The 56675-nt window shown below is 57.9% G+C and carries 52 protein-coding genes (1 of these 52 running past the window's edge); 32 read left to right on the forward strand and 20 right to left on the reverse strand.

Features of this window, described 5'->3' with window-relative positions:
* From VF694_RS10895 to VF694_RS10915, 5 genes are all read left to right on the forward strand, one after another.
* Nucleotides 1-382, forward strand: the final stretch of a protein-coding gene (locus tag VF694_RS10895) for an ornithine cyclodeaminase family protein (protein WP_440164348.1). The gene continues 563 nt to the left of window position 1, outside the view; only the last 382 of its 945 coding nucleotides appear in the window; its start codon lies beyond the left edge, outside the window; it ends in the stop codon at nt 380-382.
* 42 nt (nt 383-424) lie between these two features.
* Nucleotides 425-775, forward strand: a complete 351-nt coding sequence (locus tag VF694_RS10900; protein ID WP_131071079.1) for a DUF2294 domain-containing protein — start codon at nt 425-427, stop codon at nt 773-775.
* A 249-nt stretch (nt 776-1024) separates the two neighbouring features.
* Nucleotides 1025-2047 (forward strand): Nif3-like dinuclear metal center hexameric protein, encoded by a 1023-nt coding sequence (locus VF694_RS10905; RefSeq protein ID WP_059318325.1) that lies wholly within the window; start codon nt 1025-1027, stop codon nt 2045-2047.
* A gap of 26 nt (nt 2048-2073) precedes the next feature.
* Complete coding sequence (locus VF694_RS10910) at nt 2074-3180, forward strand: hypothetical protein (RefSeq protein ID WP_059318084.1); 1107 nt, start codon at nt 2074-2076, stop codon at nt 3178-3180.
* Nucleotides 3181-3529: 349 nt separating this feature from the next.
* Nucleotides 3530-4630 carry an MBL fold metallo-hydrolase gene (locus VF694_RS10915; protein WP_336580002.1) on the forward strand — a complete coding sequence of 367 codons (1101 nt, stop codon included), beginning with the start codon at nt 3530-3532 and terminating at the stop codon, nt 4628-4630.
* Here the strand turns inward: VF694_RS10915 and VF694_RS10920 are convergent.
* The gene (locus VF694_RS10920) at nt 4627-5376 is read right to left on the reverse strand and encodes a tyrosine-protein phosphatase (RefSeq protein WP_440164351.1); all 750 of its coding nucleotides are present in this window, start codon (nt 5374-5376) and stop codon (nt 4627-4629) included. The two genes, VF694_RS10915 and VF694_RS10920, sit on opposite strands and share 4 nt — an antisense overlap.
* Before the next feature lie 462 nt (nt 5377-5838).
* Between VF694_RS10920 and VF694_RS10925 the strand changes: the two genes are divergently transcribed.
* Entirely contained in the window at nt 5839-7032 is a 1194-nt protein-coding gene (locus tag VF694_RS10925) for an amino acid aminotransferase (protein ID WP_003805245.1), read from the forward strand.
* A gap of 238 nt (nt 7033-7270) precedes the next feature.
* Here VF694_RS10925 and VF694_RS10930 read toward each other — a convergent pair whose 3' ends face one another.
* Nucleotides 7271-8221: a LysR substrate-binding domain-containing protein gene (locus tag VF694_RS10930; protein WP_426345370.1), complete on the reverse strand. Its 951-nt coding sequence runs from the start codon at nt 8219-8221 to the stop codon at nt 7271-7273.
* A 184-nt stretch (nt 8222-8405) separates the two neighbouring features.
* On the opposite strand from VF694_RS10930, the gene VF694_RS10935 reads away from it, so the two are divergent.
* Together VF694_RS10935 and VF694_RS10940 are read left to right on the forward strand one after the other, a co-directional pair.
* Nucleotides 8406-9449, forward strand: a complete 1044-nt coding sequence (locus tag VF694_RS10935) for an aromatic ring-hydroxylating dioxygenase subunit alpha (protein ID WP_003805239.1) — start codon at nt 8406-8408, stop codon at nt 9447-9449.
* Nucleotides 9450-9454: 5 nt separating this feature from the next.
* A complete protein-coding gene (locus VF694_RS10940) occupies nt 9455-10672 on the forward strand; it encodes an FAD-binding oxidoreductase (protein ID WP_003805237.1) in 1218 nt (405 codons plus the stop codon).
* Nucleotides 10673-10958: 286 nt separating this feature from the next.
* On the opposite strand, the gene gcvA is transcribed toward VF694_RS10940, so the two are convergent.
* Nucleotides 10959-11843, reverse strand: coding sequence for a transcriptional regulator GcvA (gcvA, locus tag VF694_RS10945; protein WP_440164355.1), 885 nt, complete (start codon nt 11841-11843; stop codon nt 10959-10961).
* A gap of 145 nt (nt 11844-11988) precedes the next feature.
* Between gcvA and VF694_RS10950 the strand changes: the two genes are divergently transcribed.
* Genes VF694_RS10950 through VF694_RS10960 form a run of 3 tightly spaced genes read left to right on the forward strand, consistent with a single transcriptional unit; the run spans nt 11989 to nt 14164 of the window.
* Complete coding sequence (locus tag VF694_RS10950; RefSeq protein WP_003805232.1) at nt 11989-12612, forward strand: glutathione S-transferase family protein; 624 nt, start codon at nt 11989-11991, stop codon at nt 12610-12612.
* Between the two features lie 12 nt (nt 12613-12624).
* A complete protein-coding gene (locus VF694_RS10955) occupies nt 12625-13656 on the forward strand; it encodes an LLM class oxidoreductase (RefSeq protein WP_440164356.1) in 1032 nt (343 codons plus the stop codon).
* A 19-nt stretch (nt 13657-13675) separates the two neighbouring features.
* On the forward strand, nt 13676-14164 hold the full coding sequence (locus tag VF694_RS10960) for a GNAT family N-acetyltransferase (protein WP_003805227.1): 489 nt from the start codon (nt 13676-13678) through the stop codon (nt 14162-14164).
* Between the two features lie 173 nt (nt 14165-14337).
* Here the strand turns inward: VF694_RS10960 and cml are convergent, their stop codons facing one another.
* Entirely contained in the window at nt 14338-15537 is a 1200-nt protein-coding gene (cml, locus tag VF694_RS10965) for a CmlA/FloR family chloramphenicol efflux MFS transporter (protein ID WP_440164357.1), read from the reverse strand.
* A 409-nt stretch (nt 15538-15946) separates the two neighbouring features.
* On the opposite strand from cml, the gene VF694_RS10970 reads away from it, so the two are divergent.
* Nucleotides 15947-16081, forward strand: coding sequence for a DUF2938 family protein (locus VF694_RS10970; protein ID WP_003805223.1), 135 nt, complete (start codon nt 15947-15949; stop codon nt 16079-16081).
* Nucleotides 16082-16337: 256 nt separating this feature from the next.
* Here the strand turns inward: VF694_RS10970 and VF694_RS10975 are convergent, their stop codons facing one another.
* Nucleotides 16338-16892 (reverse strand): GNAT family N-acetyltransferase, encoded by a 555-nt coding sequence (locus tag VF694_RS10975; RefSeq protein WP_003805221.1) that lies wholly within the window; start codon nt 16890-16892, stop codon nt 16338-16340.
* A 132-nt stretch (nt 16893-17024) separates the two neighbouring features.
* Between VF694_RS10975 and VF694_RS10980 the strand changes: the two genes are divergently transcribed.
* Entirely contained in the window at nt 17025-17879 is an 855-nt protein-coding gene (locus VF694_RS10980; protein ID WP_003805212.1) for an AraC family transcriptional regulator, read from the forward strand.
* A gap of 178 nt (nt 17880-18057) precedes the next feature.
* Here VF694_RS10980 and hutC read toward each other — a convergent pair whose 3' ends face one another.
* Complete coding sequence (hutC, locus tag VF694_RS10985; RefSeq protein WP_003805211.1) at nt 18058-18789, reverse strand: histidine utilization repressor; 732 nt, start codon at nt 18787-18789, stop codon at nt 18058-18060.
* Nucleotides 18790-19069: 280 nt separating this feature from the next.
* On the opposite strand from hutC, the gene hutU reads away from it, so the two are divergent.
* Nucleotides 19070-20800, forward strand: a complete 1731-nt coding sequence (gene hutU, locus VF694_RS10990) for a urocanate hydratase (protein ID WP_440164358.1) — start codon at nt 19070-19072, stop codon at nt 20798-20800.
* An 18-nt stretch (nt 20801-20818) separates the two neighbouring features.
* Nucleotides 20819-22354 carry a histidine ammonia-lyase gene (gene hutH / locus VF694_RS10995; protein ID WP_003805206.1) on the forward strand — a complete coding sequence of 512 codons (1536 nt, stop codon included), beginning with the start codon at nt 20819-20821 and terminating at the stop codon, nt 22352-22354.
* A 207-nt stretch (nt 22355-22561) separates the two neighbouring features.
* Here hutH and VF694_RS11000 read toward each other — a convergent pair whose 3' ends face one another.
* From VF694_RS11000 to VF694_RS11010, 3 genes are read right to left on the reverse strand one after another with little or no spacing between them, the layout of a single operon-like run.
* Nucleotides 22562-23983, reverse strand: coding sequence for a formimidoylglutamate deiminase (locus VF694_RS11000; protein WP_336579992.1), 1422 nt, complete (start codon nt 23981-23983; stop codon nt 22562-22564).
* Nucleotides 23980-25209 (reverse strand): imidazolonepropionase, encoded by a 1230-nt coding sequence (gene hutI / locus VF694_RS11005; protein WP_131071064.1) that lies wholly within the window; start codon nt 25207-25209, stop codon nt 23980-23982. The genes VF694_RS11000 and hutI overlap by 4 nt, the downstream gene beginning before the upstream one ends.
* Before the next feature lie 3 nt (nt 25210-25212).
* On the reverse strand, nt 25213-25818 hold the full coding sequence (locus VF694_RS11010; protein WP_131071063.1) for a HutD/Ves family protein: 606 nt from the start codon (nt 25816-25818) through the stop codon (nt 25213-25215).
* Nucleotides 25819-26111: 293 nt separating this feature from the next.
* On the opposite strand from VF694_RS11010, the gene VF694_RS11015 reads away from it, so the two are divergent.
* From VF694_RS11015 to rpoH, 11 genes are all read left to right on the forward strand, one after another.
* A complete protein-coding gene (locus VF694_RS11015; protein ID WP_003805199.1) occupies nt 26112-27308 on the forward strand; it encodes an aminotransferase-like domain-containing protein in 1197 nt (398 codons plus the stop codon).
* 210 nt (nt 27309-27518) lie between these two features.
* Nucleotides 27519-28463, forward strand: coding sequence for a 4-hydroxybenzoate octaprenyltransferase (gene ubiA, locus VF694_RS11020; RefSeq protein WP_440164360.1), 945 nt, complete (start codon nt 27519-27521; stop codon nt 28461-28463).
* A gap of 43 nt (nt 28464-28506) precedes the next feature.
* The gene (locus VF694_RS11025; RefSeq protein WP_003805195.1) at nt 28507-29766 is read left to right on the forward strand and encodes a putative Na+/H+ antiporter; all 1260 of its coding nucleotides are present in this window, start codon (nt 28507-28509) and stop codon (nt 29764-29766) included.
* A 206-nt stretch (nt 29767-29972) separates the two neighbouring features.
* On the forward strand, nt 29973-30236 hold the full coding sequence (locus VF694_RS11030; protein WP_003805193.1) for an FmdB family zinc ribbon protein: 264 nt from the start codon (nt 29973-29975) through the stop codon (nt 30234-30236).
* An 11-nt stretch (nt 30237-30247) separates the two neighbouring features.
* Entirely contained in the window at nt 30248-30907 is a 660-nt protein-coding gene (locus VF694_RS11035; RefSeq protein ID WP_003805190.1) for a DUF502 domain-containing protein, read from the forward strand.
* Nucleotides 30908-30949: 42 nt separating this feature from the next.
* Nucleotides 30950-32737, forward strand: a complete 1788-nt coding sequence (gene aspS, locus VF694_RS11040) for an aspartate--tRNA ligase (RefSeq protein ID WP_003805188.1) — start codon at nt 30950-30952, stop codon at nt 32735-32737.
* Between the two features lie 18 nt (nt 32738-32755).
* Nucleotides 32756-33607: an endonuclease/exonuclease/phosphatase family protein gene (locus VF694_RS11045; RefSeq protein WP_003805186.1), complete on the forward strand. Its 852-nt coding sequence runs from the start codon at nt 32756-32758 to the stop codon at nt 33605-33607.
* A 47-nt stretch (nt 33608-33654) separates the two neighbouring features.
* On the forward strand, nt 33655-34896 hold the full coding sequence (gene clsB / locus VF694_RS11050) for a cardiolipin synthase ClsB (protein ID WP_003805185.1): 1242 nt from the start codon (nt 33655-33657) through the stop codon (nt 34894-34896).
* 154 nt (nt 34897-35050) lie between these two features.
* Nucleotides 35051-36157: an S-(hydroxymethyl)glutathione dehydrogenase/class III alcohol dehydrogenase gene (locus VF694_RS11055; protein ID WP_003805184.1), complete on the forward strand. Its 1107-nt coding sequence runs from the start codon at nt 35051-35053 to the stop codon at nt 36155-36157.
* 125 nt (nt 36158-36282) lie between these two features.
* A complete protein-coding gene (fghA, locus tag VF694_RS11060; protein WP_440164363.1) occupies nt 36283-37176 on the forward strand; it encodes an S-formylglutathione hydrolase in 894 nt (297 codons plus the stop codon).
* Between the two features lie 286 nt (nt 37177-37462).
* Complete coding sequence (gene rpoH / locus VF694_RS11065; protein ID WP_003805180.1) at nt 37463-38359, forward strand: RNA polymerase sigma factor RpoH; 897 nt, start codon at nt 37463-37465, stop codon at nt 38357-38359.
* Nucleotides 38360-38616: 257 nt separating this feature from the next.
* On the opposite strand, the gene VF694_RS11070 is transcribed toward rpoH, so the two are convergent.
* Both VF694_RS11070 and VF694_RS11075 read right to left on the reverse strand, forming a co-directional pair.
* On the reverse strand, nt 38617-40668 hold the full coding sequence (locus tag VF694_RS11070) for a TonB-dependent copper receptor (protein ID WP_059318097.1): 2052 nt from the start codon (nt 40666-40668) through the stop codon (nt 38617-38619).
* 98 nt (nt 40669-40766) lie between these two features.
* On the reverse strand, nt 40767-41204 hold the full coding sequence (locus VF694_RS11075; RefSeq protein WP_003805177.1) for a DUF2946 family protein: 438 nt from the start codon (nt 41202-41204) through the stop codon (nt 40767-40769).
* 271 nt (nt 41205-41475) lie between these two features.
* Between VF694_RS11075 and VF694_RS11080 the strand changes: the two genes are divergently transcribed.
* Nucleotides 41476-44085, forward strand: coding sequence for a cation:proton antiporter (locus tag VF694_RS11080; RefSeq protein WP_059318099.1), 2610 nt, complete (start codon nt 41476-41478; stop codon nt 44083-44085).
* Between the two features lie 44 nt (nt 44086-44129).
* Here VF694_RS11080 and cyoE read toward each other — a convergent pair whose 3' ends face one another.
* Genes cyoE through VF694_RS11100 form a run of 4 tightly spaced genes read right to left on the reverse strand, consistent with a single transcriptional unit; the run spans nt 44130 to nt 47453 of the window.
* Nucleotides 44130-45023 carry a heme o synthase gene (gene cyoE, locus VF694_RS11085; RefSeq protein ID WP_059318100.1) on the reverse strand — a complete coding sequence of 298 codons (894 nt, stop codon included), beginning with the start codon at nt 45021-45023 and terminating at the stop codon, nt 44130-44132.
* Complete coding sequence (locus tag VF694_RS11090) at nt 44962-46035, reverse strand: COX15/CtaA family protein (RefSeq protein WP_336579987.1); 1074 nt, start codon at nt 46033-46035, stop codon at nt 44962-44964. The genes cyoE and VF694_RS11090 overlap by 62 nt, the downstream gene beginning before the upstream one ends.
* A gap of 4 nt (nt 46036-46039) precedes the next feature.
* Entirely contained in the window at nt 46040-46669 is a 630-nt protein-coding gene (locus tag VF694_RS11095; protein ID WP_440164367.1) for an SCO family protein, read from the reverse strand.
* A 1-nt stretch (nt 46670) separates the two neighbouring features.
* The gene (locus VF694_RS11100; RefSeq protein WP_131071058.1) at nt 46671-47453 is read right to left on the reverse strand and encodes an SURF1 family protein; all 783 of its coding nucleotides are present in this window, start codon (nt 47451-47453) and stop codon (nt 46671-46673) included.
* A gap of 28 nt (nt 47454-47481) precedes the next feature.
* Between VF694_RS11100 and VF694_RS11105 the strand changes: the two genes are divergently transcribed.
* The gene (locus VF694_RS11105; RefSeq protein WP_003805161.1) at nt 47482-47688 is read left to right on the forward strand and encodes a twin transmembrane helix small protein; all 207 of its coding nucleotides are present in this window, start codon (nt 47482-47484) and stop codon (nt 47686-47688) included.
* 44 nt (nt 47689-47732) lie between these two features.
* Here VF694_RS11105 and VF694_RS11110 read toward each other — a convergent pair whose 3' ends face one another.
* The 5 genes from VF694_RS11110 to coxB all read right to left on the reverse strand — a co-directional run bounded on the left by VF694_RS11110 (nt 47733) and on the right by coxB (nt 51859).
* On the reverse strand, nt 47733-48608 hold the full coding sequence (locus VF694_RS11110) for a cytochrome c oxidase subunit 3 (protein ID WP_131071057.1): 876 nt from the start codon (nt 48606-48608) through the stop codon (nt 47733-47735).
* 51 nt (nt 48609-48659) lie between these two features.
* Nucleotides 48660-48884 carry a DUF2970 domain-containing protein gene (locus VF694_RS11115; protein WP_003805158.1) on the reverse strand — a complete coding sequence of 75 codons (225 nt, stop codon included), beginning with the start codon at nt 48882-48884 and terminating at the stop codon, nt 48660-48662.
* 1 nt (nt 48885) lies between these two features.
* Nucleotides 48886-48999, reverse strand: a complete 114-nt coding sequence (locus VF694_RS11120) for a cytochrome oxidase small assembly protein (RefSeq protein ID WP_219235321.1) — start codon at nt 48997-48999, stop codon at nt 48886-48888.
* 16 nt (nt 49000-49015) lie between these two features.
* Complete coding sequence (gene ctaD, locus VF694_RS11125; RefSeq protein WP_003805154.1) at nt 49016-50623, reverse strand: cytochrome c oxidase subunit I; 1608 nt, start codon at nt 50621-50623, stop codon at nt 49016-49018.
* A gap of 75 nt (nt 50624-50698) precedes the next feature.
* Nucleotides 50699-51859, reverse strand: a complete 1161-nt coding sequence (coxB, locus tag VF694_RS11130) for a cytochrome c oxidase subunit II (protein WP_301606100.1) — start codon at nt 51857-51859, stop codon at nt 50699-50701.
* Between the two features lie 275 nt (nt 51860-52134).
* Between coxB and VF694_RS11135 the strand changes: the two genes are divergently transcribed.
* The 4 genes from VF694_RS11135 (at nt 52135) to VF694_RS11150 (ending at nt 56515) form a co-directional block, all read left to right on the forward strand.
* Nucleotides 52135-52962, forward strand: coding sequence for an NUDIX domain-containing protein (locus tag VF694_RS11135; RefSeq protein WP_440164369.1), 828 nt, complete (start codon nt 52135-52137; stop codon nt 52960-52962).
* A gap of 44 nt (nt 52963-53006) precedes the next feature.
* Entirely contained in the window at nt 53007-53888 is an 882-nt protein-coding gene (locus tag VF694_RS11140; protein ID WP_003805149.1) for a PhaM family polyhydroxyalkanoate granule multifunctional regulatory protein, read from the forward strand.
* Between the two features lie 26 nt (nt 53889-53914).
* Nucleotides 53915-55285, forward strand: coding sequence for a bifunctional UDP-N-acetylglucosamine diphosphorylase/glucosamine-1-phosphate N-acetyltransferase GlmU (glmU, locus tag VF694_RS11145; RefSeq protein WP_003805147.1), 1371 nt, complete (start codon nt 53915-53917; stop codon nt 55283-55285).
* A gap of 108 nt (nt 55286-55393) precedes the next feature.
* Nucleotides 55394-56515 (forward strand): glycosyltransferase family 4 protein, encoded by a 1122-nt coding sequence (locus VF694_RS11150; protein ID WP_440164371.1) that lies wholly within the window; start codon nt 55394-55396, stop codon nt 56513-56515.
* Nucleotides 56516-56675 lie beyond the last annotated feature (160 nt).

A 56675-nucleotide genomic window follows, 5' to 3' on the forward strand; every position in this document is an offset into this window, starting at 1 on the left:
CCGGAGTCGGGAGCCCCTGTTTGATGGACGCACACTCAAGCCCGGCTGCTTTGTGGCGGCGGTCGGCTCCAGTTTGCCGGTTGCGCGGGAGCTGGACGATGCCTGTCTGGAGCGGGCGGGCACGGTTGTGGTGGAGTGGGGGGAGCAGACACTGGCTGAGGCTGGAGACTTGATTCTGGCGGCACCGGACTGTGGTATCGACGGCAAGTTGTGCGAGCTCAGCGATTGGTTGCAATTAGACCCGGGTCAGGGCTACGACGCACAGGGTATTTGCGTGTATAAATCAGTGGGTGTGGCAATTGAGGATATTGCGGTCGCTGGCCTGGCGTATCGCCGTTATCAGCTTGGCAAGGCGGCGCAGGAGGTCGTTGCTGCACACTGAAAAACGACAATAATTCAAGCATGTTGGGGGTAGGCAATGGGAATGGCAGGCTTTTCTTCTATAGGCGAATTCAAGCAGGCGCTGACCCGGGATTACAACCGCATCAATAGCAGTATTTTTGCATCTGGTGTCGTGACACTGAAAATAGATGTAACGGAGGACAGGATCAGCATGTTGGCGGTGCACAAGCGTCAGCCCGCTTTGCAGACCCTGAGCCGGGAAAATGCGCATATTGCGGATCTGGCCGATCTGTATTTGATCAAGGCCTTCAAAAAGGAGATGAAGCAGGTTTTGGTGGAAGAGTACGGGTTGGATGTTGTGGCCATCTTCAAGGACTACGATGCCGTCGCGCAGTTGTCTTCCACCATGGTGTTGTTGCAAAAAGGAGTGTGAATGCAGTGGCGGTGGTGTGAGCGGCCGCCCTGAATTCCAAATCGATAAAAAGAAGCTGACTGGTAGACAGTCTTGTTGTCCTTCCTTCTGAAGCCGGATGTGCTGTGTGCATCGGGCTGCGGAGCCGGGTTCAGGCCGTGACAGGCCTGCTTCGGGGAAGTTGCCGACAGGAAGTGCTTGCATACCGCCGGCCTCGGGCCCTGGGAATTCCCAGGGCCGGAGGCCGGCTTTTTATTTGGAGACAAAATCATGGCCTATGTAGCCGATTTGCTAGATGCATTGAATGTAATCACAGGGGGACGCATGGTGTCCTGTATGGATGAGGTCAAGTGCGGCCATCATCCCTTCGTGATCTGGAAGTCCTCGGGGATTTACGGTAAGGAAGTCTTGGAGATACCCGGCTTGATTCATGGTGATCCCAACAAGGAAGTGCGCAAGGTGGCAGTGTGCATGACCATGTCCGAGCTAAGTATTGAGCTGGCTGGCGCTACGGGTGTGGATGCCATTGTCGCGCACCACCCGATTGCCGATGCGGCCAGTTGTGGGGGCGTGACCTTGAAGGATTATCTGGACCTGTACGGCGTGGCGGCGCTGGAATGCCACGAGGCGTTTCACGGCCTGCATCCGGGTATTGCGTATCTGCATGGTCACAAAGTCGTAAAAAGCGATATCGCCTACGGGGCCATTCATGGCAATGTCATGTTCGTGGGTGAACCCTTGGAGGAGGTCAGCACCTTGGGCGATATGCTCGATCGCCTGGACGGATTCATGGGTCTGGATCTGGAGGATCAACTATTGCAGGCGGAACGTCGCATCAAGGGCAACGAGAGCATTCTGGAGACCAGCACCCTGACCCGCGGCGCGATTCGTCTGGGGGAACGCAGCAGCCGGGTGGGTCGCATTTTGCATATTTTCCCCCATACCGGTTTCAGCCCCGAACATTTGCGCCAGGCGGTGGCCGAGAATCCGGGGGTGGATACGGTACTGGCGTCGATCAGCCGGGTTTATGACGGTCATGCACTGATTGAGTGTGCTCGGGAGCTGGGCCTGAATTTCCTGGTGGGTAACAGTCATGTGCTGGAAATTCTGGAAAATGGGCTGCCGCTGGCTTATGCCTTGAGCGCCTTGCTCGAGGGTGTCGAGGTGGTGATGTTCCGTGACCGGGTCACCTCCACACCCGTGCATCAGGTAGGAGGCGCCCGCTTGCGCGACTACGCCCAGCACTTTTCGACCGCCCATCTGATGGGCAAGAACGTGTTGAGCTTCCAGTAGGTCCAGCTTCCTGAACGGAGAGAGACATGGATAACAAAACAATAGAAATCGACAAAGTAGTGCATGTAGCGCCTGCGGGACGTCGTCCTTTGGAGCGTATTGAGGCAGTCGGCCTGGGCTTGTTGATCCTGGCCATGCTGACGCTGTTTTTCTATCCCGCTACCTTGTCCGGTGCCTTTGATACCGTGCTCAACAAGGTCAAACCGGTCGTGGTGGATGTGTTCTTGACCGGACAGGTGGGGGTGGCGGTCATTATCAGCGTCATCATTGGACGCCTGCTGGAGCGCCTGGGTTTTACCGACGCCATGATGCGGGTCTTTATGCCCGCCATGCGCGCTATCGGGATCAATCCAGCGGTGATTATTCCCAGTGTGTACAACATTTTTGGCGACATCAACGCGGCTGGCCGTATCTCGGGACCTTTGTTGCGCCAGGCCGGAGCCACCAAGGACGAGCAGAAGATTGCAGTGGCCACGATGGTGCAGTCCCAACAGTCGTTCTCGACCTTCATGTTGGGCATGATGGCGCTGACCTTTGCGGGGGTCAATGTCTTTGCCGTGGTGCTGATTGCGATCTTCGGTCCTTTGCTGCTGTCCCCCCTGTTGTTGTCACGCCTGGTCTACCGCAATGTTCGTTCGGTGGATTTACTCGCGGCCCCCCGCTTTACGCCGAATATCGATTTTGCGCCCATGTTGTTCAAGGCGGCCCGGGAAGGGGTAGAGCTCTTGCTGTTGATTCTGATCCCGGCAGTGGCTCTGGTGTTTTGCGTCATTGGCCTGCTTGAGCATATCGGCGTCTGGGCGCCGATCAGTGCGGTGCTTGAGCGTGGTTTGCTGGCCTTGAACATTCACCCTGAAACCGGTTTGCTGGCCATGCTGGTCAGCCCTACCCTGGCGATGGGCAAATTGCAGGCGATTGCCTCGACCCTGGACCCGTCGTTGGTGGTGGGCTCGTTTGTACTGGCGTCCTCCGGCTTGCCCTTGTCTGCGGTCTTTGGGCAGATCCCCGTGGTCTGGGCCGAATGCTCGGATCTGAATGAAAAGGAGGTCATGGTAGCGGCTGTTTTGGGCATCGTGATGCGCTTGCTGACTGCGGTGGTGCTGGCTGTGTTCCTGACGCCTTTGATTGTCTGAAATCCTGTTTGTTGTTCCCCCACTTTCGGAGCGCTGATGTTGGCGCTCTTTTTTTTATTTTTGCCGGTTTTGTCCGCGAGCCCACACTGCCATCGAACTGCCATAAAACTGTAACAGGGCTGAAAGAACTCTTGTTTAACCTGAGCCTGTCGTAGTCTTTTTAAGGCAGGGCACTTCGGTGACTCTGGTTCTTTAAGTTGATGCCTTTTTCTGTCCGGCAGCCTGTGCTGCGGCCTATTGCGCTAATCGATGCTTTGCCTGTGTGCCCGGTGCTTAGCCCTGCGACACAGCAGGATGCCGGGTGTGGCTTGGCGATGTGTGGATCACACGGCCTTGTGGGGGAAGGACCATGAACCAGACCCAGGTGACGGTGTTGAGCGGTTATGGAGGCAAGGCGCCCGCCGCTATCCTTGTACAGGCCTGTGGCCTGCGACTCCTGCTGGATGCAGGCGGCCCGCTGTATCCCGGGCAGGCGTGCGACTGGTATCACGGACTGGAGGTGGATGCCATCCTGGTCACCCATGATCACCAGGACCATATCGGCGCGCTGTCCCAGCTGCCCGAGCATATTCCTGTCTATGCCACCGCCTCCACCGCACGCAGTTTGCCTGCCGGGCGAACCTGGCGCGAGCTGCCCACGCGCGGCACGACCTATATCGGTGATATTGCTGTGCGTACCGGCTTGTCCGGCCACGCGCTGGGAGGTGTCTGGCTGCATCTGGATGTGGGGGGCGGGCTATTTTATAGCGGGGATTTTTCCTGCGAATCCCTGCTGTTTCCGTTTGACTTGCCACCACCTGCGCATCTGGCTTTACTGGACGCCTCTTACGGTTTGTACGACCAGTCGCATCATGTGGCCTGGAGCATTCTGGAATCCTTGTTACAGTCTCATCCCGCCTTGTTGCCGGTGCCGCCTTCGGGCCGGGCAATAGAGATTGCCCTGTGGCGTCAGCAGCAAGGATACGAGGACTGGAGCATGGATGCGTCCTGCTATGAAAACCTGACCCGCATGATCAGTCAGAGCAGTGACCTGTTATTGCCTGGGGTGCAACAGGCGTTGCGCGAGCTCATGCCGCGTGCTGCCGCCTTTGATCCGCATGCTCACCTGGTGCTGGCCGGCGAACCGGACGGGTGTCAGGGCAAAGCGGGCGAGCTGATCCGGGAGCATCGGCTGCACTCCCTGGACCCGGAGACAGCGCCCGGCAGCCGCTTGCTGATACACACCGGCTATGTCGCCCCGCACGCGCCGCGCGGCACTCACACCTTGTGCTGGAATGTGCATCCCCGTCTGTCCGATTTGCGCTGGCTGGTGGATATGGTGCAGCCGCGTTATTGCATGCCCTTGTTCACGCAAATGCATGATCTGCCAACCTGGCGCAATGTGCTGGGACCGGCCTTGAGTCTGGAAGGTCACTGGGAACTGCCCGCGACCTCCGTGAGGGTGGTTTAGGCGACGTAGCGTTCCAGCAGGGCCTCGCGTCGGGCGGGGCTGAGCTGTAAGGCATCCTGGAAAAACCGATCCAGGCTGCCGTGGGTGGCATCAATCGTCTTGAAGGCGGTTTCCAAAAACTCGGGCTGAACACCCCACAGAATATCCAGTACTTCGTCGCGGATACCCCGGTTATCAGGCAGATCGGGGCGGCGGAAGAACTGCTTGGTCAGCAGATAGTCATGCATGACATCATCTGGATGGACGCCAGCGGCGCGGTGCAACAAGGCCACGGCAAAGCCAGTCCGGTCTTTCCCGGCCGTACAGTGCATCACCACGGGCGTATCGGCTTGCAGCAGTTGATCAAAGACCTGGGCAAAGGTGCGGGCATGGGTGGTTACGAACTCGGTGTAGGTCTTGTTCATCGTGGCGTGCGCAGCCTGCACATCCCCCTGGCCTTGAGCCAGCATGTCCAGAAAATCGGGTAAGACGGTGGGTTCGACTATCAGGGCGTGACTGGTCAAAAAGCTGTACTGGTAAGGCGAACGTTTGCGCTCGTGCGCCCCGCGAAAATCCAGGGAGCGCGCAATGCCCAGCTCCTTGAGGATGTCCAGATCCTGCTGGCTTAAATCTGCCAGATGGTCCGAGCGGTAGACACGACCTTTACGAAAAGAGCCGGAGTCCGTGGCATAGCCGCCAATATCACGGAAATTGCTGGCCCCTTTTAAAGGGCAGGATACGGGACTGGGCAGCGACGATACGGGCACGGCGGACTCCTGTGTGGAAACGATGAAAGTCTCATGTTAACGGTCTTGAGCAGGATCTGCATATGACAATACGGTGACATAGGAACGGCAGGTCGGGCAAAACCCCGCCCAGCGCTGACGAGGCTTCCTGCATCGCGAAAAAGCCATGTATATTCTTTGCTGGCAAGGCCCAGGCAACGCGACCGCCATCATGCCTTCATGTCCCTTGAATCCGACTGACCCAAGGCGAGATAGGGAGGCGCGCGATGCGTTGCCTGCACCGACTAGACAAGAACAGGTGTGGTGCCTGGTCAGGGGGGACAAGTCTGATGAGGCATTCACGCATCGCTCGCATGCTCAGGTGCTGCCAAAAGATCCCCGATATAGTGGCTAAAGCAGGCCCAAGGTATAAGGTCAATGCATATTTGGACAGACCGTCGACCAACCGGACGGCCCAGAACCGTAATTTTTCAAGGAACAAGCATGTTTGAGCATTTGCAGGCCTATGGTGGTGATCCGATTTTCCGCTTGAATGAGGCATTTCACGCCGATCCGCGCGATCGCAAGGTTAACCTGACCATTGGTCTGTATTACGACGAGCAAGGCCGTCTGCCCCTGCTGGACGTGGCTCGCCGCGCTGAAGAGCAATGGGCCGCCAAGGGCCAGCCACGTGGCTATCTGCCTATTGAAGGCTTGGCTTCTTACCGCAGCGCTGTACAGAAGCTGGTGTTTGGTGCCGACAGCAAGGTGCTGCAGGAAGGACGTGTGGCGACCATTCAGACACTGGGTGGCTCCGGCGCCTTGAAAGTCGGGGGCGACTTTTTGCACGAAGCCTACCCCGAGAGTGAAATGTGGATCAGTGACCCGGCCTGGGATAACCACCACTCCATTTTCCGGGGATCGGGCATTCGTACCCATACCTATCGCTACTACGATCCAGCCACTCGCGGTCTGGACTTCACTGGGTTGATGGAGGACATTTCCGTGCTGCCCGAGTACAGCATTGTCTTGTTGCATCCTTGTTGTCATAACCCCACCGGGGCCGATCTGAGCGATGAGCAGTGGCTGCAACTGATTCCTGTGCTGCAGCAGCGCAAGCTGATTCCTTTCCTGGATATGGCCTATCAAGGGTTTGGTCGTAGTCTGGATGAAGACGCCTTTGCCGTACGTGCCATGGTGGATGCCGGGTTGAGCTTCCTGCTGGCAAACTCGTTTTCCAAGAACTTTTCCTATTACTCCGAGCGTTGCGGCGGGTTGTCGGTGGTGTGCCAGAGCGCCGATGAAGCAGATCGTGTTCTGGGGCAGTTGAAAGCGGTGGTACGTCGCATTTACTCCAATCCTCCCTCGCATGGTGGTCAGGCAATTGCCTCGGTCTTGTCGGATGAAACCTTGCTGGCGGAATGGTCGGCTGACGTGGAAACCATGCGTCAGCGTATCGCTGCCATGCGCAAGCGTGTACACGAGCGTTTGAAAGAACTGGCGCCCCAGTACGACAGCAGCTATTTCGTCAAACAACAAGGCATGTTCTGCTACACCGGGCTGAGCAAAGAGCAGATTCAGAAGCTGCGTGACGATTATGGCGTGTACGTGCTGGAATCGGGCCGCATCAGCGTGCCTGGCCTGAATCAGTCCAACGTTGATTATTTTGCGGAGTCGATGGCGGCAGTCGTGGCCTAAACCGTACCGTCGTTGCTGACGAAGCCAAGAACGTGTTGCCAGCCTTTGTGGGGCCGGCAACACGTTTTTTTTCGGTGAATTGGAGGAAAGGAAGTCTACCCAGACTGAGCGGCAACGCAGCCCGACCCGTCCATCCAGATCAGGCCGCTGGATCACCCCGCATCCTGGCCGGTAAGTCGCTTGCCTATATTGGGCCGGTTCAACCCAGCCCTCTTGAAACCGTCTGTCGGCGGCGGACTTAGGCTAACGCCCAGGACAGAATCTCCTGATTGATCTGCTCCTGTTGTCGAGCCCGGTTTAGTAAATAGCGGTGAAAGTCCTGACTATGGGGCGATTCAAAGGCGCCTGCCCGTCGAGTCAACACGTAGGGCCAGGGCAGGGGTAAGGAATGGGAGAAGGGCAGGATAAGCTGCCCGTGGCGGACTTCTTTTTCTATCATCGAGCATTGGGCTAAAACAAACCCTTGACCGGCGACAGCGCATTCCAAAGCCATATGCGAGAGCGAAAAAACGCGGAAGCGATCCAAGGGCAGCTCGCCGGGGTCGACGCTCAGCGATTCAAACCAGTCTCGCCAGGACGGTGGCGAGGTAAAGCGCGGCTGCCAGTCCGAGGACAGCAACGGATAGTTCAGCAGATCACGTGGATGCCGCAACGGAGCCTGCCCTTGCAGCAGAAGCGGGCTGCAGGCGGGGACGACTCGATCGGTATACAGTTCGGTAAAGCTGCGGGGGCGGGCGGCTGCTTGCCCATAGGTAATCCGAAAATCAATCTGTTCTGCTTCCAGATCAGGCTCGGCATGGCTGCCTTTCAGATGCAGCGTCAGTTCTGGGTCATAGTGCTCTTGCCATCGAAATGCCAGCGGGGCCATCCAGGTTTTCAGCATGGATGGCAGGGCGCTGATGGATAACAGGCTGGTATTGCGCGACCGCTCCATTTCTTGCCGGCCGTCACGCAGGAGCTCAAAAGCCTGGGTGCAAATTTCGTGAAAGCGTACCCCGGCCGCCGTCAGCCGCAGGCGCTTGCCTTCCTTGTAGGTCAAGCTGCAGCCCAGCGACTGTTCCAGCAACCGTAATTGCTGGCTGATCGCACCGGGTGTAATTTTTAGACGTCGGGCGGCTTCTTGCAGGCTTTGGCTATGGCCCAGCGTTTCAAAGACTTGCAAGGCACGTAGGGGAGGCAAAGTATCCATGATCGGTAGGCCCCGTTCAGAACAGTCATTTAGGTTTAGAAATTCTAAACGAAATGGATAGTAGCCTGAATTTAATTGCGTTTATGATGATCCTGGGCCTTGGCTCGGCATTCTTCAAAGACACATAGAGCATGGGTGGATGCGTTTCGCCTTCATGCGTCGCATTCAGAGTTGGGAGTAAACCATGTTTGTACGTAATGCTTGGTATGTTGGCGCTTTAGCTGCGCAGCTTGGCCGCAGCTTGCTGCCCGTGCGTATGCTTAGCGAAAATCTGGTGCTGTACCGTCGAGAAGACGGCCAGCCGGTTGCTTTGGAAGATTCCTGTCCGCACCGTCGTCTGCCCTTGTCCAAAGGTCGCTTGATTGGTGATCAGGTGGAGTGTGGCTATCACGGCCTGACCTTTGATTGCAGCGGCTCCTGTACCAAGGCGCCCGGCGTGGCGCAAATTCCTAAAAGTGCGGTGGTACGTAGTTATCCTTGTGCGGAGCGTTATGGTCTGGTCTGGGTCTGGATGGGGGACCCAGCGCTGGCAGACCCGTCCAAATTGATTGATATCCCCGAGTGGGACAATCCCGAATGGGGCGTGAATCGTGGCGATGCCATGGAACTGGACTGCAATTACTTGTACGTCACCGACAATTTGCTGGACCCCTCGCACGTATCCTGGGTACACCAAAGCTCGTTTGGTAGCCCCGACATCATCGGCCTGCCCCTGACGGTGAAGGTTGAGGACAATGGCGTGACGGTCTCGCGCTGGTCAAAAAACGTGGAAGTTGCGCCGTTTTACAAGCAGTTTGTGAAATTTGAAGGCAATTGCGACCGCAAGCAGCAATACGAAGTACGCTTCCCGTCGCTGGCCGTTATCAAGGCCATCTTCCTGCCTGCCGGTGCCGCCACCGAGCAGCCCAGCGAGTACCACCCAGACGTTTTCCTGATGGACTCCTATAACTTCCTGACCCCCATCGACGAGGAACACACCCGCTACTTCTGGTTCCAGCTGCGCAACTTCAGCCCGGATGACGAGGCCATTTCCAAGATTTTCAACGAAGACGTGCGCCATGCGTTCCTGGAAGACAAAGTGGTTCTGGAAGAGGTGCATAAAGCCCTGAAAGAGCGTCCCGCTGCCTTGGACTTGCCGCTGGATTCCGGCCCCTTGCGCTTCCGTCGCAAGATCAGCCAGCTGATCCAGGCCGAGCAGACGGTCGCCAGCGAGACCCCGGCGGCTTGAGCGTCATGAGCCCGACTGCCTCATCTGCGTCCACTGCATCCCCGGCCAGCCGCCGTTTTCGGGATTACCGTGTTCTGGAAAAACAGCGTGAAAGCGATGTGATTACCTCCTTTGTGCTGGCCCCGGTGGACGGTGTGATGCCGCCTTATCAGCCAGGCCAGTATCTGGTGTTTCGTCTGGAAATTGACGGACAAACCGTGCTGCGTAATTACAGTCTGTCGGGGGACCCCGACAGCACGGACCGCTTGCGTATTTCCGTCAAACACGAGAAGGCCCCGGTAGGGTTAAGCGTGGCCGATGGTCTGGCCTCCTCCTATCTGCATCAACAGGTGCAGCCAGGTGATGTGCTGAGCGCGGCAGGGCCACTTGGCGAGTTTGTGCTGGACGAGAGCAGCCAGCGGCCTGTGGTGCTGCTAAGTGGCGGCGTGGGCCAGACTCCCTTGCTGGCCATGCTGCATCGTTTGCTGAAACGCAGTCAGCGTAAGGTCTACGTGATTCACGCCTGCGATAACGGCTCGGTTCATGCCTTTGCGGATGAAATGCGTGAACTGGCCGCACAGCGTGACGGCGTGCAGCTTTACTTCTGCTATCGCAACCCGACTGAAGATGACGTACAAGCCGGTTTGCACCATGTGGCGGGACTGATTACCCGTGAGCAGTTGCAGCGTTGGCTACCGCTGGATGATTACGAGTTTTACCTGTGTGGGCCTGGTGCCTTCATGCAGAGCAATTACGGCGTTCTGCGTAGTCTGGGAGTGACGCGAGAGCGCATTCACTACGAGTTTTTTGGCCCGGCCACGGTGCTGGAAAACACCCTGGCTGGCGATACTGCCGCCAGCACGGTTCAGCCTGAGGGGCAAACGGCCGTGGTCTCCAGCGCCGCAGGGGTGAACGCAGAGCAGGCGTTGCTCCCCGCCATCACTGAAGCTGCTGCGCAAACCAGTGCGGAAACCGCCGTGGATGCGACGCAAACCGTGACGTTCCTGCCCGACGGTCGTCAGGCCCAATGGCATGAGGACTGTCCTTCCCTGCTGGATCTGGCTGAGGAAACGGGCTTGAGTCCGGACTTTAATTGCCGGGCGGGCCTGTGCAATACCTGTATGTGCACCCTGGTATCGGGCGAGGTCGATTATTTTGAAGAGCCTCTGGACCCTGTGCCAGAGGGCAAAGTCTTGCTGTGCTGTTCCCGTCCCCGTGGTCCGGTGGCCGTGGAATTGCCTTAAGAGTTTTTCAATTGCTTGTTGAGGTTGGCCCCGTCCTTTTGGGACGGGGTTTTTTTTCAAAAAAAATCATATGCTTCCTTGTTGGAAGTCAGGCAGATTTTCAATGTCTGGAGCCGGGGGACGTGGCCATGAGGGCTGTTGACGTGGGGGTCCTACAGAGACTGGATTGGGAAGCGATGAGGTGCTGTCTGTATCTCCCTACCGCTGTGCGATAGCGGTCATTGTTACCACCACAGCAGCAGCAGCAGCAGCAGCAGCAGCAGCAGGAAGAAGCTTGGTTACCTTGCTATGAATGGGCTTGCTCGCTTATCCAATCACTAAAGGCACGGACCTCTGTTTTTTGCCTCGTATCGGGCAAGGTCACCAGGTAGTAGGCAAAGCGGGCTGGCCAGGGCTTGTCCAACACTTGCACCAAGCGGCCTGCGGCTATTTCATCCTGCGCATATTCTTGCGGTATCAAAGCCAGTCCCAGGCCCGCAATCGCGCCGCGTATCAGCAGGTAATCATCCTCAAAAGCTGTGCCTCTATCGGCGCGCGCATCGTCCTCCACCCCGTGGGCAGACAGCCAAAGCGCCCAGTCGGCCCGGTCGGTATCTTGTAGCAGTGGCCACTCCAGACAATCTGCTGGCTCCTGAATGACTGGCTTGTCTTGCAGCAACGCAGGGCTGGCTACAGGCAGCAAGACAGGAGCCATCAAGGGCTCGGCCTGCAAGCCGGGGTATACGCCCAAGCCGTGGCGAATGGCGATATCCACTTTGTCGCGACGCAGGTCCACCAGCGTGGGGGACGCCTCCACACGGATTTCGATATCGGGATGGCGTTGCTTGAAATCGGCCAGCCGGGGAATCAGCCAGGAAGCGGCAAAGGAAGGCACGGTGCTGATCGTCAGTGTCTTCCTGTGCTTGGTGGCTTCCAGCGTATGCATGGCCTGTTCGATCTGGTCAAACGCCGTCAGCAGGGCAGGGTAGACCTGTTCACCTGCTTGACTCAGGCTCATTTTGTGGTGGCTGCGCACAAACAGTGTCACGCCCAAACGGTCTTCCAGCAGCCGGATTTGCTGGCTGACTGCGCCCGAGGTTACGCCTAGTGCCTGGGCGGCCAGCTTGATGCTGCCGTGGCGTCCGACTTCGGTAAAGGCGCGCAGAGCTTGTAAAGGAAAGACAGGATTCATGGTTTAGTTTATCTAAATCTATCAAGCAGATTTAATCGTTTTTCTTTGGCTATATAAACGGGGAAAATGGGCTTCTGGATCATTTTTAAAGTTTAGCTTATCTATATCCAAAAGAAGAGCGAACTTTCTGTTTGGGAGCCACGCCATGATTGATCTGTACACCGATAGTTCGCCTAACGGCTTTAAGGTGACCATCGCCCTGGAAGAGCTGGCACTTCCGTATCGCCTGCATCACGTGCGTATCGAAGCGAATGAGCATAAGCAGCCGGAGTTTCTGGCCCTGAATCCACATGGGCGTATCCCGGTGATGACGGATGATGAAACAGCTGTTGTTCTGTTCGAGTCCGCCGCGATCCTGCTGTATCTGGCGGGAAAAACCGGCCAATTGCTTTCAAAAGATCCTGTTCAGCGCTGGGAAACGATCAAATGGCTGCAATTTCATTCCTCCAGCGTGGGGCCGATTCTGGGCCAGCGCGTGCATTTCGAGCTGTTCGCGCAAGAGAAGATTCCGGCCGCCATCGAGCGCTACCGCCGTCTGGTGAATGATCTGTTCACCGTGCTGGATACACGCTTGGCAGACCATCCTTATCTGGCGGGACAGGACTATTCCATTGCCGATATTGCGCATTTTGGCTGGATGCATATTGCGCGGATTATCGACTTTGATTTCAGCCAGTACCCGCACATGAGTGCCTGGCATGATCGCGTGGCCCAACGCCCCGCAGTCCGTAAAGGCATCACCTTGCCTGAACCTGCTACTGGCGCCTGAGGGGAAAACAGCATGACGATTGAAACAAGCCTGACTCAAGGCGCCTCTTTCCCTGCCTTTGCCAATCACCCTGGCTATAGCCGCATGTTTGCGCCGGGTCGTCTGACCATGGGGATCTTCCTGCCTCTGCGTTTTTATCAAGGCGATATGAGTGTGCTGGCCGGGCAGGCAGCGCTGGTAGAGGAGATAGACCGCCAGGATTTTGCAGCGGTGTGGGTACGTGATGTGCCCTTGTATGATCCCAGTTTCGGAGATGCGGGGCAGGTGTCCGATCCCTTTACTTACCTGGCTTTTCTGGCTGCTCGCACCAAGCGGGTGGCCTTGGCCACGGGCAGCACGATTTTCTCCCTGCGTCACCCGATCGACCTGGCGAAATCCGCTTTCACCATTGATCAGTTGTCCGGTGGACGCTTGGTGCTGGGTATTGCTTCCGGGGACAGGCCCGTGGAGTTTCCCGCCTATGGCGTGGAGCGGGCCGAACGGGCAGAGCGTTTTGCGCAGGCTGTCAGCTATTTCCGTCAGCTAACGCAAGCGGGGCAACTGGATATCGACTCTCCGCTAGGTCGCTTCGATACCGCAGAGCTGTTACCCAAGCCTGTGCATGGCTCCATTCCCTTGATTGTCACCAGCTCCTCGGGGCAGTCGCCCGAATGGATCGCCGAACATGCCGATGGCTGGCTGACCTATCCGGAAGCCACACATACACCGCTAGGTCCGCAAAAGCTGGCTGCCAAAATTCGGGCTTGGCGCGCCCGGATTCCAGATGGCGGTTTCCGTCCGCACATGACCAATGAATGGCTGGATTTGGTGGATGACCCCGATTACCCACGCACACCGTTGCGCGGTGGTTTTACACTGCGTACCGGGCGCAAGGGGCTGATCACCTTGCTGGAAGAATGGCAGGCAGCCGGTGTGAATCATGCTGCTTTGGGTATTCAGTTTGCGCAGCGACCGGCGGCGGAAATTATCCAGGAGTTGGCTGAGTATGTGCTGCCACATTTTGCCTCTCACCAGGCGCAGCCTGCCCTTGCAACAGCATGGTAAGCGACAGGGGAACACAAGCATGACTAGCCGTGCAGAACAGCCGATAGCCGGTGGTATTCAGATCCGGGATTTGCAGCCGCAAGACCGGGTCGCTTGGGAGCTACTGTATCGGCAGTACGCCGAGTTTTACAAAGAGCCCATGAATGAAGAGATCCTGGCTCGTACCTGGTCCTGGCTGCTGGATGCGCAGCATCCTTTGCAGGGGAAGGTGGTAGCTACGGCGAATGGTGTGCTGCTGGGTTTGGCGCATTACCGTCCTTTCCCGGAGCCCTTGCTGGGCAAGGAGGCTGGTTTTCTGGATGACTTGTTTGTGTTGCCGGAACAGCGAGGCGGCGGGCTGGGCCGCCGTTTGATTGAGGCAGTCTCCCAGGCAGGTAAGGAGCAAGGCTGGCCGTTCCTGCGCTGGATTACGGCGCAGGACAATGCCCAGGCGCGAAGGCTATACGATGGTCTGGCTCAGGCAACCGCTTGGGTGACGTATGACTTGAGTTTGGGGACGGCTTGCTGACTTAATGCCCGTAATCCCAGTCCTTATGTGTTCTTGGAACTGGGATTACGGACATGGGGACGCTTGATTGCATTGTTGTCCGCCGTAGTTCGCTCCTGAGATTACTCATGAACAGTGGCGGCGGGTGATCCAAATGGAGGGAAGGCATACCGAAAACCTTCCCTTTTTTATCTTCAAACCTCGCGTTTGCTCTTTGCCTCCAGCAACATCAAAGCAAGCAACACCACACTGCTCATCCCTAGTCCAAACACCACCAGCGGCCACGCCGTATCCCCATCCAATAAGGTCACTGCCAACGTACCGATCACGCTAACGATCAGGCTTTCCACGCAGAAGTAGATCGCCACGGCGGAGCCGGCCACGTCGTTGAATTGAGCCAAGGCGCCATTGGCGGTGACGGATACGGTCATCACAATGCCGATGGCGGCCAGCCACATGGGCAGGATAAAGCTGGCAAAGGAAGGTTCCAGCAAGATCTGCCCGGTTGCCAGCAAGAGGGTGGCAAGAAGGATCACGCCCATGCCGCGCTTCAGGCTCCCGGCGGTTCCCCAGCGGGCCACAAAGGTTTTGGACAGGCGGGTGGTGGCAATCATCACCAGGGCAACACTGGCAAAGGCCAGGCTGAAGCTCATTTCTGAGTAACCCGCTTGTCCGATCAGGACGCGTGGGGCCGTGGAGAAGTAGACGAAAAATGTCCCCATCCCGGTGGAGAAACCCAGGGTATAGACCCAAAAGGCTGGGCTTTTGAAGACGGCCAGCGCGGACTGTTGTGAATGCAGTGGTTTGGCAGGCCGAGTTTCCTGCCAACGGAACAGCGCGTGGAGCCAGGCCAGCAGACCCATTCCGGCCAGGCTCAGGAAGATGGCCTGCCACCCGCCCGCACGGGCAATCAGAGCACCTGCAATCGGCCCCAAGGCGGGTACGAATGCCAGGATGGCGCTAAACAGGCCGTAGATCACCACCCCTTCGGCACGATCGGCGTAGACATCGCGTACGGTGGCAAACAAGGCCACCAGGGTGGCCGAGGCCCCCAGTGCTTGCAGCACTCTGAAACCTACAAAAGCCCAGGCGGTGCTGGATAAGGCGGCGGCGATTGAGGCCAGCACGAACAGCGCGGCTCCGGCCAGCAAAACTGGTCGTCGGCCTATGCGGTCCGACAGAGGGCCAAAGATCAGTTGCCCCGCACCCAATAGCAGCATGTACAGGCTAAGGGTCAGCTGGATGAGGGCTGGGGTCGTGCCCAGAAGCTCCGGCATGGCCGGTACGACGGGCAAGTAGACATCCATCCCCAGGGACGCGAGGATGTCAAAAGGCGCCATCAACAGCAAGGCGGCTGGCAGCGTATGAGCCCAGGAAGAGCGTGAGCAAGACATAACAAAATTACCACTCGAAAAAGGAATCGGGCGGCGTCTGTTTGTTATCAATCAGCGGGATTGGAAGTACAGAGCGCCGCAACAAGACAAGAGCTTGTTGCGGCTTACTCAGTTGCTGACTTTGTGCTCGTCATTCAGACGGCTCCTCACAGAAATAGCTTGAAGATGTGTCGCGGGGGAAACGCTGCATGGCGGCATCTGCCCAGTTGAAAGGGATGTGGCGCGACAGTTGCTCATTATAGGGGGAGGCTTTTACGGTCTTGAAGCCTCAGCTTGTGATGGCTGGTGGTTTTTTGCCCGGCAAAGGTTTGGCCAGACGCGACACTGCCTCGCTGGGGCTGCCGGTCTTGTTCTTCCTGACCCGGATCGCAGCGGCTTTCAGCAAGCGCGGGAATGTCGGACATTGCGTATGGTTGGCGGCGGGGCATTGGCTGCGTCGCGTACCCCTACGCCTTGGACCCATCGTTTGCATAGTTTGCTGACACACGCGATTTTCGGTTTGGGCATGTACCTTGCGGCCTTGCTGACCCAGCAAGTGGCCTAAGGCGATGTAATTTGTTGGGGCATCTGTCATGAGTAATCTGAAAACTACCGGCACCTTCCCGTCGGCCGTCTCTCTGCTTGCCCTGAGTCTGTTTGCCATGGGCAGTGTCGTGTTTCTGATGGGCGACATCCTGGGCTGAGTGCTTGCAGTCACGATTGGGTCTGACATTGAGCATCGAAGAAGTCCAGGAGCTGTTCTCGTGTGTAAGTCAGTCCCAGGATGCCGATTCCAGCTGACCGGAGGGTGGTGGCTGGGATTAGGCCTGTTGTTTGGGCAAGGCCAGCCATTCCTGGGCCGTAATGCGGCTGATGTGTTCAGTCCGGTAGTCTCGCAGGAACGGGTTGTATTTGTTTTCCTCGGTGCGGTGATGGCGAAACCCGCATTTGGCCTGCACACGGTGTGATTGGGTATTGTTGGCAAAGTAGCCGCACCACAGTGCGTTCAGTTTCAGCGTTTCAAACGCGTGTCGCATCACTTCGCGCACGGCCTCGGGGATCAAGCCCTGACCCCAGTAGGGGACGCCAATCCAATAGGCAATTTCACCTTCTTCTTCACTGAGCTTGAAGTTGCTGTTCTTGCCGATCAGTATGCCAATGCATCCAATAGCCCGGCCATTGTCTCTGTGTTCGACGGCATACACTTCGGGCATATTGAAAACTGTGCGGATAATTTCGGCACTTTCCTCAACGCTGGTATGAGCAGGCCAACCGGCAATCGGGCCGACTCGCTCGTCTTTGGCGTATACATACAAATCCTCGGCGTCGCTGTTCTGCCAGGGGCGTAAAATGAGTCTTTCTGTTTGAAGTGTCATTTTCTTTACTCACAATGAAGCAGAAAACAGAATAGAAGCGGGCGGCGTGAGCGAACAGAGCAGGACCTTGGTAGTTTCGGTACTTTTAGCAAGTCTTGCAGGGTGCCGAGTGCTAAAGAGCAGGACAACATCATGCATCACACTCCACAATTACTCAGCACCCAAGACGGCTGGCTGACGGGCGAGACAACGCTGGCTGACAGCATGGGCATGCCGTTGTCTTTTGGTCATGCCTATATGACCTTGATGATCTGCCTGTCGGGCCACGCTCTGATCAGCCTGAACTTCAAGGATCAGCCTGTACGGCCTCATGATGTGCTGGTTTTGGCGGAGGACACGATTGCGCTGCTGAAAAAGCGTTCGCGCGGTTTCAAGGTGTTTTTCCTGTTGATGCCCAAGAGCCTGGCGTCAGAAGTGGCGTATCAATTGCCTAATGCCTTGTTTGTGTTCCTGCATGACCATCCACTGTGCGTGCCCCCGCAACAAGACCGGGCCTTGCTGGCGGCTTGGCTGGTGCAACTGCGCGAGATTGTGCGAACCCGCACGCTGTATCAGCACATCATGCTGCGCAATCAGTTGCAGAATTTCTTTCTGCGGATTGCCGATCAGATTCCGCCCGAGTATCAAGGCGGAAAGACGTTCAGCCGCAAGGAGCAGATCAGTTGGCGGTTCTGGGAACGGGTTGGACAGCAGTGCAGGCAGCATCGTGAGGTCAAGTTTTACGCGGATGCGCTCAATATCACCCCGTTTTACCTGTCCCAGCTGACCAAAGAGTTTTTCAACGACAGCCCCAAGGCCTTGATCGACAGGCAAGTGGTGCTGGAAATCAAGGCGCTGCTTTCCTACAGCCAGTTGGCGATGGGGCAGATCGCCGATCAGCTCAACTTTGGGGACCCCTCGTATCTGTGTCGCTACTTCAAGCGCCACACCGGGCTGTCTTTGAGCCGTTATCGCCAGCATGCGCAAGGTGAACGCACGCCGGGCTGATCGAGAGTGTGAGCAGGCCCGCTCTGGCGTGGTTCGCAAGCGAACAGGCCAGTGGTGCGGGTCGTGTCAGGTCCGTGCGGCACGAACATGGCGGTGTTGTGTGGCCCGGAAGGCGAGGTGCCGCTGCGCTTGAGAGTTATGTTTGGGAAGCAAACTCGAAGCGGCGCCGGTTTGGGGCCTACATCCGTCCCGTGAATTTGTAGCGATCGCCAGGATGCCAGAGCCTAGCGTGAGTAGTGAACTGCTCACTGGAAAACGTGCGGCGGTCCATCACCAAACAGGGCTGCTGCTCTTTCATATGCAGGGCGTGTGCGATTCCGGTGGGTGGCACCAGCACTTCAATGCTGTAAAAGCCGGTTGGCAAGGGGGCGACCCGCACCAGATATTCGTTAGGCGTGATCTGACTCCAGTCCTGCTCCATATAGTCGGGTGCCATGCGCGCATCCACCAGACGATCTTCGTACTGGATAGGCAGGCCGTTCTCGGCATGCACAATAATGGAATGAAACAGCGCCGCGCCCGGAGCAATGCCGTACAGGCGTGCCTGTGCCGGGCTGGCCTGCAGCCGCTCCATGCTCAGCACTTGACAGCTATGTTGATGACCGCGCTCGCGTATGTCTTGTGCAATGCTGCGTATCTCGATCAGCGTGGACTGGAATTTGGGTTGGGCTACATACGTGCCCGAACCCTTGATGCGGATCAGCAGTCCATCGTTGGTCAGTTCGCGCAGGGCCCGGTTGACCGTCATGCGTGATACGCCAAACTGCTCACATAAGGCTAGCTCTGTGGGAATCAGATCGCCTTCCCGCCATTGTCCGGTCTGAATCTTTTCCACGACATAGTTCTTGATCTGTACATAGACGGGGAGAGCCGATTCGGAGGACGAGTTGCTCGTCAAAGGGGCAACCATGCTGATGCTTTCCTGTAGGGACGTGTTCACACTCAAGGGTTTGTGCAGGCAACCATCGGGGGTGCTGCACCGGCCATGATTCTAATACCCCGACAGTGTCCCTGGCCGTCTGTTTTCGCGGCGCTGCCAGGGCAGGCATATGTATAGACAACTATTGGAAATGACTATACATTGGTAAAAGCTTACAAGAAAACCGTTGTTTTGTCGGCGCTTGGACCTGCCTTCCCTGGGTGGAAACAGTCTGCCAGATAGAACCAGCGCGTATCCAGAGACACCTCAGATGGAGGACAGCACCATGCCTGATCATCACACTTCGACGGCCAGCCAGGACCCCCGTTTCGATCCTGCGCGGGAGATTCATGCCCCCACGGGTACACAGCTCAGTTGCAAGAACTGGGTGGCAGAAGCCGCGTACCGCATGATTCAGAACAATCTGGACCCGGCCGTGGCCGAGAACCCCCAACATCTGGTGGTGTACGGTGGCATCGGGCGTGCGGCTCGAAACTGGGCGTGCTATGACCAGATTCTGGCCAGTCTGCGCCAACTCGAGGATGACCAGACCTTGCTGATTCAGTCCGGCAAGCCGGTGGGCGTGTTCCGTACCCACCGTGATGCGCCGCGCGTGCTGCTGGCCAACTCGAATCTGGTGCCCAAATGGGCCACGTGGGAGAAGTTTCACGAGCTGGATCAGGCCGGGTTGTTCATGTACGGACAGATGACGGCGGGCAGCTGGATCTACATCGGCAGCCAGGGCATTGTGCAAGGCACGTACGAGACTTTTGCTGAGGCAGGTCGTCAGCATTTTGGGGGTTCGCTGGCCGGGCGCTGGATTCTGACGGCTGGCCTGGGGGGGATGGGCGGCGCACAGCCTTTGGCTGCCAGCTTTGCCGGTGCGGTATCGCTGACGATTGAATGCAAGCAAAGCAGTATCGACTTCCGTTTGCAGACTCGTTATCTGGATAAGCAGGCGCGCGATCTGGACCATGCACTGGAGCTGATTGCCCAACACACGGCTGCTAAAGAAGCCGTGTCGATTGGCTTGCTGGGCAATGCCGCCGATGTGCTGCCCGAACTGGTGCGACGCGCTCAAGCCGGTGGTTTGAAGCCTGATCTGGTGACGGACCAGACCTCTGCCCACGATCTGCTCAATGGCTATTTGCCTTCGGGCTGGACGGTGGAGCAGTGGCAGGCCGCTCAGAAAGATCCGGCGCAACACGTCCGCATTCAGCAAGCTGCTGCCCAGTCTTGCGCCATCCATGTAAAAGCCATGCTGGATTTCCAGAAAATGGGCATTCCGGTTGTGGATTACGGCAATAACATTCGCCAAGTGGCGTTTGATGAGGGCGTGGCCAATGCCTTCGATTTCCCCGGTTTTGTGCCAGCCTATATTCGCCCCTTGTTTTGCGAGGGCAAAGGCCCGTTCCGTTGGGTGGCCTTGTCGGGCGACCCGGAAGATATCTATAAAACCGACCAGAAAATCAAAGAGCTGTTCCCCGACAATGAGCACGTGCATCGCTGGCTGGACATGGCACAGGAACGTATCGCTTTCCAGGGTCTGCCTGCTCGAATTTGTTGGCTGGGGCTGGGCGAGCGTCATCGTGCCGGTTTGGCTTTTAACGAAATGGTGCGCAAGGGCGAGCTGAAAGCGCCGATTGTGATTGGACGTGACCATCTGGACACCGGTTCGGTAGCCAGTCCGAACCGCGAAACCGAAAGCATGCGGGACGGCACGGATGCCGTGTCGGACTGGCCTTTGCTCAATGCGCTTTTGAACACAGCTGGGGGGGCCAGCTGGGTGTCGCTGCATCACGGCGGCGGCGTGGGCATGGGCTACAGCCAGCACGCGGGGATGGTGATCGTGGCCGATGGCAGCGAGCAGGCTGCGGCCCGTCTGAAGCGGGTCTTGATTAACGATTGCGCCAGTGGTGTGATGCGTCATGCGGATGCAGGTTACGAGCTGGCGATTCAAACGGCCAAGAATTTCGGGCTGACACTGCCCATGATCAAGTAAGAAAAACAGGACAGATAAATGAGCAAGAGTATCGAGCTTTCTCCCGGCGCACTGACTTTGGCGCAACTGCGCCAGATCTGGCAGAAACCGACTGTTCTGACTCTGCCGGCAGAGGCGGTGGGGGCGATGGACGCGTCCTCGGCCATTGTGGCCAAGATCATCCGTGCAGGTCATCCTGCCTATGGCATCAATACCGGCTTTGGCAAGCTGGCCCAGCAACGCATTCCCGACCACGATCTGGAACAGCTGCAAAAGAACCTGATTCTGTCGCATTCCGTAGGGGTGGGTGAGCCGGTTTCCGATGCGGTGGCACGGCTGATTATGGCCATGAAGATTGCCAGTCTGGCGCGTGGCTTTTCGGGCATACGCTCGCATGTGGTCACGACCTTGCTGGATATTCTGAATGCGGGCGTGGTGCCTTTCATTCCGTCCAAAGGTTCGGTGGGCGCATCGGGTGATTTGGCACCCTTGTCGCACATGACCTTGACGCTGATCGGGGAAGGGCAGGCCAAGTGGCAGGGCGAATGGATGCCTGCCCAGCAGGCTTTGGCCAAGGCTGGTATCACCCCGATTGTGCTGGCCGCCAAGGAGGGGCTAGCCCTGATCAATGGCACGCAAGTGTCTACGGCCCTGGCATTGCATGGCTTGTTCCGCACCCAGACCTTGTTCCGCAATGCGATTTTGGCCGGAGCCTTGAGTGTGGACGCCGCCAAAGGCAGTGATGCGCCTTTTGATGCGCGTATCCATGAGGTGCGTGGACAGCCAGGACAGATTTACGCGGCCCGCTTGTATAGGGAGCTGCTGGCTGGCAGCCAGATTCGCCAGTCGCATCGGGACAATGACAACAAGGTGCAGGACCCCTACAGCTTGCGTTGCCAGCCCCAGGTGATGGGCGCGATCCACGATCTCATCACGCAAAATGAGCGCAGCTTGCTGATCGAGGCCAATGCCGTCACGGACAACCCGCTGGTATTCCCCGGCAAGAACGGTGAGCCCGATCAGGTGATTTCCGGCGGCAACTTCCACGCCGAGCCGGTGGCCTTCGCCGCCGACGGCCTGGCCCTGGCGATTGCCGAAATGGGTGCCTTGGCAGAGCGTCGAGTCGCGTTGTTGATTGATGCCAGCATTTCCGGTTTGCCACCGTTTCTGGTGCCTTCTGCCGGTTTGAATTCGGGCTTCATGATTGCCCATGTGACCGCGGCGGCGCTGGCTTCGGAAAACAAGTCCTTGGCACATCCTGCCAGCGTGGATAGCCTGCCTACGTCGGCTAACCAGGAAGACCACGTCAGCATGGCGACCTTTGCAGCGCGCAGACTGGAGGATATGGCACAAAATACCGCTGCAATTGTGGCGATTGAATTGCTGTGTGCGGCGCAGGGCATTGATTTTCATGCTCCTTTGCTGACTTCCGAGCGCTTGAGAAAGGTGCAGGACGCGATTCGTCAGGCCGTGCCTTTTTACGATCAGGATCGTTATCTGGCTCCCGATATCGAGGCCCTGAAAGCCCTGGTGCTGGACGAGAGTCTGGCTGACACGGCGGCCGACCTGTTTTAGGGTCCAGGGCGTACTCCCGAGCCTTGTTGTCTCCATGCCAGTGGCCCTGGCCCGGATGGGCGGAGCCAGGTTTTTTGCATAATGACGTGGCAGACAACCCAGTGAAAAACGACTGCGCCAGGCTTTGTTGACCGCGATGGCGAGCCAAGGACTGTCGGGCCGAGCGCGGACTAGGGCCTGCCGGGTAAGGCTTTCAGGCTCGTTTTTTCAGGCGCGGTCCAACAGCTGGCTCAGTGTGTCTTGATAGGCGGCAAACGCCGTTTCCTCCTGGGGGTGCTGGCCGTCGATCACACAGGCTTTGCCACTGACGAATACGTCGCGAATCGGATTGGTGTGGGCGCGCTCTGAAAAGACCAGGGCGGAGAGCCAATGTGATTGATCCAGTCCCGCCAAACTGGGGTGAGCCAGATCAATCACCATCAGGTCGGCCTGATGCTCGGGGGCAAGCTGCCCCGTGGCCCGCCCTGACGCCTGCGCCCCACCGCGGACGCAGGTCCCAAATAAATAGTCTGCGACATAGGGCTGTCGAGGCGAAGCCAGCACGTTGCGTTGCTGACGGCTTAAACGTTGTCCATATTCGAGCAGACGCAGTTCGGCGCGCCAGTCCACGCAGATGTGGCTGTCTGATCCGATGCCCAAGTGGCCATGGTCGGCCAGAAAAGCAGCGGCCGGAAACAGGCCGTCCCCCAGATTGGCTTCGGTTGTCGGGCATAGGCCCGCCACTGCGCCACTGCGGGCAATTTGCTGACGCTCCGGCTCGCCAATGTGAGTGGCATGAACCAGGCACCAGCGCTCGTCCACATTGAAGTTATCGTACAGGTAGGCGACCGGACTGCAACCCTTGAGCTCCTGGCACGCCAGCACTTCGGCCATCTGCTCGGCAATATGGATGTGAATCGGATGGCGGGAGGGCAGGCTATGCAGGCCGTCGATCAGCGTGCTGATGGAACCCACATCGGTGGCACGCAGGGAATGGGGCGCCACGCCATAGCGCCGGTCCACGTTCAAAGGGTGGCTGCTGTGCAAGGATTCCAGCAGGTACAGCAGTTGCGTGGGGCTGTTCAGGAAGCGCTCTTGGTCCGGTCGCGGTGCTTTGCGGCTGAAGTCGCTGTACTGATACAACACCGGCAGCAGGGTGATCGCCAGTCCGCTGGCGCTGGCCGCCTCCAGAATCCCTTGGGCCAGCAGACCCGATGGGCTGTATCGGCCTCCCTCACGCGGGTGATGCAGGTAGTGAAACTCGCAGACGCTGGTATAGCCGGCCTTGAGCATTTGTATGTAAAGCCAGTGGGCAATCGCATACAGGTGTTCAGGCTCCAGACGGGCGGCGAAACGGTACATCAGGTCGCGCCAGCTCCAAAAGCTGTCCTGGTCTTGTCCCCGAAATTCCGTCAAGCCTGCCATGGCACTTTGAAAAGCGTGCGAATGCAGATTGGGCATCCCTGGCAGCACGGCGCCCTGTGCCCGATACACCTTATCGCTCGCGTCCTTGGCGGGCGGGCAGGTTCCAGGCAGAACCTGCGTCAGCGTGCCGTGCATGTCCCAGCGCATCAGCACATCGGCTTGCCAGTGGCCGTCCAAATAGGCCCAGGGCGCCCACAGGGCTTCATGCTGTTGGACAGGGTTCATGATGACTCCTTGCGCAGATCGCGGCTGATGGCGCCTTGGTACACCACCAGGGCGCAGCGGGGCAGGCCCAGCCAGTAGACCAGTTCCGACAGTGACTCGATATCCCAGGCGACAAAATCGGCGCGGGACCCAATGCTCAGTTCTCCGCGGATGTCCGGGGCTCCCAGGGCCTGGGCGGCATGATGGGTGACGGCGGCCAGGGCCTCAGGCACCGTTAGCCTGAATAAGGTGCTGCCCATGTTCAGCATCAACAGAAGGGAGGTGCAGGGAGAGGTGCCGGGGTTGCTGTCGGTGGACAAGGCCATGGGTACGCCGTGCTTGCGCAGCAGCTCGATCGGGGGCAACTGGGTTTCACGCAGGAAGTAATAGGCGCCGGGCAGCAGTACGGCAACCGTTCCGGCTTCTTTCATGGCGAGCACCCCTGCTTCATCCAGATACTCCAGATGATCGGTGGACAGGGCGCGGTAGCGTGTCGCCATTGCTGTGCCCCCTAGATTGGAGAGCTGCTCGGCATGCATTTTTACAGGTAGTTTTAGGGCTTGGGCCGCTTTCAGTACGTGCTCGGACTGTCTCAGATCAAAGGCGATGCGTTCACAAAATACATCCACAGCGTCAATCAACCCCTCTTGTGCCAGGGTGGGCATCATCTGGCTGCAGACCTGATCCACATAGGCGTCGGTTTGACCTGCGAACTCCGGGGGCAGGGCATGAGCACCTAAAAAGGTAGTGCGCACTGTGACCGGGCGCAACTCTCCTAAACGCCGGGCCACGCGCAGCATTTTTCGCTCGCTGTCCAGATCCAGGCCGTAGCCCGACTTGATTTCGATTGCGGTCACGCCTTCGTCCAACAAAGCATCCAGACGACGCAGGGACTGGGCCAGCAGTTGCTCCTCGCTCAGGCAACGGGTGGCCTGAACCGTTGAAACAATACCGCCTCCCTGGCGGGCTATTTCCTCATAGGAGGCTCCGGCCAGCCGCAAAGCGAATTCCTGGGCTCGGGTGCCACCGTAAACCAGGTGAGTGTGACAGTCGATCAGGCCGGGGGTGACCCAGCGATTGTCCAGCTTGTGTACGTGTTTGGCCTGTTGCCATTGGGGGGGGAGTGCATGCCGGGGCCCCATCCAGACGATGCGGCCCGCTTGTTCGACCAGGCAGGCATCCTCAATGACGTGTTCGGGGTCGGCGCGGGGAGCCAGACGTAAATCAGTCCAGAGTGTGTAGTTCATCAGTCATTCCGTAGGGGCGATATACGCGTAGACCAGCGGGGCCGCGGCATGATCGGCGGTCAGTTGCAAGGAGACGGAGACAGAGGTGGAGCCGATCAGGGCCTGTTCTGCGGTCAGAGCCCAGCTTGCGGTTCCAGCCTGACATGTATAGCCGCCGCGTGGTGCGTACAGAAAGTGCGTGCCTGCCTCCAGCTGCACAGGAGTGTCGCGTCCCGCCCATGCCTGCAGACGGCCCTGGGCCCGGCCCCGGCGCACCATCAGATTCAAATCCTGGGTAGGGCCCTGCGCCAAGAAGCAGCTAACCTTGTCCTCACCCGCAAAGACATAGGGTTGGAGGGGATGCAGTGCATGGCGCTGTTCGTTGTGAATCAACTGCATGTGCTCGCCTTCGATGAGCAGGATATGGCGCTCTATACCGGGAAAACGGGAAAAATCACCGGAGGTCTGCACATGGGCCAGGCTAAGGCGCCAGTCAAAGCTTTCATATCCTGCTTGGGGGGGATGGCACAGGATCTCGCGTGTGGTGCCGCCCCCATTTTTCCAGTTTTGCACGGGCAGCTTACTGATGGTTAGCAGACCAAACAAAGTGCTTGGGTGGGGCTGGCTCATGGTGGCAGGGCTCCATGCGGATTTTAATTGTATATACAATAATGAAGTATAGACAAAGCGCGACGTTTGTCTGGGCCGAGAGCTTGTTTTTTCAGGGTAAATCCGGAGCGGATGCGCGTTGGCTACTTGCGCTGCAAGCCGCTTGGTGGCAAGGTATACGCTAATAAACCCGCGTCATAACTCATTCAAAGGTGCAGGATGCCTGGTTTTCCGGCATCCTGCGTTCATTGTTGCAAGCTATAAAGTTTGCATATGAAGTATTTAATCGTTCTTCTTCAGGACTTTTCCGAATCATGGATACCCTCTCGCAGCCTTTTACCTTTTCCCAACGTGCCCAGAAACTGAGTGGCTCCGCAATTCGTGAAATTCTCAAGGTCACGGCGCGACCCGAGATTATTTCCTTTGCGGGCGGTCTGCCCACTCCAGTCGGCTTTCCTGTCGAGGAAATGCAAAGCGCGTTCAACAAGGTATTGAGCGAGCAGGGGCGGACTGCACTGCAATACACCACGACTGAAGGATATCTGCCGCTGCGCCAATGGTTGGCTGAGCAGATGAGCGCCGAAGGCGCGCCCGTTCAGGCCGATGAGATTTTGCTGGTGAACGGTTCCCAGCAGGCGCTGGACATGCTGGGCAAGCTGTTCATTGACGAGGGTAGCAAGGTATTGGTGGAGTCCCCGACCTATCTGGGCGCTTTGCAAGCCTTGTCGGTCTACGATCCTTCTTTCGTCGCCATTCCGACTGACGGTCAGGGCATGATTCCCGAATATGTCTCGGCACCGGAGGCCATGGGCGCTCGTCTGTTGTACGCCTTGCCCAATTTCCAGAATCCGACCGGCTTGCGTCTGCCGTTGGAACGCCGCCAAGATCTGGTGGAGCGCTGCGCTGCGGCCCATATTCCTATTATCGAGGACGATCCCTACGGCGAGTTGCGTTATGCCGGCGAGCGCCTGCCCAGCCTGCTGTCCCTGGGGCGCAAGGCAGGCGCGACAGTGGTGCGTTTGGGCACGTTCTCCAAAGTGCTGGCTCCCGGCCTGCGCCTGGGTTACATCGTGGCCCCTGCCAAAATCATCGACAAACTGGTGCAGATCAAGCAGGCCACGGACTTGCACACGTCCACACTGACACAGATGGCGGTTTACGAAGCCGTACATAACGGTTTCCTGGAACAGCACCTGCCCAAAGTGCGCGATATTTACCAGAAACAGTGCGCCATCATGCTGGACGCCATGGACAAGAACTTCCCGGACACGGCCCAATGGACCCGTCCTGAGGGTGGCATGTTCATTTGGGTGACCTTGCCCGAGCACGTGGATGCCACGGCCCTGTTGCAAAAAGCCATTGAAAATCTGGTGGCCTTTGTGCCTGGTGAGCCGTTCTACGCGGGCAATGGCGTCAAGCGCAACACATTGCGCCTGAGCTTTGCGACCGTACCCGAGGAAAAAATTCGCGAAGGCATTGCCATCTTGGGTAAACTCATCAAAGAAGCCTGATCGCTATCTGACGGGCATGGGGCGCAGCCAGACGGGTTTGCGCCTTTTCAAGCGCTGGCTCAGCCAGCGTTGTGGTTTTCAGCGCCGCTTATTGCACTTTCTTGGCTCCCAGAGCGTGAACGGGTTTCTGGAATCCACCGCATACCCTCTGTCAGAGGGTATGCTTGTTTTCGGTCTATGGCCCAGGGCCTGGATTTGGGTTTTACCTCTATGACATCTCCATCCGCTTCGAAAGCCCCCCCGCGTCCAGATCTGTCTGATATGCGCCCCAACAATGATTGGGTAGCCCGCTATCTGCCTGCCTCCTGGGGGCCGTATGCCCGGCTGTGCCGCTTGGATAGGCCAGTAGGCACCTGGTTGACTCTGCTGCCCGCGCTTGCCGCTCTGGTGCAGGCCGCGGACGGACTGCCCACCTTGTGGCGTCTGGTGATCTTTTCCCTGGGCGCTTTGCTGATGCGCGGTATTGGCTGCTGCTTTAACGATATGGCGGATCGCAATTTCGACCATCAGGTCGAGCGTACCCGTTTTCGTCCCTTGACCAGTGGCCAGATCACCATGCGTCAGGCCGTGCTCTTCGTGCTGGCGCAAATGGCCGTGTGTGCCTTGCTGCTGTTGGCGATCAATGAATACAGCCGGTGGCTGGCGCTGGCCTTGTTCCCGATTGTGATGATTTATCCCCTGTGCAAGCGTTTTACCTATTGGCCGCAAGTGGTCCTGGGCATCTGCTTTAACTGGGGCATGTTGATGGCCTGGTCGGACACCCAGAACATGGTGCCTTTTGGTGCCATCCTGATGTGGGTGGGCGCGATTTTGTGGCAGGTTGGCTACGACTCCATCTATGCCTATATCGACATGGCTGACGATACCAAGCTGGGTCTGCACTCCACGGCGCTGCGTTTTCGCGAGGCAGGCAAGACCTGGATCAGCTGTTTTTACATTGCCGCCATGTTGTGCTGGCTGATCGGCGGTTATCTGCTGAACGAGCGTATTCTGTATTACGCGGTCATGGCGCTGATTGCGCTGCATCTGCTGTGGCAAATGCGGCATTTTGACGTGCGCTATCCCGAACGAGGCCTGCGCCTTTTCCGTGCCAACATCTGGGTTGGTGTCTTGCTGGTGGTGGCTGCTTTGGCCGGCACTCTCCGTTTGGCTTGATACGTATTCAAGCAATTTACGTAAAGTTTTAAAGGTTTGAAAAATGGCCTCTCCTCTTGAGTATGTTGCAACGGCGCTGTTTGCCATTGCCATCGTCCACACCTTTTCGGTTCCGGTGTTTGCACGCTTGGCCAATAAAGGCGGCAGCCATGCAGGGCTGTGGCACATGTTGTCCGAGGTTGAGGCGGTGTTTGGCGTGTGGGCCTGTGTGCTGGTGGCCTATATGGCTGTTTTTGTGGATTTACAGTCGGCGATTGAGTATCTGGAAGGGCGCAACTTTACCGAACCCATGTTCGTGTTTGCGATCATGGTGGTCGCGGCCAGCCGTCCCATTTTAGAGCTGGTGAACAAGACGGTGTCCGTCCTGGCCCGTGCGCTTCCCATGTCTGACAAGATTTCCACGTATTTCATTACGATTTCCGTGGTGCCTCTGGCCGGTTCGCTGATTACCGAGCCGGCCGCCATGACCCTGGCGGCGCTCCTGCTGCATAAAGCCTATTTCCGTCATCAAGGCCATGCCGGCTTCAAGTATTTGACCGTGGGTGTTCTGTTTGTGAACGTCTCCATCGGCGGCGTCCTGACGGCCTATGCGGCCCCGCCCGTCCTGATGGTGGCCAGTACCTTTGGCTGGGATACAGCCTATATGTCCACCCACTTCGGGTGGCGTGCGGTCGTCGCGGTGCTGATCAATGCCACGTTGGTCACGCTGGTGTGCCGCAAGGCCTTGCTGGAAATGGGCCAGGGCATGCCCCAGGAAGCCAAGACGCAGCGTTCCGTGCCTGTGACCGTCATGGCCATTCATGTGGCTTTTCTGGTTGCGATTGTCTTGGGCGCGCATCATCCAATTGTGTTCATGGCCTTGTTGATGCTGTTCATCGGCTATGCCCACTCGTACAAACACTACCAAAGCCCCTTGCTGGTGCGTGAAGGTTTGATGGTCGGCTTTTTCCTGGCAGGGCTGGTGGTGCTGGGTGGACTACAAAAGTGGTGGCTTCAGGATCTGCTGGGTGGTCTGTCGCCCACGGTGCTGTTCTGGGGGGCTACCGCCTTGACGGCTGTCACCGACAACGCGGCCTTGACTTACCTGGGCTCCCTGGTTGAGGGGACCTCGGAAATCTGGCGTTACATGCTGGTCGCGGGTGCGGTCACAGGGGGCGGTTTGACAGTGATCGCCAATGCGCCCAATCCAGCCGGTTTCTCCATTTTGAAAGGCAGTTTCCCGGACGGCGCCATCTCGCCGTTGCGCTTGTTGCTCAGTGCGGCCGCGCCCACCCTGGTTGCTGCCTGCCTGTTTCTGATCTGAACCTGGTGCCACCTTGCGCGGTGACTCTGGTGGGGTGCGAGTTCAGTGCGATTGAACGCCAAAAGGGCTAAAATCAAGCCAGAAGCGCTCCCGTGACGTGTTTGCGGGGGCTCGTTGAGCGGGGCGCCGGCTTGAAATGGGCAGGTGCCGCCCCCATTTACTGGTATCTCGAAATTTGTTTCGGCTTTTTTTAGTTAGGATGAGTCGTGCCAATCTATGCGTATAAATGCAGCTCGTGCCAATACGAAAAAGATGTACTGCAAAAAATGTCGGACCCCGTTTTAGAGGTTTGTCCAGAATGCAATCAGCCCACCTTTACCAAACAGGTAACGGCGGCCGGGTTCCAGCTCAAGGGTACGGGCTGGTATGTAACGGACTTCCGTAACCAGGGTGGCAGCAAGCCTGCGGACAGCGGCTCGGCATCCACGCCAGCTGCTTCGTCGGCGCCTGCGCCTTCAACGTCCAGTTAACACTATTTCTTATGCGCCCCTTCAAGCGTTATTTCGTCACTGGTCTGCTCATTTGGGTGCCCCTGGTCATTACAGTCTGGGTGCTGACCTTGCTGATCGAGACGCTGGAGAGCGTTGTGCCGGAGTTCCTGTCTTCGCAGGCCTTGTTTGGCCTGCGGATTCCCGGCTTTAGAATTTTGCTGGTGCTGGCGGTCTTGTTCGGCACGGGTTTGCTGGCGGCCAATTACCTGGGCCGTGCGATGGTGGATCGTTGGGAATTGCTACTTGGGCGTATTCCTTTGGTTCGTTCCATTTATAATTCGGTCAAGCAAGTCAGCGATACGGTGTTGGCACCCGACGGTCAGGCTTTTCGCGAGGCTGTCCTGGTGCAGTATCCCAGGGCCGGCTCCTGGACCATTGCCTTTTTAACCGGTACACCGGGCGGACAAGTGGCGCAGATACTGGGAGACGACTTTGTCAGTGTCTACGTGCCCACGACGCCCAACCCGACCTCCGGTTTTTTCCTGATGATGCCTCGGGCGGACGTTCACAAGCTCGACATGACGGTGGATGCAGCGCTTAAATACATCGTATCCATGGGCGTGGTCAGCCCTGTCGAGCCCATAGCCCTACCCCCAGTTTCTGACCAGCCTGCGGGCCCTGAAGGGACGCCCCCTTTGGCTGGAACCTGAATTTTCCAATTTGCAGTTTTTACTATTTCGGAGTCATCCTAGATGCGTACGTGTTATACCGGCGAGGTTTCCAAAGAATACCTGGGCCAGACGGTCAATTTGTTTGGCTGGGTACATCGTCGCCGCGACCACGGGGGTGTGATTTTCATTGATCTGCGCGACCGTGAGGGTCTGGCGCAGGTTGTGGTCAATCCTGACAACGTGCAGGCCTTTGAAGTGGCTGAGCGCATCCGTAATGAGTACTGCCTGCGCATTACCGGTCGCGTTCAGGCTCGTCCCGAAGGCACGGTCAATTCGGATCTGCGCTCGGGCGAAATCGAGATCGTCTGTGACGAAATCGAGATCCTGAACGCTTCGGTCACACCCGCTTTCCAGCTTGATGATGACAATCTGTCCGAAACCACCCGTTTGACGCACCGTGTCCTGGATTTGCGCCGTCCGCAAATGCAGAACAACCTGATGCTGCGCTACAAAGTGTCCATGCAGGCCCGTCGCTACCTGGACGACCTGGGGTTCATCGATATTGAAACGCCCATGTTGACCAAGAGCACCCCCGAAGGCGCTCGCGACTATCTGGTGCCTTCGCGTGTGAACGCCGGCGAATTTTTTGCGCTGCCCCAGTCGCCCCAGCTGTTCAAGCAGATGCTGATGGTGTCGGGCTTTGACCGCTACTACCAGATCACCAAGTGCTTTCGCGATGAGGACTTGCGTGCGGACCGCCAGCCCGAATTTACCCAGATCGACTGCGAAACCTCTTTCCTGAACGAAGAGCAGATTCGCGAGATTTTCGAGGGCATGGTCACACATATTTTCCGCACGGTGCAAAATGTGGAGCTGCCCAAGTTCCCCACCATGAGCTGGACTGAAGCCATGCAGCGCTACGGCTCGGACAAGCCTGATCTGCGCGTCAAGCTGGAGTTCGTGGATGTGGCTGACCTGATGCGTGAAGTGGATTTCAAGGTCTTTTCCGCACCGGCCAACGACCCAAGCTGCCGTGTGGTTGCCTTGCGCATTCCTGGCGGTGGCGCCATGCCCCGCAGCGAAATCGACGCCTACACCAAGTTTGTCGGTATTTACGGCGCCAAGGGCCTGGCCTACATCAAGGTCAACGATGTGACCTCGATTCCTGAGGGCCTGCAGTCGCCCATCGTCAAGAACATCAATGTAGAGGTTCTGAAGCAGTTGATGGAGCGCACAGGTGCTCAGAATGGTGACCTGATCTTCTTTGGTGCCGACAAGGCCAAGATCGTCAACGATGCGATCGGCGCGCTGCGTATCAAGATCGGTCACAGCGAGTTCGGCAAGGAAAACGGCCTATTTGAAGAAGGCTGGAAACCTCTGTGGGTGGTGGACTTCCCCATGTTCGAGTACGACGAGGGCGAGAACCGCTACTTCGCCGCTCACCACCCGTTCACCAGCCCCAAAGATGGTCACGAAGATCTGTTGGAAACCGATCCCGGCAAGGCCTTTGCCAAGGCCTACGACATGGTGCTGAACGGTTGGGAAGTGGGTGGCGGCTCGGTCCGTATCCACCGCGCCGATGTTCAAAGCAAAGTATTCAATGCCTTGAAGATTGGCCCTGAAGAAGCTCAGCTCAAATTTGGCTTCCTGCTCGATGCCTTGCAATACGGTGCGCCTCCACACGGCGGTCTGGCCATGGGTCTGGACCGACTGGTTACCCTGATGGCGGGCGCGGATTCGATTCGTGACGTGATCGCGTTCCCCAAGACGCAGCGTGCTCAGTGTTTGCTGACTCAGGCCCCCTCGGCGGTGGATGAGCAGCAACTGCGCGAGTTGCATATCCGTCTGCGGGCCGTGGACAACAAATAAGTCAAATCGGGGGACGGCGTGTCAGTGATTCGGGTAGTCAGCTACAACATTCACAAAGGACGCTCGGCTTCTGGCAAACGAGAGTCCTTGGCGGATTTGCGCCTGGGACTGTACGGACTGTCTCCCGACTTGCTGTTTTTGCAGGAAGTGCAGGGGCGCAACCAGCTGCAAAGCAGTCTGGACGCCCAGCATGAGTCTTTGGCTGCGGCCTTGCGCATGAATACGGCCTATGGCTGCAATGTGGTTCGTCCGTATACGGACCACGGCAATGCCTTGCTATCGCGTTTTCCTATCCTGCAGTATGAAAACCAGGATATTTCGGATCACCGCATGGAGCAGCGTGGTCTACTCCATGCGGTCATTGATATTGATGGCCGCCCGGTGCACTGCATTGTGGTCCACCTGGGACTGTTTAACAGTGGCCGGGTTCGTCAGGTGCAGGCGCTGCTCGATCGCATCAAGCGCATTGTCCCGGCCGATGAGCCGTTGCTGATTGCGGGCGACTTCAATGACTGGAATAACCGGCTGGCCCCGATTTTTGTGCAGCAATTGAACCTGTACGAAGTGTTTTCTTTCTCGCCTCGCGGACAGGTTGATAACCGTTTCCGCTTGCGCCAGCCCATCAAGTGGCTGCGTACCCGGCGTAAAAGCGGGTTGGTGGTGCCTGAGCAGGGCATACAACTGGGTGTGAACGGCGCAGCGCGCATGACGCCTCCTCCCCGCACGTTCCCAGCGGCATTCCCCTGGCTACGACTGGATCGGGTTTATCAGCGTGGTTTCGCGGTCCGTAATGCCCGTGTGCTGGTGGGGGACCCCTGGAAGCAGTTGTCTGATCATGCCCCTATCCTGACTGAGCTGGAGCTGCCCTGAAGGAGCTTTGCCGTTCAGTGGTTTCTTAACGCATAGGCCTTGCAAACATGCCGAGTCTGAAGCGCGATCCACTTTGGCACGATGGTAATCAGATCACCTTGCTGCAAAATGGGCAGGAGTTTTTTCCGGCTATTTGTCAGGCGATCGATCAGGCCACCAAGCGCCTGCATCTGGAAACCTATATCTTCAACCTGGATGATAGCGGTCACAGTGTTCTGGACGCCTTGCGTCGGGCCTGTGAGCGAGGGGTACGCGTGCGTGTGGTGATCGACGGCTTTGGCAGTGATGTCTATGCCTTGCAGATCGCTGAGCAGTTAAAGGCCATGCGAGCGCGTTATCGAATTTACCGACCCAAGCCCAAAGGATGGCGGGAGCCGCGTCTATCCCTACGACGTTTGCGCCGGTTGCACCGCAAGATGCTGGTGGTTGATGAGCGCATTGGTTTTGTGGGCGGCATCAATATCCTGGATGATTTTGATGAGGTGCCGCTAATCGATGGGAAGGGCAGGCCACGTTTTGATTTTGCCGTGCGCTGCGAGGGGCCGATCGTCGATGATATGGTGCGCGCCCAACAGGCCTTGTGGCTGCGCATGGCCTGGCGCAGACGCAAGGACTGGGACAGTTTTACGCAACGCTTCACCACCTGGCGCGAGTGGCGCAAACGGCGTCAGGCTCGCAAGAAAGCGCAGCAGGCCGGAGAGGTGTTCGAGGGGGTCCGGGCCACCTTGTTACTGCGGGATAATGTGCGCTATCGTCAGCAGATTGAGCAGGCTTACTTGCACCTGCTGGGCAAGGCGCAGCAACAGGTGATTTTGGCCAATGCTTACTTTTTCCCGGGCCGCAGCCTGCGGCGACGCATTGAGCAGACGGCACAGCGGGGCGTGCGGGTGCGTTTGTTGCTGCAAGGTCATGCCGAGTATTTTCTGCAATATCGGGCCTGTAGATTTATGTACGGGCAGTTGCTGGACCACGGCATTGAGCTGTACGAGTACAAGGCCAGTTACTTGCACGCCAAAGTGGCGGTCATTGATGATTACTCCATGGTGGGCTCATCCAATCTGGACCCGTTCAGCCTGTTGCTGGCGCGTGAGGCCAATGTCCTGATTCAGGATGCGCCGTTCACCCGGGATTTGCAGGCCAAGCTGGAATACGAAATCGAGCACAATGCCACGCGGGTTCATCAGGAACACTATCAGCGTCTGGGTTGGCTGAGCAGGCTGGTCGATTATCTGGCATATGGTATGTTGCGTCTGGGTGTGCTCTTGACGGGCAAATCGTCCTTGTACTGAGGTCGGTGCGGCTTTGCTCAGGCGGGGCTTTACCCATACAAGGAGTCGGCCGACGGGCCGCGCCTTATAAAATATTTCTTATACTTTAATAGTTTGGTCCCGAAGGACCGAGTTGACCGTAACCATAATTACTTTTACCCGGAGGGTGGACCACATGAAAACACGTGCAGCTGTTGCCTGGAAAGCGGGCGCGCCGCTAACGATTGAAGAGGTCGATCTGGCAGGCCCCAAAGCAGGCGAAGTGTTGGTCGAGATCAAGGCGACAGGCATTTGCCATACTGATTACTACACCCTGTCGGGCGCTGACCCGGAAGGTTTGTTTCCCGCCATTTTGGGCCATGAAGGTGCAGGCGTGGTGTTGGATGTCGGCGCGGGTGTCACCAGCCTGCGCCCTGGCGATCATGTAATCCCCCTGTACACGCCCGAATGTCGTCAGTGCAAATCCTGCCTGTCGCGCAAGACCAATCTGTGTACAGCCATTCGCTCTACCCAGGGCAAGGGTTTGATGCCCGATGGCACCTCGCGTTTCTCCATCGGCGGCAAACCGGTTCACCATTACATGGGCACATCGACCTTCGCCAACCATATCGTGGTGCCTGAAATTGCGCTGGCCAAGATCCGTAGTGATGCTCCGTTCGACAAGGTGTGCTACATCGGCTGTGGCGTGACCACCGGCCTGGGCGCTGTCCTGTTTACTGCCAAGGTGGAAGCGGGCGCCAACGTGGTGGTGTTTGGTTTGGGCGGGATTGGCCTGAACGTGATCCAGGGCGCCAAGATGGTGGGTGCGGACAAGATCATTGGTGTGGATATCAATCCCGAGCGCGAAGCCATGGCCCGCCAGTTCGGCATGACGGATTTTGTGAACCCCAATGACGTTGAAAACGTGGTGGACCACATTATTCAGCTGACTGATGGCGGTGCGGATTATTCGTTTGAATGTATCGGCAACACCAAGGTCATGCGCCAAGCCCTGGAATGCTGTCACCGCGGTTGGGGCCAGTCCATCATTATCGGCGTAGCCGAGGCCGGCGCTGAAATCGCTACCCGTCCGTTCCAACTGGTGACGGGCCGTGAATGGAAAGGCTCTGCATTTGGCGGCGCTCGTGGTCGTACCGATGTCCCCAAGATTGTGGACTGGTACATGGATGGCAAGATCAATATCGACGACCTGATCACCCACACCTTGCCGCTGGAGCGTATCAATGAAGGCTTTGACCTGATGAACGCAGGCAAGTCCATTCGTTCGGTGGTGATGTACTGATTGCGATCGTCATGAGGGGGCAGGCGTGCGCCCGCACCCTTTATCCCGGTCCAGGAGCGGTGGGAGGTCTTCGGGTGCTTTCACTGATCCTGGGCCGGATTTGCTATTGAGAACACGAGGGGGCTATGACTCAGACACTGGAACTGCTTAACGAACATCGCTGTTTTAATGGTTGGCAGCGCTACTACCAACACGCGTCGCAGACGATCGGTTTGCCCATGCGTTTTTCTGTGTACCTGCCGCCTCAGTTGCAGGCCCATGCCCAAAAGGGTGCGACCAATCTGGCCGAGGCCGTCGGCCAAGGCCGTGTGCCTGTCCTGTTTTTCCTGGCTGGGCTGACCTGCACAGAAGAAACCTTCATGATCAAGGCCGGTGCTCAGCGCTATGCTGCCGAGCACGGCATCATGCTCGTTGCTCCCGACACCAGCCCGCGTGGCGCTGGCGTGGAAGGAGAGAACGATGGCTGGGACCTGGGAACCGGGGCCGGTTTCTATCTGGATGCCACAGAACCTGGCTGGAGCACGCATTACCGCATGGAAAGCTATGTGAGCCAGGAGCTCTTTGATCTGGCCACGACCCTCTTGCCCGGCGATGCCAGTCGTGTGGGTATTTTTGGCCACTCCATGGGGGGCCATGGTGCCTTGACCTTGGCCCTGCGCCATCCCGGTAAATATCGCTCTGTATCGGCTTTCGCTCCTATTGCGGCTCCCAGCCGTTGTCCGTGGGGCGAAAAAGCCTTCGGTGCCTATCTCGGTCAGGACCGTCAGGCCTGGGAGCAGCACGACGCCAGTGCCTTGATGAGCAAGCGCAGCACCCCTTATCCGGCTGGTATTTTGGTGGACCAGGGCTTGAGCGATGGCTTTCTGGCCGAGCAACTGTATCCGGACGTCTTTGAGCAGGCCTGTGAACAGGCCAAGCAGCCTTTGACCTTGCGTCGCCACGAAGGCTATGACCACGGCTACTACTTCATTTCGACCTTCATTCAGGACCACCTGGACTTTCACGCCGAGCGCCTGTGATTGGCGGATAAACCAGGTCGCACTTTGTTGTTTTCATGTGGGCGTAAAGGCGTTACTCTCAGGCTGCCACGGTTTTCAGCTTGTTTGTGGCGTTCTGCCCACCGATTTATTGCAGTTTGACGCTAAAGAGTGAACTTTTTCTTGCTGCGACGCTCTTATTCCTGTATCTGAAATTTTTAGCACTCCAGAGCATCGAGTGCTAAACTCAATCATTGATGAAATGCGTTTTCCGCGGTTTGAGAGCCTTGCTCAGTGTTCTCGCCGGCTGACTTTTTAAGGATTTTCCATGACACAACAAGCGAACGCTTTGGCCCTGGCGTCTGGTAATGAACTGGTCGCCGCCGTGTCTAATCCAGGCGCACTGGGGACGATCGAAGCGTATATCTCTGCCGTTAACCGCCTGCCCATGCTCAGCGCCGAGCGCGAAACCGAGCTGGGTCAGCGCCTGCGCGACCAGGATGATCTGGATGCCGCGCGTGAATTGATTTTGTCGCACCTGCGTCTGGTGGTCTCCATTGCCCGTCAATATCTGGGTTATGGATTGCCCCATGCCGACCTGATCCAGGAGGGCAATGTGGGCCTGATGAAAGCCGTCAAGCGCTTTGATCCCGATCGCGGGGTGCGTTTGGTGTCGTTTGCCGTGCATTGGATCAAGGCCGAGATTCATGAATACGTCGTGCGCAACTGGCGCATGGTGAAAGTGGCCACGACCAAAGCCCAACGCAAACTGTTTTTCAACCTGCGTCGTATGCGTCCGGACGGACAAACCTTGGATACCGCGCAGGTCGATGCGATTGCGCGTGAGTTGGACGTGCGCCCACAGGACGTCAGCGAGATGGAAGTGCGCCTGTCGGGTCACGATATGGCTCTGGAGGCCCCGACCAACGACGATGATGACAATTTCGCGCCTATTTCCTATCTGTCCGATGAAGGACACGAGGAGCCGAGCCGCGTGCTGGAGCGCCGCGCTCAGGACATGTTGGAAGGCAGTGGCCTGGAAGAGGCGATCGACACGTTGGACGAGCGTTCGCAGCGGATTGTGCGCGCACGCTGGTTGCAGGATGATGGCGGTGCCACTTTGCACGATTTGGCTGCTGAGTTTGGCGTGTCGGCCGAGCGTATCCGTCAGATTGAAGTGGCCGCGTTCAAAAAGCTGCGCGTGGCGCTGTCTGCTGCCGTGTAAGCCGTTTTAAAGAGTTACAACTTTTCAGGGAAAAGGGCTGAACTTACGCTGATCTTCGCGGACTAAACAATACATTTGCTGATTTTTGCCACCTACGCATATCGGCATTTGCACGTCCGCTTCGGCTTCTCCTCTTCCCCTCCCTTTTGAAGCGGATGTTTACGGGACACCGACCAGGTGTCCCTTTTTTTGTCCTGATGCTGCTGCCGTTTGCCCAGCCGGGTCGGTCAGACCCGGATAGGGCTTATACGGAAGGCTCAGAAGGACAGGGCTGCGCGTAGCCAGAGGGTGCGGCCAGGGTCATTAAAGCGCGTGGCGGCGCCAAAGCCAAAACCGCTGTTACCGGCCAGATTCAAGTGTTCACCATAGGTTTTGTTGAACAGATTGTCGACACCGGCTGTCAGGGACAGATTACGGTTGATTTTGTAGCCTCCGTACAGCGACACCGTGCTAAATCCTCCGGTAGGCCCGAAGTCATAACCAACCACATTTCCCTGATCTTGAGCGTAGCGCGTCTGCTTGGCCACAATGCGCCAGATACCGCCTGCAGACCAAGGGCCGTGTACATAGTCCGCCGTTAAACGCAGATCCAGAGGGGGCATTTGTGGCAGAGCCCGACTGTCTGTGCGGTTGCTGCCCCAGGCATAGGCCAGGCTGCTGCCCAGCGTCCAACTGGGGGAGACTTTCCAGTCGGCACCCAATTCGCCACCCATAATACGAGCATTGACGTTGCGAGCCTGCGTTTTTCTGCCCATCATGCCGCCAGGCAGGTAGTCGAACAGGATGTAGTCCTGAATCTGGCCGAGGTAAGCTGAGGCCCAGGCCGAGACCGTGTCATCCTTGTACTGTGCGCCAATATCCAGTTGCGTGGTTTTTTCTGGTTGAATGCCCAGGAAGGCGCTGGGACTTCCCTGTGGGCCGCTGGCTGGAGAAATGAGCTCCCAGTAGTCTGGCATGCGCTGTACATGGCCGATACCGGCGTACAGGCTCAAGGGCAGGCTTGGCAGATCATGCTCAATACGTATAAAGGCGCTGGGCAGGGTTTCTTTGCGACGTTCGTTGGCACCGGGGTTGGGCTTGCTCATCATGCCGCTGCCCAGACTGGGACGCAGGTCCCGGGCGCTGGCCCAGTCCAGACGTGCGCCACCAATCAGACGACTGTTATCGTTCAGATCCCAACGCGCCTCGGTAAAGAGGCCGATATTGTCGAACTCCGCATCTTTTATCCAATCCTGATCACGGTAATCCTGCATACCCATACCGCTGCGCTTGCGATGGCGGCTGCGCATCACATCGGTACCGGTCGTCAGGGTCAAATCGTCGCGTAACGCCCAATCCACACTGATGCGTCCGCCCCAGGTCAGGCGATCCACATTGGAGGCCATGGGCATGGACATGCCAGCGCTGGGTTTGAAGGGGCGCAGCTCATAGTTGTCCATAACGTGATCGGCGTAGTTGTAGTAGAGCTGGGCCTCCACCTGGCGCACAGCCCCTTCCTGCATCTCTTTCTTGAAGCGTAGCCCCAGGTTTTCGCGCTTGAACTTCGTGCCGTCCATGCCACGTCCTGCGTAGCGGGCATACCCGTCGCCCGTACCGGCGCTAAGCTCCAGTAAAGTGTCGCTATCGGGTGTCAGCCCAATGGCGACATCGGTATTCCATTTTTTCCAGCGTGAGGGGACGCGCTCGCCGTCCCCATCCTTGTAGTCCTGCGCGCGGTCCTGGTTGGCGGTCAGGCGGGCATAGTAAGAGGCATTGCCGGCCGCGAAATCCACGTTTCCGGCGTGGCGTCCTGCCGACCCGCCTAGCAGGCTGGCTTCCAGCGTGGCATCGTTCTCGGTGAAACCGGGTGCTGTGCGCTCGAAACGTATCGTTCCGGCAGAAGCGCCCGGCCCCCAGCGTACGCTTTGTGGGCCTTTGATGATGGTCAGCTCATCAAAGGACTGGGGCGAAATGTAGGAGGTAGGCGCATCCATCCGGGACGGGCAGGCACCGGGCATGGCGCTGCCGTTGGTCAGTATGTTCAGACGCGAACCAAACATGCCGCGCAGTACTGGATCACCATTGCTGCCGCCATTGCGGATGGCGGCAAAACCCGGAATTGTTTTCAGGTAGTCGGTGCCGTCGCTGGCCGGCAAGGGCAGGCGGGGCAGCTTGGGGTTGGTACTAAATTGCAGGGGCGACTCGGGGGCCACACCTGTCACCACAATGGGGCTCAGTTGTTCAATAACGGTGGCTTGGGCCAGGGCCATAGAGGGCAGGCAGGCCAGAACACCGGCGCGGATCAGGCCGGGGCTTACTAGGTTCTTCATGACTAAATTCCAAAGCGCAGCCATCGTCCAGCGGCATACCCGCTTGGTCGAGAGCTGCAGGGCAGAGAAAGCGTAGCGGCAGCGCCGAACGCGAGGAATCAGGCAGGAAGAAGGAAGGGAGGAGCGCGTGGCCCCACGGGTGGGCCGCGAATAAAGGTTTGGGCCAGGGCCGGGTGGAGTGCCGGAAGCAACAAGGGCCGGAAATGGCCCAGGCTCAAGGGCGTCACGAGCGCGACAGGCGCGGGTGTCAGAGCCGCTTGCAGCATGACGCAGAATGGGCAGGTGGCGCTGGTGGTGGCCTGATCGGAGTGCGCTGTGGCGTCCTCGCCTAACAGGGCGGCCCAGTGTTGCGCCATTTCAGGTGGCAGGCTCTGTCCGGAAGGCAGACAAAAGGCCAGGGCATAGCCTTGATCGCCCTGTTTAGGCATATAGCCGGTTGGCACGACTCCGCGCAACACCACAGCCAGCAGCAACAGACACAGGCCCAGTCGATGGGGCCAGGCATGGGCGGCGAGGAAGGAGCGCGGAAAACTCATGATGCGAAAGTATAACCAGTTATGTCAGGGGCGAATTTGCGCTGGCGCAGGTTTTGAGTTGCCGCTTTACGGATGAGTGTGTGCCCCGGCACAGGCCAAAAAACGTAAATTTTGCGAGAAAAAGATAATTTGGCGGCTGTGGGCCGGGGAAAAAGCGCTATTCTGATTCCTGCGGAAAGCGGGGGGATTTTCCGTGCCGATCTGGCTTGCCCATGTCTGAATGCGTAGGCACATGCCAATCGGGTCAATGCCGATGACAAAGGATGTCGCGATGCACATTGGGCAGTTTGTTTTTGGACTGGCAGGCCTGTTGGGATTGGTCGCCTTTATGCCGCCTTTGGCTGGACGCCTGCGACTACCGTATTCCGTACTACTGGCCTTGATCGGCTTTGCGCTGGGCATCCTGCTGCATTTGCATGCCTGGGCGCCCAAGATGGTGTCGGACTTTCTCAATACCCTGCAGGCCTTCGACATCTCGTCCGAGACCTTTCTATACGCCTTTTTGCCCATCTTGTTGTTCGAGACATCGCTGGCCATGAACTTGCGCCGCTTGCTCGATGATATCGGTGCCATTTTGATGATGGCAATTGTGGCCGTGGTGGTCTGTACCTTTGCCGTGGGTTACGCCTTGAACGCGGCGTCGTCTTATGGACTGGTAGTCTGTTTGATGTTGGGCGCGATTGTGGCCACGACAGACCCTGTCGCCGTGGTGGGCATCTTCCGTGAAGTGGGCGCACCCAAACGGTTGTCCACGCTGGTCGAAGGGGAGGCCCTGTTTAACGACGCCGCTTCCATTGCTCTGTATTCCGTGCTGCTGGCGGTGCTGACCGGAGGTGGTGAGTTAAGTGGTAGTACGGTGCTGGGCAGCTTCCTGTTCAGTTTTCTGGGTGGGGGGATCTCGGGCTTCTTAATGGGACGGCTGGCCAGTGGTCTGTTTGTGCTCTTGCGGGGTTGGCCCGCTGCTGAAGTAACCCTGACCATTGCCTTGGCGTACCTGGCCTTTTTTGTATCCGAACACTATCTGGGTGTGTCGGGAGTGGTCGCTACCGTCATTTCCGGTTTGGTGGTGGGTTCCACGGGTCGCACCCGCATGTCGCCCGCGACTTTCGAACTGTTAAGCAGCTCCTGGACCCAGATGGGGTTTCTGGCCAATTCCCTAATTTTTCTGTTCGCCGCCATGTTGATTCCGCGCCTGATGGCAGAAATCACCTGGATGCAGATTGGTCTGGTTGTATTGCTGTTTGGGGTGACGCTTCTGGCACGTGCTGCGATGGTGTTTGGCGTGCTGCCTCTGTTGGGCCGTACTCGCTTTGGCACTCGGGTCAGTCGACCTTACCGGGTGGTGATTTTATGGGGCGGGCTGCGCGGAGCAGTCTCCCTGGCGCTGGCCTTGGCGGTTACGGAACAACACGCCATTCCGCATGATGTGCGCCAGTTCATCGGTGTGGCCACCACGGGCTTTGTGCTGCTGACCCTGTTTGTGAACGGGATCAGCTTGCGGCCCTTGATTCGTCGTTTGGGTTTGAATCAGTTGACACCGCTGGAGCGCCATTTGCGCGATCAGGCGGTGAGTCTGGCGCTGGAAGAGCTGCGCGACAAGACCGAGGAACTGGGGCGGCAAGAGCAGATCAAGCCACAAGTGATCGAGCGCCTTTGTACGGTTTTTGAGGCCAGTCAGGCCGGTGTGGCGTCGGGCCAGATTCAAAGCCTGACCGAGGCACAGAAAATCAAAATGGGCATGGCGATTTTATCGGCCCGCGAGGTGGAGCTGTTTTACGAGCTGCTGAAATCGCAGATTGTGGATTGGAAAACAGCCGAGGCCCTATTGAGCCGGGCCGAACGCATGAACGATACAGTGAGGCTGGCCGGTTTGGCCGGTTTTGAGGCGGCGATTGCAACAGACCTGCGCTATTCGCGTGGTTTTCGTACCGCTTTGCGTCTGCATTATCTGTTTGGTTTGCAAGGCTGGCTGGTACGCGAACTGGATAAACGCTTCTCCAATCTGATCGCCAAACGCTCGGTGGCGCAGCGTCTGATTCGTTTTGCCGAGACTGAATTGGCGCCCTTATTGGGGAAACAGGCGACCGGTACGATTGTGCAGGCCCATAAGTTACGTTTGTCTCAGCTGGAAGAGGCCCTGCACTCCCTGACCCTGCAATACCCGGTGTTTGCGCAATGGTTGCAGGAATCCTATCTGGCGCGTGTGGCAGCCTCGCAAGAGCGGGCGCACTATCGCACCATGCTGTCGCATTCCCTGATTACCAGCGAGATGTATGCGGATCTGGTCAAACAGATTACGCAACGCTGGCGCTATCTGGATGAGCGTCCCACTCTGGACATGACCATGAGCGCCATGGAGCTGATTGCGCAGGTGCCCATGTTCGACGGCATCTCCGAGCAAGCCAAAAAAGAGCTGGCTCGACGCTTGCGCCCACGTCTGGCGCTGCCAGATCAAAAGATCCATTTGCGCTATGGCGGCATGCGTGCCATGTTCTTTGTGGCGTCCGGGGCGCTGGAGTTGACCTTGCCTGATGGCAGCCTGGTGGAACTGGGGACAGGGCAGACGATTGGTGAGGTCAATGTTGTGGAGCACAGCGATCACGTTGGTGAAGTGCGCTCCCTGGGCTATAGCCGCCTGCTGATGCTGACCGAGCGTGATTTCGATACCTTGCGTGGCAAAGATCCCATCTTCAGTGAAAAGATCGAGGCCGTGGTGCGACAGCGCCAACGCGCGTATCAGGTCTGGCAGGAATTCGAGTCCGGCCAGCGTCAGCACGAAGAATTGCCACCCTTGTTTGGTTTGGCGCATGCCTTGAGCGAGGCAGAAAACTTTGTGGGCCCGCCCTTGCCACCTGATTGGGAACGGACAGTAGAAGCCTAGTCGAAAAAAACGGGTCTGCTGTGACCCGTTTTTTTGGCGGACGGTTAAATAAGCCGCACCCAATGATCTATCAGCAAGGCCCCAAACAGAACCGCCAGATAAATAATGGAGAAGCGGAACAGCTTGCGGGACAGTTCATCGCTGTAGTTGCGGTGCAGTTGATGGGCATATTGAATGAAACGTGCGCCCAGCACGATGGCAGCCACCAGATACAGCACGCCGCTCATGCGGATGACGAAGGGCAGCAGGCTGGAGGCCATCAGGATGTAGCTGTAGAGCAGCACATGCAGCGTCGTAAAAGTCTTGCCGTGGGTGACGGGCAGCATGGGCAGCCCCGAACGCTGGTAGTCGTGCTGGCGATACAAGGCCAATGCCCAGAAGTGGGGGGGCGTCCAGATGAAGATAATCAGCACCAGCAGCCAGGCTTCTGCCGGTACGGCGTTGGCAATCGCTGCCCACCCCAGAGCGGGGGGCATGGCACCGGACAAACCGCCGATCACGATGTTTTGTGGGGTCAGGGGTTTGAGGATCACGGTATAAATCACCGCGTAACCGATGAAGGTGGCCAAGGTCAGCCACATGGTCAGCGGATTCACCCAGTAATACAGCACCAGCATGCCTATGCCACCCAGCAAACCGGACATGGCTAGGACTTGAGGTGGGGTAATGGTGCCGCGGGCAGTACCGCGACGGGCAGTGCGCAGCATGCGGGCATCAATCTGGCTTTCGATCAGGCAGTTGATGGCAAAGGCGGCGGCAGCCAACATCCATATGCCCAGTGTGCCGGCTACGACTGTGCCGGGATCGGGCAGGCCGGGAGCAGCCAGAAACATGCCGATAACGGCACAGAAAACAGCCAACTGGGTGACGCGCGGTTTAGTCAGTACCAGATATTGGCGCAGGAGCGAGGCGGGAGCCAGGGTGGCGGTGTTTGTCATACTGTATTCCTTGGGGGACAGTCGACTTGCGGGAAAGCCGTACCAACAGGGTGACGCAGCATAAAACGAGACCGGCAGCTCCCCCATTATGCAGGACGGCAATCAAAAGAGGCCATTGAAAAAAGATCGTGGTTAACCCCGTGACGAGCTGGGCCAGCAAGAGCAACAGCACCCCGGTGGCGGGGCGACGCAAGACAGGATCGGCGCGCAATTTCCAGGCGACCGATCCCAGAACCAGAAAGACAAGAAAGGCCATATTGCGATGAACCCAGTGAATGGCAGTCAGTGCGGCCTGGGAAATCATTTCACCGGATGGCAGCTCGCCCAGCGCACGAAACAGTGAAAATCCGCCGTGCAGGTCCATGTCGGGAATCCATTGGCCGTGGCATTGCGGAAAGTCCATGCAGGCCAGTGCCGCGTAATTGGTGCTGACCCAGCCGCCCAGCCCAATCTGAATGGTCAGAAGGAGAAAGGCACCGATCAGCCAGGGTCGCCAACGACGGGTGGACGACAAGACAGGTGGGCCAGGATTCTCGCGGGCAGCCAGCCAGGTCATCAAGGCCAGTACGCTCATGCCGCCCAGCAAATGGGTGGTGACGATAAGGGGCATTAGCTTGTGGGTAACCGTCCAGGCGCCAAATGCTCCTTGCACGCACACCGCCAGCAAGGTGAACAGAGCCAGCCGGGCGGAGTGCCCCAGGGCGTGACGATGTCGCCAAGCCATCCAGACGATGGCAATAATCAGCATGCCCAAGGCCGCGCCCACATAACGGTGAATCATCTCGATCCACGCCTTGCCCCAGCTGACTGGGCCATAGGGCATGGCTTGATAAGCTTGTTCGATATGTGCACCTGCGCCCAGCGGCGTGAGCTTGCCATAGCAGCCAGGCCAGTCCGGGCAGCCCAGGCCGGAATCGGTCAGGCGCACAAAGGCGCCGAACATGATCAGGTCCAGGGTCAGGAACCAGGTCAGGTAGACCAGCTTGCGGTAGCGATGGCGGATATCGGTCATGCGTTTATCCGATGCGTGAATTGTTCAGCAGTTTGCGTATATCGGTACGAACCTTGAGTGGGTCGGCATCACCGGGAAAGGCCATCATCAGGTTGCCATTGGGGTCGATGATCCACATGCCGTTTTTGACGGCTTGCTCGGGGGCCTGGCCTGGGGCGCCAGGTGCCAGAAACGGGGCCAGTTGCTGTAGGTCGGCCCGCAGCATGTGGGTGCCTTTATAAGCCTCCAGAATTTGCTCGGAGGGTTGGCCGGAGTCGGTCACAAACCAGACGCGGGCCAGGCGATCCACGTTCTTGCCCTGGCTGGCGTGGGAGTTGCGCAGGATGAACAGCTTGCGCACGCAACTTTCGGGACAGGCGCTGTCATCGGCACTGACCAGCACCCAGCGGCCACGCAGCGATTGCAGATCAAAGGCCTGACCATCCAGCGTCTGCAGCGGCAATAAGGCTTGCGCAGGCACGCTGCGTTGTGGCTCGATCAACTGACCATAGGCATTGCTTTCAGCGGGTCGCAGTCCCAAGGCCGGAATGTAATAGGCGGCCAGTGCAAACAGCACGGGTGCCAGGCTGACCGCCAGCAGCAGGTACAGCGGAATCAGGGAACGCGGGCGGGCAGGGGCTTGAGTCGTGTCCACGTCAGGTCTTCCTTGTAGAGGCGAAATGGGGCCTGGAGCGTCGCAGCCATTTCCACGCTACACCGATCCAGGCACACAGGGCAATCAGGGCAAAGCCGAACCATTGCAGGGCGTAGCCGCGGTTTTTCTCAAAATCGATATTGGGGTCGGGCCACTGGGTTTGCAGCGAGGAGGCGGGCGCGGTCTGGGCCAGTACACGCGGCAGCAACGGCACGTCAATGCGGCTGCGCAACTGCTCCAGGCTCAGGTTTTGCACGACAGGTGGTGTGCGCGACGAGGTGGGCAACTGCTCGGGCAGGGGGCTGTTGCCCAATTCGAACAGACGCGGCACTCGTTCCAGCAGTTCGCCGACAAGGGTTTGGGAGCCAGTGGGGGCAGGTGGGACCTCGGGGGCTTGACCAGGTTCGCGCGGCAGCCATCCGCGTAGCACCAGCAGACTGGAGCCCGTCAGATCGCCTTCATCCAGTACAAAAGGAGTCGCCACCCAGTAGCCCGGCTTACCTTTGAAATTGCGATTATCCAGGAGTACAGTTAACTCACTGCGCCAGGAGCCGTGCACGGCGACCGACTGCCACAAAGCGCCTTTGTCCAGGCTGGCTTTGGAATCGATGTGCAAAGGGGCTTGCTGGCGGCCTTGAGCGATTTGTTGTGCCAGGTTTTGACGCTCCTGTGCGCGGCTCAATTGCCAGCGTCCCAGGTTCATGAACAGCAGCATCAGCAAACCCAGACAGAGCAGGGCAAGCAGGGGTCGAGTCGAAGAAGAACGAGAATTGTTGCTGGACATCCATTCAACCTGAAGCGGGGGAGACGTAATGCGTGTGCTAGTCCTGATCGTGTTTCTGGGGATTATTGTTTCGTTGGGGTCTGCCTTGGTGTACCTGATGCGGGACCGGGGCAATTCCAGTCGTATGGCTTATGCCCTGACCTGGCGTGTGGGTTTGTCCGTGGCCCTGTTCCTGTTTGTCTTGCTGGCCCATTATCTGGGCTGGATTGAAAGCACTGGCGTACCCTTGGCTTGAAAGAACAAACCAGGCCCGTACAGACAGGCCTGGTGCATGCATTGCTAGAACCAGTACACGTACAGATACAGACCCAGCCAGACCACGTCCACAAAGTGCCAGTACCAGGCGGCACCCTCAAAGCCAAAATGATGCTCGGCAGTAAAGTGACCGCGTATCAACCGTATCAGCATCACCGTTAGCATGGTGGCGCCGATAATCACGTGAAACCCGTGAAAGCCCGTCAACATGTAGAACAAGGCCCCGTAGGCGCCGGAGGTGAACTTCAGGTTCAGCTCAGCGTAGGCGTGCAGGTATTCGTATGCCTGGCAGGCCACAAACGCAACCCCCAGGGCAACGGTCATGAACAACCAGAAAATCGCGCTGCTGCGCTTGCTGGCACGCAAGGCATGATGAGCAATGGTCAGCGTCACGCCCGAGGTCAGCAGCAGGGTCGTGTTGATGGTGGGCAGCCACAGTGGGCCTACGGTCTGAAAGGGGGCAATGGTGCCTGCCGGGCCCTGGTTGGGCCAGGTGCCCGTGAAGTCGGGCCAGAGCAGGGCGCGGTGATCCAGGTCACTTAACAGGGGGGTGGCAATTTCACGGGTATACCAAAGAGCCCCGAAAAAAGCCGCAAAAAACATGACTTCTGAAAAGATGAACCAAGACATGCTCCAGCGGTAGGAGACATCGACACGGGCACTGTTCAGGCCAGTTTCGGATTCGCGTATGGCATCACTGAACCAGAAATACAGGACCAGCAAGAAGCTGAGAATCCCGACCAGAAACACCCAGAAGCCACCTGGCCAGTCATTGATCCAGGTCGCCGCCCCCAGTAGTGTCAGGCACAGAGAAAGACTGGCGCGTACCGGATGTCCCGACAAGCCGGGAACGTAGTAATACGGCGCCTTGGACGGGTGAGCCGTAGTCTCGACATGCATAGTGTTCTCCTTCGGGTCAGGTGCCCGGGGGGCGCCGTCTTCGGCCAGGGTTCAGCTGGCCTGACCAATGAACCAGCGGGCCACCATAATCAGGCCCACAACGAAAACAACCGTGGCGATCAAGGCGGCAATAATCAGATAGACCGGATTGATCTTGGCAATGTCCTGTTCATGGTCGCGACCACGACGGACTCCAAAAAAACCCCAGGCAATGGCTTTCAAGGTCTGGAAAAAGCTGAGCTTGCGCCGTGTGAGGTCCCGAAAATCGTCATCCATATCACTGTCCTAAAAATTGACTGCCTTTCAGAAAGGTCCAGGCCATGATGGCAATGACGAACGCAGCCAGGAGCAGTCCCAGACGGCGGTTGCGACGGCGTTGTTCGGGAGTCATAGGGCGTTCCTCCAGCTCATTTGACGACAGGGGGGATTTCAAACGTGTGATGCGGTGCGGGCGAGGGAACGGTCCACTCCAGCCCCTCCGCGCCTTCCCAGGGCTTGGCACTGGCCGCTTCGCCTTTGCCGCGAGCCGCCTGAATCACGATGTAGATCAGCAGCAGTTGCGACAGCCCAAACCAGAAGGCGCCAATGGTGGCAATCTGGTGAAAGTCCGTGAACTGGCCAGCGTAGTCCACATAACGACGCGGCATGCCCGCCAGACCCAGAAAATGCATGGGAAAGAAGGTCACGTTGAACGAGATCATGGTGGACCAGAAATGAATCTTGCCCAGGCGTTCGTTGTACATGCGGCCCGTCCACTTGGGCAGCCAGTAGTAGGCGCCGCCAAACAAGGCAAACAGCGATCCGGCAACCAGCACATAGTGAAAATGAGCCACTACGTAATAGGTGTCGTGGACCGCAATATCAATCGGCGCCACGGCCAGGATCAGGCCTGTAAAACCGCCAATCGTGAACACGAAGATAAAGCCGATGGCAAACAGCATGGGCGTTTCAAAGGACAGCGAGCCACGCCACATGGTAGCCACCCAGTTAAAGATCTTCACCCCGGTAGGGATGGAGATCAACATAGTGGCGTACATGAAATACAGTTGCCCGGTCACGGGCATTCCGGTGGTGAACATGTGGTGAGCCCACACCAGAAACGACAAGATGGCGATGGCGGCCGTGGCATACACCATGGAGGCATAGCCGAACAAGGGTTTGCGCGAGAAGGCCGGAACAATGGCCGACACAATCCCGAAGGCCGGCAAGATCATGATGTAGACCTCGGGGTGGCCAAAGAACCAGAAGATGTGCTGGTACAGAACCGGGTCGCCGCCGCCGGCCGCGTTAAAGAAATGGGTGCCAAAGTGGCGATCGGTCAGCAGCATGGTCACGGCTGCGGCCAGTACGGGCATGACGGCAATCAGCAGATAAGCGGTAATCAGCCAGGTCCAGCAAAACAGCGGCATTTTCATCAGGGTCATGCCGGGGGCGCGCATGTTCAGGACCGTCACCACAATATTGATGGCCCCCATGATGGACGATGCCCCCAGAATGTGGACTGCAAAAATGGTGAAGTCCATGCCTGGACCCATTTGCAAGGACAGGGGGGCATACATGGTCCAGCCGCCGGCCGGGGCGCCGCCAGGTACAAAGAATGAAGCAGTGAACAGGATCGCGCCGACTGGCAAAAGCCAGAAGCTGAAGTTGTTCATGCGGGCAAAGGCCATATCCGAAGCACCAATTTGCAGCGGAATCATCCAGTTGGCAAAGCCCACAAAGGCCGGCATGATCGCGCCGAAAATCATGATCAGGCCGTGCATGGTGGTGAACTGATTGAACAGCTCGGGCCGGAAAAACTGGAGACCGGGCTGAAATAGTTCGGTCCGCAGCAGCAGAGCCAGCACGCCGCCTTCGAGCAACATCACAAACGAGAAGATCAGGTACATGGTCCCGATGTCTTTGTGGTTGGTGGCGAATAACCAGCGACGCCAGCCGCTAGGGGTGGCATGGGCATGATGGTGATCCTCATGTCCGCTCGGGTTCGCTACATGGTCGACGGTGACGCTACTCATGCTTGACTCCTTGCTGCACTCCCCCTGGCCGTAGTCAGGGATAGATTGATGGTGTGATGGGCGACGGGCGCTAAATCAGCGCTGTGCCTTGACGTCGGCGGGCGTGACGACAGGGTCCGGCCCTTTGTCTGCGTTGCCCCAGGCGTTGCGTGTGTAGGTGATGACCGCGGCAATCTGCACATCATTGAGCTGATCGCGAAAGGCAGCCATGGCCGTGCCGGGATGGCCATTGAGCACGGTGTCTATCTGACCTTTCATGGGAGCGAGCACAAACTTCGTGTTGCCCTCCAACGCCGGGAAGGTGCCGGGTACGCCTTTGCCATTGGCCTGGTGACACGCGACGCAGTTTTGCGCAAAGACTTGTTGACCACGTTCGATCAGCTCGTCTTTGCTCCAGTCCTTGTTGGGGTCATCGGCCTGGGCAGTGAGCAGGTCGGTCTGCTCTTTGGCCCACCGGTTGTAATCATCCTGCTCCATCACTTGCACGACGATGGGCATATAGGCGTGGTCCTTGCCGCACAGCTCGGCACATTGGCCACGGTAAATACCCACCTTGTCTGCACGGAACCAGGTATCACGCAAAAAGCCGGGAATGGCGTCTTGCTTGACACCGAATTCGGGCACCATCCACGAGTGAATGACGTCTTCTGCGGTCAGCATGACACGCACTTTCTTGTTCACAGGAACGACCAGGGGCTTGTCTACTTCCATCAAATAGTTGGGCCCGATGGGCTCGCGTCCTTCGATCTGGGCACGGGGGGTGGACAGGTTGGACAGGTATTTGACGCCGCTGGCTGGGCCGTCCAGATATTCGTAGCCCCATTTCCACTGATAGCCGGTGACCTTGACGGTCAGATCCGCACTGCTGGTGTCTTTCATGGCCACCACGGTTTTGGTGGCGGGCAGGGCCATGCCGATCACAATCAAAAAGGGAATGACTGTCCAGGCAACCTCGACACCCAGATGCTCGTGAAAGCGTGCCGCAATGGCGCCCTTGGACTTGCGGTGCCGGATGATGGAGTAGAACATCACGCCGAACACGCCAATGAAGATGATGGTACAGATAATCAGCATCATCCAGTGCAGCCAGGCGATGTCCTGGGCTATGGGGGTGACCCCATTGGGCAAATTGAGCTGATTGACACGGGGTCCACCTTCCATATTGGTGGTCTGAGCCAGGCTAGGACCTGCCATCGAACAGGCGGTCAGAGCAAATAAACTTCTCCACATCTTCATTGTTGTCCCTCTTTTGGTGTTGCCATGCCAAACCGGGGTTCGGCTGCGTCAACGCTCCGAAAAATCCAACGCTGGAAGAAACTGCGGTGTTGCAGTGGCGGGCTTGTAGCAGCTAAGTGCTGGCCCGCTCGAAGTTTTTAGTCGCTTATCTGTTCACGGAAATTATATAGAACTTGCTTTAGCCTTCAAGGGCAGGGTATGTCCCTAGAAGACAAGGTTGGACTAAACGCTACAAAAGCCGTAATGGGTCAAGGCTTGAATTACAATCGCCGACTATGACTTTGTTCCAAAACCGATCGCTTACTCAGGCCCTGCGACAGCGCATGCTCAGCCTGACCAGTCAGCTGCAACAACTGCCCCCGCCGGGCAGCCGCCCAGTCACGGTTGACGGGCGTGTTGCCGGCTGGATCACGCCCAAGGCCGCCCGTTGCATCGAGCCCCTGCCGGGGGTGACGATTGAAGAGGATGTCTTGCGTCTGAGCGATTGCCCGAGCCAGGACCTGAGCCTGGCTCAGGTCCTGGATCAGGTTGCCTTGCGTTTGCAGGAAGGCGGCTGCATCCGGGCCTGGCGTGATGAGCTGCTGGATGTGGTCGGTGAAGGGCAATGCCTGTCCCGTATTGAGCGTGGTGCGGTGCGGCCCTTGGGGTTTCTCACGCAGGCAGTGCATTTGAATGGCTGGTCCACGGATGGCCGTATCTGGGCCGCGCGCCGTTCCCCAACCAAATCCACAGACCCGAACATGTGGGATACGCTGGTGGGCGGACTGGCGGTCAGTGGAGAGTCGCTGCAGACATCCCTGATTCGTGAAAGCTACGAAGAGGCTGGTTTGCCAGAGTCGGTGCTGGCCCATAGCAGCCCTTTGCGTGTGTCCTTGCGCATGCACCGTCGGCTGCCTGAAGGCTATCAGGTGGAAAATGCCCTGGTCAGTGACTGCGTGCTGGCTGACGAGGTACGGCCCTGCAATATGGACGGCGAGGTTAGTGAATTTCGCTTATTGACGCTGGATGAAGCCTGGCAAATGATAGAAGCAGACATGTTCACCCTGGAAGCGCAAGTGGTGCTGATTGACAGCATCAAGCAGCATCTGGAACAGTTGGCCTGAGCCTGGGATACGCCGGGCAGCCATCAACCCCATGGGAGCTAAGCATGAACCCGAATCCTTTTGGTATACCTGATTTCAATGCCCTGGGCGGCAGCAACAACCCCTTGCTACGTAGCATGGACATGATGGCCCAAGCCTGGAAAAACATGGCAGGCGGTGGGGCAGGTGACGTGAGCTCTGGCATGATGCCTAGTCTGTCCCCCGATGATCTGGACCGCCGCATTCGTGACTTGCGTGCCGTGGAAAGCTGGTTGCAGTTAAACCTGTCCATGTTGAGCACCACCATTCAGGGCCTGGAGATTCAGCGCTCCACCCTGGCGGCCATCAAGACCATGGCCCAGCAAGGGACGCAGGCGGCTGGCGGGAAAAATCCCTTTGAGGCCTTCATGGCTTTTAATCCTCTGGCTGCGGGAGCGGCGGGAGTAGCGAGCAGTGTGGCAGAGGCCAAGGCGCAGGCCTGCCCACCTGAGACTGGTTCGCACACGGCAGCGCAGCCTGCATCCATGCCGTCACCGTCCTCGCCGCCCCAGTCTGAAGCGGCTGCCAGCCAGAACAGCCCCGGCGACAAACAGCCTGGCGCTCAGCAGGACGCCGACGCAGGTGCAGGCAATCCCGCTGCCCAAGCCTGGTGGAACATGTTGCAACAGCAGTTTGATGCCATGGCCACGGCTACCGCTGCCTCGATGCAGCAGGTGGAAAACTATCGTCAGCAGGCAAGCAAGGCTAAACCGGCTGGTTCGTCAAAGCCCGCTAAACCGGCGGCTGCCAATGCCCATACTTCTGCCAAAACCAGTGCTCCGGCCGCGGCCAGGACCGTAAAACCGTCCGCGAAAGCAGCCACTAAAAGCGCGGCCAAGGTGGCCACCAAAACGGCGGCTAAAAAAACCGCCACGCGCAGCACTACACGCAGTACCAAAAAGAACTGATCGACCAACCTAGTAGGTAAATTTTTATGCTTAATATCGTGATTCTGGCAGCAGGCATGGGCAAGCGTATGCAGTCTGACCTGCCCAAAGTACTGCATCCTATCGCTGGCAAATCCATGCTGGCCCACGTGCTCGACAGCGCACGTGAACTGGAGCCGGAAAAAGTTGTGGTCGTGGTAGGTCATGGCGCCGAGCGCGTTCAGCAAACCTTCGCCCAGGCCGAGCTGGCCTTTGCCCTGCAGCAACCCCAGCACGGTACGGGCCATGCGGTGCAACAGGCTGTGCCGGAGCTGGTCGGTGGCGATAAGGACGATGATGCCACTCTGGTGCTATACGGCGACGTCCCTCTGGTTCAGGCCGACACCTTGCGCCGCTTGCTGCAGGCACGTGGCCAAGGCGTGGCCGTGTTGACTGAAACACTGGCCGATTCCACCGGCTACGGTCGCATCATTCGGGGTGCGGACGGTTCCGTGCAGCGCATTGTGGAACATAAGGATGCCAATGAAGCTGAACGTGCCGTAAAAGAAGTGAATACCGGTATTCTGGTTGCTCCTACGGCCCGTCTGAAAGACTGGTTGACCCGTATTACGAATGATAACGCTCAGGGCGAGTATTACCTGACCGACATCATCGCCTTGGCGGTGGCCGATGGCGTGTCGGTGCAGGCGGCCCAGCCGGCGGCTGGGTGGGAAACCCTGGGGGTGAACAGCCGTATTCAACAAGCCGAACTGGAACGCTTGTGGCAAGCCGAGCAGGCTCGTCGCTTGCTGGAAAAAGGCGTGACACTGGCTGACCCGGCTCGCTTCGATGTGCGCGGCACCCTGGAATGCGGTCGTGATGTGTTCATTGATGTGGGTTGCGTGTTTGAAGGCAAGGTTGTGCTGCAGGATGGCGTGCGCGTGGGCCCGCACAGCGTGCTGCGTGACGTGACTATCGGCGCCGGTACCCAGATCGAGGCCTTCAGCCATCTGCAGCAAGCCCAGGTAGGCGAAGACGCCCGTATCGGCCCTTACGCCCGCCTGCGTCCTGGTGCTGTTCTGGCCAATCGCACCCACGTGGGCAACTTCGTGGAAATCAAGAACACCCAGCTGGGCGAGGGCTCCAAGGCCAATCATCTGGCCTATATCGGTGATGCCGATGTGGGCCAGCGCGTGAACATTGGTGCAGGCACCATCACCTGCAATTACGACGGCGTGAACAAATTCCGTACCGTGATTGGTGACGATGCCTTCATCGGTTCGGATACGCAGTTGGTGGCTCCGGTGACCGTAGGCCGAGGCGCAACAATTGGCGCGGGTACGACCCTGGTGCGCAATGCGCCGGATGATCAGCTGACCTTGTCGCGTTCGGAACAGCGCAGCGTGTCCGGCTGGAAGCGCCCCGTTCGTAAGTCCTGATGGGTGTCAGCCCATCTTTGACCTCCCTGGCTTTGCCTGACAAGGGCAGGGAGGCAATGCGTACGTCGGGCATACCCGGCTCCAACGGATTGACCCTGGATCAATGCCATGCGCATTTTGCAGCTTAATTTCGAGCGCGGTTGGCGCGGTGGCGAACGGCAAACCTTGCTGAGCGTCCAGCAGATGCAGCAGGCAGGCCATCAGGTCAGCCTCTTGGCCCGGCGCGGTGAAGCACTGGCTGCTCGGGCCAAGGAACAGGGGTTGAGTGTGGTGGAATGCGCCTCTGTGGGTGCCGCGCTGCGCTATCTGCTGGTGCATGGACGTGGTTTTGACATCGTCCATTCCCAAACCGCGTCCTGCATGAGCTGGTTGGCCTTATTGCATTTCTGGCTGCCCAAGCGGCTTGTTTTTACACGGCGCACGGCTTTTCCCGTTGACCGCAAACGTATCGAACAACGTAGTGGTGGGCGACAGTCAAGCAGTCCCTTGAGCGTGAAAGAGCGCCGGACGCGCTGGAAATGGCGCAAGGCGGACCGGCTGGTTGCCATCAGCCAGGCAGCGGCGGCAGAGCCGCGACGTCTGGGTGTGTCTGTCGAGGTGATTCCCAGCGCCATTGAGTATGTGGCGTCGGATGAGGCCTATGTGAACCACTTGCGTCAGCGCTGGAACCCAAATGGACTGCGTGTTCTGGGGACGATGGCTGCATTGTCGGCCGAGAAGGACCCCTTGACTCTGATTCGGGCGGTTCACGCCCTGTCTCAGCGTCGCCAGGACTTTGTGTTTCTGCATTTTGGTGCGCCCGGCTCCGAGTCCGCGGCGGCACAGGATTTGATTGCGCAATTAGGTCTGGAGTCTTGCTATAAGCTGAGCGGTTTTGAAGCCCGCCCCGAACAGGCTTACCGTCTGATGGATGGCTTTGTCCTCAGTTCCCGGCATGAAGCGCTCGGGTCCAGTGTGCTGGATGCGTTTGTGTATGGCGTGCCGGTCACTGCCACGATGGCAGGCGGCTTGACGGAGTTGCTGGGTAATGGACGTGGGAAGTTATGTGCGGTCGGGAACGCACAGGCTATTGCTCAGGCTTTGGATGACATCTTGAGCAATCCGGCAGCAGCGCGTCAACAAGCCGCGCTGGCGCAACGCTGGGTGCAGCAGGAGCATGACCCTGCCGTTATGGTGCAGCGTTATTTGCGTTTGTATCAACAACTGGTACTGCAACGTGTGCAAACCTGAGCGCGGCTGATTCACGCGGTTTTTGCGCGTTCCACACGCTGCGCTTGTGCGGGTCCTGACGCATGTTTTAATACCTGCCATCGCCATCGCCATCGCCATCGCCATCGCCCGCCGTTCGTATCTTATTCACGGCTGGTGGCGTTTCGGCTCTAAAAGTTGG

This window comes from Alcaligenes sp. Lyrl_28 (genome assembly GCF_051948705.1).
Classification (GTDB): Bacteria; Pseudomonadota; Gammaproteobacteria; order Burkholderiales; family Burkholderiaceae_B; genus Alcaligenes; species Alcaligenes ammonioxydans.

Excerpts from the sequence above, each read along its gene's own strand:
- VF694_RS11115 (WP_003805158.1), bottom strand. The coding sequence starts at position 48,884 with ATGGATGACGATTTTCGGGACCTCACACGGCGCAAGCTCAGCTTTTTC.
- VF694_RS10930 (WP_426345370.1), bottom strand. The coding sequence starts at position 8,221 with ATGGATACTTTGCCTCCCCTACGTGCCTTGCAAGTCTTTGAAACGCTG.
- VF694_RS11015 (WP_003805199.1), top strand. The coding sequence starts at position 26,112 with ATGGATACCCTCTCGCAGCCTTTTACCTTTTCCCAACGTGCCCAGAAA.
- VF694_RS11090 (WP_336579987.1), bottom strand. The coding sequence starts at position 46,035 with ATGACCGATATCCGCCATCGCTACCGCAAGCTGGTCTACCTGACCTGG.
- VF694_RS11150 (WP_440164371.1), top strand. The coding sequence starts at position 55,394 with ATGCGCATTTTGCAGCTTAATTTCGAGCGCGGTTGGCGCGGTGGCGAA.
- ubiA (WP_440164360.1), top strand. The coding sequence starts at position 27,519 with ATGACATCTCCATCCGCTTCGAAAGCCCCCCCGCGTCCAGATCTGTCT.
- hutU (WP_440164358.1), top strand. The coding sequence starts at position 19,070 with ATGGAGGACAGCACCATGCCTGATCATCACACTTCGACGGCCAGCCAG.
- cml (WP_440164357.1), bottom strand. The coding sequence starts at position 15,537 with ATGTCTTGCTCACGCTCTTCCTGGGCTCATACGCTGCCAGCCGCCTTG.
- VF694_RS10900 (WP_131071079.1), top strand. The coding sequence starts at position 425 with ATGGCAGGCTTTTCTTCTATAGGCGAATTCAAGCAGGCGCTGACCCGG.
- VF694_RS11135 (WP_440164369.1), top strand. The coding sequence starts at position 52,135 with ATGACTTTGTTCCAAAACCGATCGCTTACTCAGGCCCTGCGACAGCGC.
- VF694_RS11075 (WP_003805177.1), bottom strand. The coding sequence starts at position 41,204 with ATGAGTTTTCCGCGCTCCTTCCTCGCCGCCCATGCCTGGCCCCATCGA.
- VF694_RS10935 (WP_003805239.1), top strand. The coding sequence starts at position 8,406 with ATGTTTGTACGTAATGCTTGGTATGTTGGCGCTTTAGCTGCGCAGCTT.
- VF694_RS11100 (WP_131071058.1), bottom strand. The coding sequence starts at position 47,453 with ATGTCCAGCAACAATTCTCGTTCTTCTTCGACTCGACCCCTGCTTGCC.
- VF694_RS11025 (WP_003805195.1), top strand. The coding sequence starts at position 28,507 with ATGGCCTCTCCTCTTGAGTATGTTGCAACGGCGCTGTTTGCCATTGCC.
- cyoE (WP_059318100.1), bottom strand. The coding sequence starts at position 45,023 with ATGACAAACACCGCCACCCTGGCTCCCGCCTCGCTCCTGCGCCAATAT.
- VF694_RS10955 (WP_440164356.1), top strand. The coding sequence starts at position 12,625 with ATGACGATTGAAACAAGCCTGACTCAAGGCGCCTCTTTCCCTGCCTTT.
- VF694_RS11120 (WP_219235321.1), bottom strand. The coding sequence starts at position 48,999 with ATGACTCCCGAACAACGCCGTCGCAACCGCCGTCTGGGACTGCTCCTG.
- gcvA (WP_440164355.1), bottom strand. The coding sequence starts at position 11,843 with ATGAATCCTGTCTTTCCTTTACAAGCTCTGCGCGCCTTTACCGAAGTC.
- VF694_RS10975 (WP_003805221.1), bottom strand. The coding sequence starts at position 16,892 with ATGACACTTCAAACAGAAAGACTCATTTTACGCCCCTGGCAGAACAGC.
- VF694_RS10915 (WP_336580002.1), top strand. The coding sequence starts at position 3,530 with ATGAACCAGACCCAGGTGACGGTGTTGAGCGGTTATGGAGGCAAGGCG.
- VF694_RS11110 (WP_131071057.1), bottom strand. The coding sequence starts at position 48,608 with ATGCATGTCGAGACTACGGCTCACCCGTCCAAGGCGCCGTATTACTAC.
- VF694_RS10940 (WP_003805237.1), top strand. The coding sequence starts at position 9,455 with ATGAGCCCGACTGCCTCATCTGCGTCCACTGCATCCCCGGCCAGCCGC.
- rpoH (WP_003805180.1), top strand. The coding sequence starts at position 37,463 with ATGACACAACAAGCGAACGCTTTGGCCCTGGCGTCTGGTAATGAACTG.
- coxB (WP_301606100.1), bottom strand. The coding sequence starts at position 51,859 with ATGAAGATGTGGAGAAGTTTATTTGCTCTGACCGCCTGTTCGATGGCA.
- hutC (WP_003805211.1), bottom strand. The coding sequence starts at position 18,789 with ATGGTTGCCCCTTTGACGAGCAACTCGTCCTCCGAATCGGCTCTCCCC.
- VF694_RS11010 (WP_131071063.1), bottom strand. The coding sequence starts at position 25,818 with ATGAGCCAGCCCCACCCAAGCACTTTGTTTGGTCTGCTAACCATCAGT.
- VF694_RS11035 (WP_003805190.1), top strand. The coding sequence starts at position 30,248 with ATGCGCCCCTTCAAGCGTTATTTCGTCACTGGTCTGCTCATTTGGGTG.
- fghA (WP_440164363.1), top strand. The coding sequence starts at position 36,283 with ATGACTCAGACACTGGAACTGCTTAACGAACATCGCTGTTTTAATGGT.
- VF694_RS10960 (WP_003805227.1), top strand. The coding sequence starts at position 13,676 with ATGACTAGCCGTGCAGAACAGCCGATAGCCGGTGGTATTCAGATCCGG.
- VF694_RS11070 (WP_059318097.1), bottom strand. The coding sequence starts at position 40,668 with ATGAAGAACCTAGTAAGCCCCGGCCTGATCCGCGCCGGTGTTCTGGCC.
- VF694_RS10970 (WP_003805223.1), top strand. The coding sequence starts at position 15,947 with ATGGTTGGCGGCGGGGCATTGGCTGCGTCGCGTACCCCTACGCCTTGG.
- glmU (WP_003805147.1), top strand. The coding sequence starts at position 53,915 with ATGCTTAATATCGTGATTCTGGCAGCAGGCATGGGCAAGCGTATGCAG.
- VF694_RS10980 (WP_003805212.1), top strand. The coding sequence starts at position 17,025 with ATGCATCACACTCCACAATTACTCAGCACCCAAGACGGCTGGCTGACG.
- hutI (WP_131071064.1), bottom strand. The coding sequence starts at position 25,209 with ATGAACTACACACTCTGGACTGATTTACGTCTGGCTCCCCGCGCCGAC.
- VF694_RS11055 (WP_003805184.1), top strand. The coding sequence starts at position 35,051 with ATGAAAACACGTGCAGCTGTTGCCTGGAAAGCGGGCGCGCCGCTAACG.
- aspS (WP_003805188.1), top strand. The coding sequence starts at position 30,950 with ATGCGTACGTGTTATACCGGCGAGGTTTCCAAAGAATACCTGGGCCAG.
- VF694_RS10905 (WP_059318325.1), top strand. The coding sequence starts at position 1,025 with ATGGCCTATGTAGCCGATTTGCTAGATGCATTGAATGTAATCACAGGG.
- VF694_RS10925 (WP_003805245.1), top strand. The coding sequence starts at position 5,839 with ATGTTTGAGCATTTGCAGGCCTATGGTGGTGATCCGATTTTCCGCTTG.
- VF694_RS11080 (WP_059318099.1), top strand. The coding sequence starts at position 41,476 with ATGCACATTGGGCAGTTTGTTTTTGGACTGGCAGGCCTGTTGGGATTG.
- clsB (WP_003805185.1), top strand. The coding sequence starts at position 33,655 with ATGCCGAGTCTGAAGCGCGATCCACTTTGGCACGATGGTAATCAGATC.
- VF694_RS11140 (WP_003805149.1), top strand. The coding sequence starts at position 53,007 with ATGAACCCGAATCCTTTTGGTATACCTGATTTCAATGCCCTGGGCGGC.
- VF694_RS10950 (WP_003805232.1), top strand. The coding sequence starts at position 11,989 with ATGATTGATCTGTACACCGATAGTTCGCCTAACGGCTTTAAGGTGACC.
- hutH (WP_003805206.1), top strand. The coding sequence starts at position 20,819 with ATGAGCAAGAGTATCGAGCTTTCTCCCGGCGCACTGACTTTGGCGCAA.
- VF694_RS10910 (WP_059318084.1), top strand. The coding sequence starts at position 2,074 with ATGGATAACAAAACAATAGAAATCGACAAAGTAGTGCATGTAGCGCCT.
- VF694_RS11000 (WP_336579992.1), bottom strand. The coding sequence starts at position 23,983 with ATGAACCCTGTCCAACAGCATGAAGCCCTGTGGGCGCCCTGGGCCTAT.
- ctaD (WP_003805154.1), bottom strand. The coding sequence starts at position 50,623 with ATGAGTAGCGTCACCGTCGACCATGTAGCGAACCCGAGCGGACATGAG.
- VF694_RS11105 (WP_003805161.1), top strand. The coding sequence starts at position 47,482 with ATGCGTGTGCTAGTCCTGATCGTGTTTCTGGGGATTATTGTTTCGTTG.